The organism is Rugamonas sp. FW305-51 (genome assembly GCF_058786935.1).
This window is the reverse complement of sequence record NZ_JBYSZG010000016.1, coordinates 57,055-112,579: the sequence shown is the minus strand read 5'-3', so window position 1 is coordinate 112,579 and position 55,525 is coordinate 57,055. Positions and strand designations below refer to the sequence as shown.

Below are 55,525 nucleotides of genomic sequence, written 5' to 3'. Positions count from 1 at the left end.
CTGTTGTCGCTGCTGGCCAGGCCGTTGGCCGCGCCGGCGTTGCCGTACATGATGTCGTACGAAGCGTTGATGCCGTATGCCCTGGTCTCGTAGCCGAGCAGGCCCGTGATCTGGCGGCAGGCCTTGGCGTTGCCCGGCACTTCACCGGGGCAGTTGGTGGCGGACGGGCCGCCGGCGGCCGAGCCATCGCGCCCCGTGCTGTAGGTGGCGCCCACCACGACATCGTTGAAGTTGCCCAGGTAGCCGATGGCGTTGTCGCTGCGCGCATTGGGCAGGTAAGGATCGATGCTGTTGATCGAGAACAGGTTAGGTCCCAGCACGTCCGACTTCATTACGGCGATGTAGCTCATGTTGATCTGGCGCCCCAGCGTCACCGTGCCGTAACGCCCCTTCAATCCCACCGACGCCTGGCGCCCGAACAGGCGGTTGCCCTGTCCCATGCTGCCGGTGTCGAGCGCCAGGCCCGACTCCAGCGTGAAGACGGCCTGCAGGCCGTCGCCCAGATCCTCGGCGCCACGGAAGCCAAGGCGCGACGGGAAGGAGCCCGTCAGCGACGGCATCTTCGTCACCGAGTCGCCGGCGGCGTTGGCGTTGGTCATGTGGGCCAGGCCCGTATCCAGCAGGCCGTAGACGGTGACCGAACTTTGCGCCATGGCGCCGCCCGCGGTGGTGACAGCCAACAGCGCGAGTGCGCAACGGATCGTGTTTTTCATGCTTTGCTCCTTTTGGTTATTATGATGTGCGATAAACGCCCAAGAGGTTGTTAATCGCACAGTGATTCGATACTATGGGCGGGCACAACTACGTTCAAACAGTGCGACACACCCCGCCCGCACTGCATGCCACACGGCGCGCGGCCATGCGGATCAAACTCTGTACCAACAACAGCAAGCTCACAGGAGACTCACCATGACGATACAAAAACTGCTGGCCCTCGCAGCGCTGGCGGCAGCTGCCGGCGCCATCTCGCCACCGGCACTGGCGACGCCGGAAGACAGCACCCAGCAGCTGGTAAAAAAAGCCATCGGCCATTTGAAGGCCAGCGGCCTGCAGCAGGCATGCGCCGATTTCGGCGACCCGGCCAAGGGCTACATCGCTGGCGAGTCCTACGTCTTCATCCAGGACATGCACGCCAAAATGGTGTGCAACCCATCCAACCCGCGCATCGTCGGCAAGGATCTGTCGGAACTGAAGGATGCCGACGGCTTTGCCTTCAGCGCCGACATGGTCCGCATCGCCAAGGCATCCGGCAGCGGCTGGGTCGAATACAAATGGGTCAACCCGGCCACCAAACAGCTGCAGAAAAAGAAGTCCTATGTCGAGCGCAGCGACGACTACGTGGTCGGTTCCGGCTTCTACAAGTAAGCCGGACTGCCTGCAACCGCGGTGCGCCCGGCTTTTGCTCAGGCGGCCGCGGTGCGCAGGCCGGTGCCCGCATCGTGCGCATCCTTGATGGCCGATGCGGAGCGGCCGTGCCGGATCAGCGACACGGCGATGGTCGCGATCACGGCCGGAATGGAAATGGCCATGAAGTTCTGCTCCAGCGGCAGCGCCAGTCCGACCAGCGTGCCGATGGCGATGGGCGCAATGATCGCGCCGCTGCGGCCCACGCCGGATGCCCAGCCGATGCCGGTGGAACGCGCGGCCGTCGGATAGAACTGGCCCGCATAGGCGTAGGTGACGATCTGGGTGCCGATGGTCGAGGCGCCGGCCAGGCCGACCAGCACGAACAGCGCGGCCGTAGGCACCTTGAAGCCCAGCAGCGTGATCGACACGGCGGCTAGCGCATACATACCCACCAGGACGTACTTGATGTGGAAGCGGTCGGCCAGCCAGCCGCCGCCGATGGCGCCGATCACGGCGCCGAAATTCAGCACCAGCACAAAGGTCAGCGCGGAACCCAGGCTGTAGCCGGCATTGGCCATCAGCTTGGTCAGCCAGGAACTGAGCGCGTACACCATGAACAGGCACATGAAGAAGGCCACCCAGAACATGACGGTGCTGAAGCCGCGGCCGTCCTGGAACAGCTTGCGGATCGGGGCCCCTTCTAGCTTGTCGTGCGCCGCCACGGTGAACTGGTCACGCTCGGAGGGCAGGTAGAGCGGTTCCATGCGCGTGAGGATCTGCTTGAGTTCCCCGATGCGCTTCTGGCGGATCAGGAACGGCATCGATTCCGGCAGGCTTTTCAGGATGAACGGTATCAGCACCACGGGCGCGCCGGCGGCCAGGAACACGGACGACCAGCCATAGGACTCGATCAGCCCCTTGCCCAGCAGGGCCGCCAGCATGCCGCCCACCGCGTAGCCGCTGAACATCAGCGTGACCATGGTGGCGCGGATTTTGCGCGGCGAGTATTCCGTCATCTGCGCCACCACGTTGGGCATGACGCCGCCTATGCCCAGGCCGGCGAGAAAGCGCATGGCGCTGAATACGTAGGGGTCCTGCGTCAACCCCGCCGCCGCCGTGAAGATGCTGAACAGGGCCAGGCAGATGGCGATGGCGTAACGGCGGCCGATACGGTCGGCGACGGTGCCGAGGAAGATGGCGCCGAACATCATGCCGAACAGGGCGGAACTGACCATGAAGCCCGCATTCTGCGCGGTGACGCCCATCGCCTTCATGATCGATGGCAGTGCGATGCCTGCCACGGCCAGGTCGTAACCGTCGCAGATGATGATGATGGCGCACCACGCCAGCACGCCGGCATGGAAGCGGTTGAAGCGCGCTCCATCCGAGATTTTGTGGACATCGATTTGCTGCATGATAGCTGTCTCCCTTGTGTTTTAGGTGTGTAGGTACTGCGGTGAAAAAGGCGATGGAACACAGTGGCCCGCGCCGCCAGCGCTTGGGTCACACGAATAGGGCTTGCTTCTATGGCTAGCTTCTATGGCTAGCCGCTTTGGCTTACTGCTAAGGCTTACTGCTAAGGCTTACTTTGAACCGGGTGCGGCCGGGAGCACGTCGGCACGCAGCAGGCGGTGCGCGATAACGCCGATCAGGATGCCCCAGAAGGCGGAGCCGAGACCGAGGAAGGTCATGCCGGATGCCGTCGCCAGGAAGGTCAGCACGGCGGCATCGCGTTCCGGCGCGGAAGCGACATGGACCAGGTTGACCGTGACGGGCCCCAGCAGGGCCAGGCCGGCCAGCGTGACGATCAGTTCATGCGGCAAGGCGCCGAACAGCATGACGACCGAGCCGCCGCAAGCGCCGGCCAGCAGATAGAAAAAACCATTGGAAATGCCGGCGATGTAGCGCTTGGCCGGGTCTTCGTGTGCGTCGCGCCCCGTGCACATGGCCGCCGTGATGGCGGCGATGGCGATGGTGATGCCGCCAACCAGGGCCGTCGCCAGCGAGGCCAGGCTGTTGACGACGATGATGGAGCGTACCGGACTATCGTAGCCGCTGGACCGGAGGATAGCCATGCCGGGCAGGTACTGGCCGGTCAGCGTCGTCAGCACCAGGGGCAAGGCCAGGCTGAAGGTGCTGGTCCACGACCACGAAGGAGAAATGAACTGCGGCGTAACCAGTTCAAAACGCACGCTGGAAAAATGGGTCAGCCCCGTCAAGCCCGCGATGGCGGCGCCCGTCACCAGCAGCAGCACGACGCTGTAACGAGGGAACAGGCGCTTGTAGACGAGGAAGGACAGGATCATGCCGCCGGTGAGCAGCGGCAGCGTACTGCTGCCCTTGAACGCGTTCAGCCCGAAGGGCAGCAATATGCCCGCCATCATGCCGCTGGCGATGCCCTTGGGGACGTGCGCCATCAGGCGGTTGAAGCCGCCCGACAGCCCGATGGCCAGCAGCAGCACGGCGGCAGTGATGTAGGCACCAACCGCCTCGTGGATGGACAGGCCGGGAAACAGCGGTATCAGCAGCGCCGTGCCGGGCGCCGACCAGGCCGTGATGACGGGCGCCTTCATCACCCAGCTCAGGAAGATGCCCGAGACGGCGGCGCCGATGGAGATGCCCCACACCCACGAGGCGAACATCTCGTTCGACAAATGCGCGGCCTGGGCGGCCTGGTAGAAGATGGTCAGCGGGCCGGCCAGCGACACCAGCACGGCTAGAAAGCCGGCCGCGACGGCGGAGACGGACCAGTCGGACCAGCGCATGCCGAATGCACCCTCGCTGGTTGGTGATGCTGTATCGTCAGGGCGCAACGGCTCCTGCCGGTGCTGGGCGGTTTGATGCATCTGTGTCTCCTGCTGTCGTTATGGTTGGCCGCCGGTTATGGGTGGCGGTCCGTTGGCGGCGGCGCGTGCCGCTGCCAGTCCTACGTCGTGCGCCTCTCAGCCGGCGAGGAAGCGGGACAAGGCCTGGCTGAACGCCTGCGCCGCTTCGATGTTGGAAATATGCGATGCCTCCAGCGTCACCAGCTCAGCGCCCGGGATCAGCTCCCGCATGGCCTGCGCGTCGGCCACCGTCGTTACCGGATCGGCAGCGCCGGCAATGATCAGCGTGGGCACGGCAATCGAAGACAATTGCGCGCGCAGATCGGCCACGGCCAGCGCCTCGCAGCAGGCCGCATAGCCTTCCGCACTGCCGGCGCGCAGCGTGGCCGCCAGCGCCGCCACCGCCAGCGGTTCGACCGCCGCGAACGCCGGCGTGAACCAGCGCCCCGGCGCACCGTCGGCAATGCCGTCCAGCCCTTCCCTGCGCGCCAGCGCGGCGCGCTCGCGCCAGCCGGCCTCGGTGCCGATGCGCGCCGCCGAATTGGCGATCACCAGCTTGCGCAGCCGCTGCGGCGCGTGGATGCCCAGCCACTGCGCCGTGGCGCCGCCCATCGAAATGCCGCAGAAGTGGGCGCGCTCGATGTCGAGATGGTCGAGCAGCGCCACCGCATCCTGCCCCAGCTGCGCCAGGCTGTAGGGGCCGGCCGGCGCGGTGGACTGGCCGTGGCCGCGCGTGTCGTAACGGATCACGCGGAACTGGCCGCGCAGGCTGTCGGCCTGCGGCTGCCACATGCGCCAGTCCGTGCCGAGCGAGTTGGAGAACATCAGCGCCGGCAGGCGGGCATCGCCCTCGGTTTCAAAATGGATCTCGGTGTCTTTGATGCGAACGACTGGCATGAACTGGCTCCCGGTACGGATATTGGATTAACCCTGGTCGCCGCCACCGACCGGCAGCACGGTGCCGGTGATGTAGGACGCTTCGCTCGAGGCGAGGAACAGGATGGCGCGCACTTGCTCGTCGATGGAGCCGTAACGGTGCATCAGGCTGCTGGCCACGGTCTGGTCGATGATGCCCTGATACCAGACCTGCTCCTGCGCGCTGAGCGGCTTCTCGTTGCGCGGGATGCGGCGCGGCGGCGCTTCCGTACCGCCGGTGGCCACCGCGTTGACGCGGATGCCGTCCTGCGCATGCTCCATCGCCAGGCTGGCCGTCATGGCGTTGACGCCCCCCTTGGAGGCCGCGTACGGAATGCGGTAGATGCTGCGGGTGGCGATCGACGATACGTTGACGATCACGCCCTGCTGGCGCGCCACCATGTCCGGCAGCACGGCGCGGCAGCACCACAACGTGGGGAACAGCGAGCGCCGGATTTCGGCCTCGATCTGCTCGGGCGTATATTCCTGGTAGGGCTGGGCCCAGATGGTGCCGCCCACGTTATTGATCAGCACATCGACCCGGCCGTAGGCGGACAATGCGGCCGCCACCAGCTGTTCGGCGCCGGCCCAGGTTTCCAGGTCCACCCTGGCCACCAGCGCCAGCGCGCCCAGGGCCTGCACTTCGGCTGCCACTTCTTCCACCAGCTGCGAGCGGTCGGCCAGCACCAGTTGCGCGCCCTCCTCCGCCAGCGCCAGAGCCACACCGCGGCCTATACCCTGGGCCGCGCCCGTGACGATGACAACCTGTCCTTCAAAACGCCGTGCACTCATGCTGCCACCTCGCTGCTGGCCGAGAACTTCTCGAAATAGAAATTGGCTGGGCTCACACCGCATTCGGCCAGCCAGCGCCGCACCGCATCCACCATGGGCACCGGGCCGCACAGGTAGAGATCGACGTCGCCGTCGTTGAGCCACGCCTGATCGACATGCTGGGTCACATAGCCCTTGCGCGGATGCGGGCTGTCGACGGAAGCGACCACCGTGCGGTAGCTGAACTGCGGATGGCTGGCCGCGATGCGCTCCAGGTGGTCGAGCGCAACCAGGTCCACGTCGTTGGTCACGCCGAACACCATGCGCACCGGCTGGCGGAAGCCGCTGGCCGCCAGCACCTGCAGCATCGACAGGAAGGGCGCGATGCCCGTGCCGCCAGCCAGCAGCAGCAAGGGGCGCTGCACTTCGCGCAGGTAGAAGCTGCCGTACGGTCCGGAGAACGAGATCGGCTGTCCGACCTGCGCATCGTGCGCCAGGAAGGTGCTCATGCGGCCCTGCGGCACGTTGCGCACCACGAAGTCGTAGCGGCGCGCACCTGGCGCGGAGCTGAACGAATAGGAGCGCGTGAGCGCCGTACCGGGCACTTCGACATTGACGTACTGGCCGGACAGGAAGCCCACATCGGCGCCCTCTTCCAGTTCGATCGAAAAGCCCAGCGTCGTATCGGACAGCCGCTTGACCTGCGCCAGGCTGCCGGCGTAACGGGACACGCCCGTCTTGCAGGCCGCCGACGTGGCGGGGATGCGCACCACGCAGTCCGAGGTGGGTTTCATCTGGCAGGCCAGCACGTGGCGCCGGGCTGCGTCTTCCGGCGTCAGCGCGTCCTCGATGTAGCTCGACTCGGGCATGTCGTAGCTGCCCGACTCGCACAGCCCGCGGCAAGTGCCGCAGGCGCCGTCGCGGCAATCGAGCGGAATATTGACCTTCTGGCGATATGCGGCGTCGGCCAGCTTTTCGTTGTCGTTGCACGAAATGAAGCGGGTCACCCCGTCTTCAAACTGCAGTGCGATGCGGTAGCTCATCGTCTGTCTCCTGGTTCTGTTGCGGTAAAGCGGATGCGGCGTGCGGTGCGTATCTACAGGTGGTAGATATCGATCACCTGGTGGATGTAGTCGTTCTTCAGCACCACGTACTTATTGGTGATCAACGGCTGCTCGCCCGAGAAGTCGATCTCGTAGCGCATCATGCCGAAGTGGCTGAAGTCGGTCTGGTAGCGGTGGCTCAGCGTGTGCCAGTTGAAGCGCACAGTCACCCGCGCCCCGTCCTGCCGCTCGATCTCCACGTTGGAGATGTTGTGGCTGGTGCGCGTGTCCGGGATGGTGGCGCTCGAACGCTCGGTCTTGATGCGGAACACACGGTCTTCCAGGCCCTGGCGGGTCGGATAGAAGATCAGCGAAATCTCGCGCTGCGGATCGCCGATCAGCTGGCCGTCGTCGTCCCACGACGGCATCCAGTACTGGACCTGCGGGTGGTAGCATTCCAGCCAGTCATCCCACTGCTGGTCGTCCAGCAGGCGCGATTCGCGGTACAGGAAGGCGCAGATATCGGTCATGGCGACGGTCTTCATGCCTGCTCCCCCTCGCTGCGCACGGCGCGCTGCATCACTTCCAGCCAGTAGCGGTGCTGGATGGTGTACAGGCCTTCGTCCTCCGTCTTCACGCCGCTCATCACCGGCTTCAGGCCGATTTCTCGGGCGGCCGCATCGGCGCCGTCTATCCAGTGCTCGCTGCCGCGGCACATGTCGTTCCATTCCAGCGCGCTGCCCATATAGCCCTGCTGGCAGGCCCGGAATTCTTCCAGGTCGTCCGGCGTGGCCATGCCGCTGACGTTGAAGAAGTCCTCATACTGGCGGATGCGGCGGGCACGGGCCTCGTCCGGCTCGCCCTTGGGCGCGATGCAGTAGATCGTCACTTCCGTCTTGTCGACCGAGATCGGGCGCAGCAGGCGGATCTGGGACCCGAACTGGTCCATCAGGTACACGTTGGGATACAGGCACAGGTTGCGCGAGCGGCCTATCATCCAGTCGGCCGTGGCGCCGCCGAAGCGCTGCGCGTATTCCTCGCGGCGCGGGAAGTTGGGCCTGTCCTGCGGATTGGCCCACTGGGTCCACAGCAGCAGGTGGCCATGCTCGAAGGCGTAGAAGCCGCCGCCCTGCTTGCCCCACTTGCCCGCATCCATGGCGCGGATATTGTCCGGGCGCGTTTCGGCTTCGTCCTTGCGGCGGTTGGTGGTGGCCGCGTAGTTCCAGTGCACGGCCGACACGTGGTAGCCGTCGGCGCCGTTCTCGGCCTGCAGCTTCCAGTTGCCGTCGAAGGTGTAGGTTGACGAACCGCGCAGCACTTCCAGCCCGTCCGGCGACTGGTTGACGATCATGTCGATGATCTTGCCTGCCTCGCCCAGGAATTCGGCCAGCGGCGCCACGTCCGGATTGAGGCTGCCGAACAGGAAGCCCTTGTAGCTGTCAAAACGCGCCACCTTTTTCAGGTCGTGCGAGCCTTCCTTGTTAAAGCAGTCCGGGTAGCCGGCGTCTTCCGGATCCTTCACCTTCAGCAGCTTGCCGCTGTTGTTGAAGGTCCAGCCGTGGAACGGGCAGGTGTAGGTCGCCTTGTTGCCGCGTTTGTGGCGGCACAGCTGCGCGCCGCGGTGGGTGCAGGCGTTGATGAAGGCATTGAGTTCGCCCTGGCGGTTGCGCGCGATGAACACCGGCTGGCGCCCGATGTGGGTGCTGTAGTAGTCGTTGTTCTGCGGGATCTGGCTTTCATGGGCCAGGTAGATCCAGTTGCCTTCGAAGATGTGCTTCATCTCCAGTTCGAACAGGGCCGGGTCGGTAAAGGCGCGGCGGTGCAGGCGATAGTCGCCGCGCTCCTTGTCCTCGACCAGGAAGCCGTCCAGGCTTTCCAGCCTGGGTGCGGCGGCGGGATGAATGGGGATCATGATTTATCTCTCCCTCAGGCTGCGGCGCGCACGCGCTCCACCACGGCGGCGGGGGCCACTGGCGTTTCGGCGTACAGCTGGAAGTCGAAGTCGATCTCGGCGTACGGCGCCTGCAGGCCCTTGGCGGCGATGGCGGCCGGCTCGGTCACGTGGCGCACCGGCGGCACCAGGCCTTCGCGGCTGGCGAAGGCGAAATCGTCCCACAGGTATTTGTCGCCGTCGATGTTGATCTGGGTGGTCAGCTTGCGCTGGCCGTCGGCGCTGACGAAGAAGTGGATGTGGGCCGGACGGTGGCCATGGCGGCCCAGCTGGTCCAGCAGGCGCTGGGTGGTGCCTTGCGGCGGGCAGGAATAGCCGACCGGCAGGATGCTGCGCAGCTGGTAGCGGCCTTCGCCATCGGCGATGATGGTGCGGCGCAGGTTGAAGTGCGATTGCGTCTTGTCGAAGAAGGAGTAGTTGCCCAGCAGGTTGCAGTGCCACACTTCGACCTTGGCGCCCGGCAGCGGCTGGCCGTCCTGGTTGCGCACCGTGCCTTGCATGAACAGCACTTCGGCGCCTTCGCTCTCGGTGCCATCGTCCAGGCGGGCGTAGCCCTTGCTTTCGGGGGCGCCGGCCACGTACAGCGGGCCTTCGATGGTGCGCGGGGTACCGCCCGTCAGGCCGGCCTTCGCTTCCGCTTCGTCGGCGCGGATGTCGAGGAAGCGCTCCAGGCCCAGGCCCGGCGCCAGCAGTCCCAGTTCATTGCGGGCGCCCGCTTCGCTCATGTATTCCAGGCCCTTCCAGAATTCGCTGGGCTGGATGTCGAGATCCTCGATCGCCTTGCACAGGTCGCCCACCAGGCGCAGCACAACCTGCTGCACGCGCGGGTTCACGGGGCCGGTGGCGGTATCGCTGATCCAGCCCTTAACCAGGGTATCGATGTCGTTATGGGTCATGCTAGTCTCCTTCAGTTGGGTGGGGTGTTGGGTTCAGGCGTCGCCGTCGCGCACCGACGAGGGGTGGCGGCACAGCGGCATGATCTGGATCTGCATATACGGGAACAGCGGCAGGGACGTGAGCAGCGCGTGCAGCTCGTCCACGCCGGCCACGTCGAAGATGCTGACGTTGGCGTACTGGCCGGCGATACGCCACAGGTGGCGCCACTGGCCGCTGCGCTGCAGGCTCTGGGCCAGTTCGCGCTCGGTCTTCTTCAATTCATCGGCCTGGGCGGGCGGCATGGCCGGCGGCAGGTTCACATCCATGCGTACGTGGAATAACATCGTCGTCTCCTCTTTTCCGTTTTTCGATGCGCGATCAGCGGCGGCGCAGGTCGCGCAACTTGTCCATGTCCGGTTCCACGCCCAGGCCTGGACCGGTGGGCACCTGCAGCATGAAGTCCTGGTAGACCAGCGGCGTGCGCAGCACTTCCTGCGTCAGCAGCAAGGGGCCGAACAACTCGGTGCCGAAGGCCAGCTCGCCGAAGGTGGCAAACAGCTGGGCCGAGGCGGCCGTGCCGATGCCGCCTTCGAGCATCGTGCCGCCATACAGGCCGATGCCGGCCAGCTGCGCCACCGCCGCCACTTGCGCGGCCGGCACCAGGCCGCCGGACTGGGTGATCTTGACGGCGAAGACGTCGGTGCCGTCGTTGCGGGCAAAGGCCAGCGCGTCGAGCGGGCCATGCAGGGCCTCGTCGGCCATCAGGGCCACCGAGAAGCGCTGCGCCAGGCGCGCCATGGCGGCCGTGTGTTCGGCCCGCACGGGCTGCTCGATCAAATCGATGCCGCCCGCCTCCAGCGCCGCGATACCGCGCACCGCGTCCAGTTCGGACCATGCCTGGTTCACGTCCACCCGCACGCTGACCGCGTCGCCCAGCGCCTTCTTGATGGCCAGCACGTGGGCCACGTCGTCGGCCACGGGCCGGCTGCCGATCTTGAGCTTGAAGATGTTGTGGCGGCGCAGTTCCAGCATCTGTTCCGCTTCCGCGATGTCCTTGGCCGTGTCGCCGCTGGCCAGGGTCCAGGCCACGGGCAGCGCGTCACGCACCCGGCCGCCCAGCAGTTCGCTCAGCGGCACGCCCAGGCGGCGGGCCTGCGCATCGAGCAGCGCCGTCTCGATGGCGCACTTGGCGAAGCGGTTGCCCTGGATGACCTTGCGGATCTTGGCCATCGCTTTCGCCACCTGGCTCGCCTCCATGCCGACCAGCAGCGGCGCGATGTGGGTGTCGATATTGACCTTGATGCTGTCCGGGCTCTCTTCGCCGTAATTGAGGCCGCCGATGGTGGTCGCCTCGCCCCAGCCTTCGATCCCGTCGGCACAGCGCACCCGCACCAGCACCAGGGTCTGGGTATGCATGGTCGCCACGGACAGGCGGTGCGGACGGATCGTCGGGACCTCTGCCAGGATGACTTCTATGTTCGTGATCATATTTAATTTGTATAATGGGTCGCAATGGATACACGATATGCCACGCAAACCGGACCGTCCAACACTGAGTTAGTATTGTTTCCATACTCAAAAGGTATAATGTGGAATTACGTCACCTGCGCTATTTCGTCGCCGTCGCGGACGAGAAGAACTTCACGCGTGCCGCCAAGCGGCTGTTCATCGCCCAGCCTCCGCTGAGCCGGCAGATCCAGTTGCTGGAGGAGGAACTGGGGGTGGACCTGATCGAAAAGGGATCGCGCCCGCTGCGCCTGACGGAAGCGGGCCACTTCTTCCATGCGCACGCGCAGGAACTGCTGGCCAAGGCGGCCGAGCTGAAAACCATGACCCAGCGGGTGGGCAAGATCGAGCGCACGTTGTCGATCGGCTTTGTCGCCTCCACGCTGTATGGCCTGCTGCCGCAGATCGTGCGCCGCTTCCGCGAGCGTAATGCCAACGTCGAGGTGACGTTCCACGAACTGACCACCATGCAGCAGATCCAGGCCCTGAAGGATGGCGTGATCGACGTCGGCTTCGGCCGCGTCAAGAGCGAAGACCCCAACATCCGCCGCATCGTGCTGCGCGAGGAAAGGCTGATCGTGGCTCTGCCTTCGAACCATCCACTGGCCAGTTCCACCGATCCCGTCAAGCTGCTGGACCTGCAGATGGAGTGCGTAATCGTCTACCCCAAGACGCCGCGCCCCAGCTTTGCCGACCAGGTGCTGGCCGTGCTGACGGAGCGTTCCATCGCGCCGTACAAGATCATGGAGGTGCGCGAACTGCAGATCGCCATCGGCCTGGTGGCGGCCGGCCAGGGCGTGGCCGTGGTGCCGGAAAGCGTGAAGGGCATGCGGCGCGACGACGTGGTCTACCGCGACATCTCGGACCGCCACGCCATCTCGCCCGTGATGTTCAGCGTGCGCAAGCTGGACCGCTCGGAAGAGCTGCTTAGCATGCTGGCCGTGATCTACGAGATTTACGACGAGGTGGGGATCAGCTACGTGCGCGAGACGCTGTGAGCGCTGCTGCCGCGCCGCTGCCGCGCCGCTTGAAACGCAGGCCGGCCATCCTGCCCTGCGCCAGGCCGGCCGGATGCGCAAGACTTAAGGCACCAGCAGGCTGCGGATTTCCGGCTTGTCCAGGTTCTCCAGCGTGACCGCCACGGCTTCCGTAAAGATGGCCGTATCCTTGACAGCCGCGCCCTGCGCCGCCGCGATGGCGGCCTTCATGCCCAGGTAGCCCATCTGGCGGGGGTTCTGGATGATGAGGCTATTGATTTCGCCCTTCTTCAAACCATCCAGCAGGTATTCCGTCGTATCGAAGCCGACGAACTTCTTCTTGCCGGCCAGGCCGGCCTGCCGCAGCGCGCGCAGCATGCCGTCGCTGGACGATTCGTTCACGGCGAAGATGCCGTCGACGTCGGGCAGCTGTTCCAGCATCGCCAGCGCCTTGTGGTAAGCCTTGCCGCGCGTGCCTCCCCCATACTCGTCGGCGACGACGCGAATGCGCGGCGCGTATTTCTTGAGGTATTCGAGGAAGCCTTCGGCACGATCGTCGGTGGAGGCGCTGCCCGCCACCGTGCGCAACACCGCCACCGTGGCGGGCCCCGCGAGCTGCCCGGCCAGCCGTTCTGCCGCCAGCCGGCCGGCGGCATGGTTGTCCGTGCTAATGAAGTTGACCGGGGTCTTGTCGGCCAGCGCGGAATCGACCACGACGATCTTGATGCCCAGCGCCGCCGCCTTCTTCACCGGCTCCACCAGGCGCACGCGGTCGGTCGGGACGATGATGATGGCGTCCACACCCGGCTTGGTGTACACGCCGAGAATCTGGATCTGGGAATCGGTATCGTCGTTATTGGCAGGTCCGCGCCAGGTCAGATTGACATTGCCCGCCTCGCGCACGGCCAGGTCGACACCCTGGCGCATGAAGGTCCAGAAGTCCTGGTCGCGGGCCTTGGGGATGAAGACGATGTTAAGGTCGCGCGCCCAAGAGCAGACGGAAGTCGACGCCAACGAGACGCATATGCATAGAAGCAACAGAAGTTTCTTCATCGTCTAGCCCGAATAATTGATCGCTTCGCCGGGGGGGGGGGCCCGCGGCGGCCCCGGGCCCAAGGCGGATACTTTACTCCATATCGTTACGCGCCAGTTCGTTCAAAGCAACCCAACGATGCCGCCAACGCGGCCCCGCGAGCGCAATGATCAGCTCAATTGAGCTGGTTCTGGCTTGGCAAGACTATCGAATCGAATTCAAGCTAGCGCGCGCCGGGAGCGGGCGGGAACTCGCTCTCTCGATGCCTTTTTCCCTGTTGCTTGTTTCGCAGGTGCTTTGGCAGATTCCACTTTAGACTCCGCACCCTTCTGTGCCCTTGCCACGGCCACCGCGAGAGCCTTTGTCGGGGCGAGCTCACCTTTCAGAATTCGCTTTGCCGGAGTTGCCGCTAACTTTGCCGCCGATTTTGGTGCGGCCTTTCGTGCCAGAGGCCTTGCGGCCCCGGCCTCCACAGGCTCCGGCTCGACAATCGGCTCAACTACCAGGCGCAATTTCAATGCCCCGAGAACTCGAGCTATGGTTTCCATGCGCGGTTGGCTATTCAGTCGTAGTGCCTTGTATAACGCTTCGCGGGTGATGCCGGCGCTTTTCGCAATCTCGGTCATGCCACGTGCGCGCGCAACGTCACCAATTGCGGATGCCAGCAGCGCCGCATCATTTGCCGCTAATGCTTCGTTGATATAGGCGGCAGCGGCCTCGTCGCTACCGATGTATTGCGCCGGGTCAAATACCTCCAGACCCAGCCCATCAAGATCGGCCTTCGTAATGTTATGGTCAGACATTTGAAACTCCTTGACTACTCCGCTATCGCTCCACGGATGTGTGCCGGGTCGCCTGTTTAAACGACTTCCGACGAACCTCACTTCCGTCGCTTGGAAGCGGTTTTTGCATTTGGCGCCGCAGAAGCTTTAGCCGCCTGCTGGGTGGAAAATCGCTTCCTGATTTCACCGAACATCAATTTGGCTTCATCAATATCGGCTTGTTGACGATTTTTCGTTCCGCCAGCGAGTATGACGATCACGATGCCGCCCAATTCGCCAAAGTAGATGCGATATCCTGGTCCTATGTGAATCTTGAGCTCACTGACGCCTTCACCAACCGGTTCGATATCACCTTGCCCTTTTTTCAATCGCTCAATCCGCTGCGCAACGATTGCCGCCGTGGTTTGGTCCTTGCCGATGAGGCTCGCCATCCATTTCGTAAATTTTCCAGTGTTCGATATGGTCTTCATGTCTGCCACTGTAATCATTCGATTACACCAATTGTATGCATTCGATTGTGGCACATCAATGAAAATCTGCTCCTTTCGGAACGGGCAGGGCCCGCGCAGCCCGTTGCGCGTCAATATTCGTGACTATGTGTCACTATTCGCCATCACTTGGCTCGTATTGAACGACGCTGCCACATCGACCAGCTGCTGCCTGACCCAGACATGGGCAGGGTCGCGGTGGAAGCGCTCGTGCCAGATCATGGCTGGCGACAAGGGCGCTAGCTGCAGCGGCAGATCCAGCAGCGCCAGCGAAAGCCGCTTCGCGAGCAGGCGCGCCAAACGGCTGGGCAAGGTGAGTATCATGTCGCTGTCCGCCACCAACATCGCACCGGCAAGAAAGTGGGGAACGCGCAGCGCGACGCGGCGCGTGAGCCCCAGTGCCGAGAGCGCGACATCGACGGCACTCTCTCCCACCCCGGAAATGGTCACGGCAACGTGACGCAAGCTCACGTAACGCTCCAGACTGAGTCCATCCGCCACAACGGGATGATCTGACCGCACCACACACACGAAGCTGTCGTTGTAAAGGCCGCGCCGGTGGAAACTGCCGGGCAGCGTGTTGAAAATGCCCAGTGCCAGATCCGCGCCTCCCTGCTCGATAAGCCGCACATTGTCGCCGGCAGGTTGCGCGACATGGAGACTGAGCGCGGGCGCATGGCGCTCGAAGCGGGCCATCAAACCAGCCAGGACCACCAGGCTCAGGTGGTCGTGTGCGGCGATCGCGATGCGACCCGTTGCCGAGGCGGGATCGAAGACGGCGGGCGAGACGATGCCTCGCACATCGTCCAGCAGCTTGGCCACCGGGCCTGCCAGCGCTTCCCCGCGGGGCGTCAGTTCCAGGCCGAGCTTGCCGCGCACCAGCAGCCGGTCACCCAGCATCGTGCGCAGTCGCCCCAGCGCGCGGCTGGCGGCCGGCTGGCTCAAGCCCAGGCGCAGGCCCGCCTGGGTGACGCTGCGCTCACGAACGAGTGCATCGAACAGTTTTAACAGGTTGAGGTCGAGCGCAGATAAATCCACTTGATGCATGTTGGCTATGACTTCTATGTCATTGGGGAATATCGAACCATCATGCACCATTCGGTTTCAACTGAAAAGGAGATTCCCAAATGACCGTTTCCCTCCCCCTGCCTTACGTTGTACTCGGCGTAACCGGCCGTACCGGCGCCGCTGCCGCCGATGCGCTCTTGCGCGCCGGCCAACCGGTGCGCGTCGTCGTGCGCGACCCGGACCATGGCCGACCGTGGGCCGACCGTGGCGCAGAGGTTGCCGTGGCCGACCTGACCGACCTGGCCTCGATGGTCCAGGCGCTCAGTCGGGCCCAGGGCGCCTATGTCGTCAGCCCGCAGCAGTACCATCGTGAAGACCTGTTCGAGGTGGCTGACTTGATCGCCACTATCACGGCGCGCGCGGCGGTTGCGGCGGACGTGCCCAGGCTGGTGGCACTGTCCTCGGTGGGCGCCGACCGTGAAAGCGGAACGGGATGGATCAGGATGAACCGCATGTTCGAACAGCGCTTGGGCGAATCCGGTGTCTCCACCACCTTCCTGCGTGCGGCCTATTTCATGGAGAACTGGCTGCCGATGGTCGGACAGGCCGTGCGCAGCGGCACGCTACCGACGTTCCTCGCGCCACCACAGCGTCCGCTGCCGATGGTGGCGACTGTCGACGTCGGCAGCGCCGCGGCAGCTTTGCTGCAGGAGGCACGGACGGGGACCCGCGTCGTCACGCTCTCGGGGCCCCAGGACTACGCTCCGAATGATGTCGCCGCCATTATCTCAGCCACGCTCGCGAAGCCTGTCGAGGTGGCCGTCCTGCCGGAAGTGGAGTGGCCCAAAGCGCTGGCGAATGCCCGATTCTCAAGCGCTGCCCTGGCTGGCTTTGCCGAAATGACCCGTGGCCTCAATGACGCATATATCGACATTAAGAGCGATCCCAACGCGGTTGAATGGGCTGGAACAACGGCGCTCGAACGGGTCGTCGTCGAGCTGGCCCAGCGTTAACGGTAAAGGCCAGCGGGAGCTAGATGCTGAAACCAGCTTCGCACCACACCAGACGAGCATTCGAGAGAGTGACTAAGGAGCGGAGTCGATGGTCTTGTGGGTATGGATACGGCGTAGAATGGCCTTGGGTCCATCTATCTCGAAAGAAATCTTATATGAATGGTTCGAGAAGACGTCTATCGTATAGACCTTCGGATTTTTGAATCCTGTCAGAGGGTGGAGCCTTCTGGTGGCTGGAATCGGGTCCCTCATCAGATCCCGGATGGCTTCTTTGGCCGCGTTCTGGATGTCTAGGGGCAGCCGCTTAAAATCCTGATCGAAGCGAGAATTGCGCTCGATCGTCATGATCCGCTGGCGGCGCTGCAATTAGACACCCATCGCAGCAAACAGGTCATCCGGGTTACTGAACTCACCGTCAACCACTACGTCAGCCTCGGCGATGTGTTCGCCGATGAGCCAGACTATCGAATTCAGGCTGTTGTGCAGCGTAGCGAGAATTTCGAGCAGTGAGTCGTAGCAATCAACTACGCAGTCGTCAGCGGTCAGCCGGTCATCATCTATCGCATTTTGACGCTTTTCGACATTGAGAGCATAAAATTCACCGACCACATTGCGTGTCTTCTCGAACATAGCAGCTAATTTATCGAGATGCTCAGTTTCTGCTGGCATGCTTCTTTGCATTTGTTCCACGAAACGTTCAGCCATCAAGGCCATCCCATGGAACTTTGCTGTTTGGATTTCCATCTTGGCGACGGTCTTCTCAATCTCACCAAGCAGTTCGAGATCGCGTGGCTCGCCCCCAAACTCTTGATCGACATGGCGTCCAAACGCCATGAGTTTTCGGAATTCTACAGCTGACATTTCGGCCTCCCTTCGGAGTTCCATCAAATCTATCATATTCGCGCTCGGCTAGTGAAAGCAATAGCCGACTGCTAGTGTAGCCGACATTCTTTGAAAGCACGGCATGAGCCAAGCTGATAAACGAATTGCACGAGTACCGGCATGCATAATTCGCCATTGAGACTCCCCAGCATACGTCAACTGGTAAGTATGTTGGCAACTAGAATCAACAAAAACGAAAAAAGCCAGTCCGAAGACTGGCCTTTTTCGTTGAATCTATTGGTCGGGGCGAGAAGATTCGAACTTCCGACCCCTTGCACCCCATGCAAGTACGCTACCAGGCTGCGCTACGCCCCGACGAGGTGAGAATTATAGCAGCCCGTTTAGCCTTTTGTCACACTTGCCTGGCATATTTCGGCAATAAACCTTACATTTTTGTCGGATATTATTGGCCGGGCCCGCTCAAACTAGCTTGACGGCCAGTTCCGGCAAGCCTTCCACCCGCCCTGCCAGCATCTGCCCGCGCACCACGGCACCCACGCCTTCGGGCGTGCCGGTGAAGATCAGGTCGCCCGCTTCCAGCGCAAACAGCGTGGACAGATTGGCGATCGTTTCGCTGACGGACCAGATCAGGTGCGCGATGGTGGCGGCCTGCTTGCGCACGCCGTCCACGTCCAGCGTGATGGCCGCGTGGCCGATGTCACCCGCTTCGTCCGCGCGCACCAGCGTGCCCACCGGCGCCGAAAAATCGAAGGCCTTGCCGATTTCCCAGGGCCGGCCGGCGTCGCGCATCTTGAACTGCAGGTCGCGCCGTGTCATGTCCAGGCCCACGGCGTAACCGAAGATATGGCGTGCCGCGTCCTCCACGGCGATGTTGCGGCCGCCGCTGCCCAGCGCCACCACCAGCTCGCACTCGTAGTGCAGGTTGGCCGTGGCCGGCGGATACGGCAATTCCAGCACCTGCCCCGGCGCGACCGGCACCACGGCCTGCGCGTCGTTCGGCTTGCAGAAGAAGAACGGCGGCTCGCGCTCGGGGTCGAAACCCATCTCGCGCGCATGCGCGGCGTAGTTGCGGCCGACGCAGTAGACGCGCCGCACGGGGAAGCGCTGTTCGGTGCCTGCCACCGGCAGGCCGACGATCTCGTGGGCGGGGAATACGTAGGATGTCATGCAGCCTCCTTGCTGGCGTTGGAATCGGAATGCGGATTGATCAGGACAGCAGCAACGCACCCAGGGCGACGCGGTAGGCGCGCGTGAGCGCATCCTTGTCCAGGCCCGGATGATGGAGCGCCCGCAGCGGCAGCCCCTGGAACAGGGAGATCGTCGCCTCCAGGCGCCCGTCTAGCGTGGCGTCATCCACCGCCAGGCCGTGCCGCTCGCGGCCAGCCTTGACGATGGCGCGGAACTGCTGGCGCATGCACAGGTCGGCATGCACCAGCACGGCCGCCACCTTGGGATTGCGCGACGCCTCGGCGAAGATTTCCAGCTTGAGCGTCCAGAATTCCGGCGCCATATGCTCGTTGACGGAAGTGTCGATCTCGTCGACGATGGCCTGGAGCGGATCGTCCTTCTGCTCCAGGTCGCGCAACAGCAGCGCGACGCGCTCGACCTCTTCTTGTACAAAGGCGGCGATGATGGCGTCCTTGCCGTCGAAGTAGTTGTAGATATGGCCGGCGCTCATGCCCGCCGCCTTCGAGATCTCGGCCATGCTGGCGCCGTGAAAACCGCTGCGGCTGAAACAGGTGGCCGCCGCGTCGAGCACCTGCCTGCGGCGGCTCAGCGCCCGTTCCGGGTCGGCGTGTCGTTTTTCGGTGATGCGCATGGGTACTTCCGTAATGTCTGATCCAACCGATACTGTGGACAAGGCGGCGGCGTTTGTCAATTTCACTGCGCCGTGCTGGCGGCCGCCGCCACCTTGCCCTCTTCCTGCCAGCCGCCGCCCAGCACCTTGTACAGCGTGACGGCGTTGCCGGCCTTGGCCAGGCGCGCCGTGATCAGGCTTTGCTGGGCCGCGTACAGCGCGCGTTGCGACACCAGCGCGTTCAGGTAGGACTCGGCGCCCTTGCGGTAGCGCGCCTCGTGGATGCGGAAGCTCTTGTCCGACGCTTCGGCCAGGGCCTGCTGCGACGCCAGCCGTTCATCCAGCGTGCCGCGCACGGCCAGCGCGTCGGCCACTTCGCGGAAGGCGCTCTGGATCGCCTTGTCGTACTTCGCCACGGCGATGTCGCGGTCCGCCTTGGCGATATCGAGATTGGCGCGGTTGGCGCCGCCGTCGAAGATCGGCAATCGGATCTGCGGCAAGAAGCTCCAGGCGGACGAGCCGCCCTTGAACAGGCCCGCCAGGTCGCCGCTGGCGCTGCCGGCCGTCGCCGTCAGCGAAATGCTGGGGAAGAAGGCCGCGCGCGCCGCGCCGATGTTGGCGTTGGCGGCGCGCAGCGCGCGCTCCGCCTGCAGCACGTCGGGCCGGCGCTGCAGCACGTCGGACGGCAGGCCGGCAGGCAGGCTGGCCGTCTGCGTCACGGCCTCCAGTTCGCCTTGCGGCAGCAAGGCGTCCGGCACGGCGCTGCCCACCAGCAGCGTCAGCGCGTTGCGGTCCTGCGCCACCTGCGCCGTGTAGACGGCCATGTCGTTGCGGGCCGCTTCCACGCTGCTTTGCGCCTCGTACATGTCGACGCCGGACGTGGCGCCGGCGGCAAAGCGACGCTGGCTCAGTTCAAAGCTGATCTGCTGGCTCTTGAGCGTATCGGCAGCCAGCGCCAGGCGCTGCTGGTCGGCGACCAGCGTCAGGTAGCTGTTGGCCACTTCCGCCACCAGGCTGATTTGGGCGGCGCGCCGCGCCTCCTCCGTGCCCAGGTAGCTTTGCAGCCCCGCTTCGGACAGGTTGCGCACCTTGCCGAAAAAGTCCAGTTCATACGACGACACGGCCAGGCCGCCGCTGTACTGGCGGCCGATGGCGGCCTCGCCGTCGGGCCGCATGTTGGCCGGCGTGCGCGAGGCGTTCTGGCTTACCGAGGCCGACACGGACGGTAGCTGCGCCGCGCTGGTCACACCGTACTGGGCGCGAGCCTTCTCGATATTGAGGGCCGCCACCCGCAGGTCGCGGTTGTTGGCCAGCGCCAGCCCGATCACCTGGCGCAGTCGTACGTCAGTGAAGTAGTCGCGCCAGGCGATGTCGGCTGCAGCCTGCGCATCGGGCGACACAGGCGCCGGTTTGTAGGCGTCGCCGGACGGCCAGGCTTGCGCCACCGGCGCCGGCGGCTGCTGGTACACGGGCGCCAGGCTGCAGCCGGACAGCAGGATCGCCGCGGCGATGGAAATCAATGTCTTGTTCATTTGCTTTGCTCCGCAACTGCGGTTGGAGCCGCTGCCCCGTGCCGGGCGGCGAACAGGCCGCGCACCAGCACGAAGAACAGCGGCACGAAGAAGATGCCGAGGAAGGTGGCCGACAGCATCCCGCCCAGCACGCCCACGCCGATGGCGTTCTGGCTGCCCGAGCCGGCACCGCTGGCCACGGCCAGCGGCAACACGCCCAGGCCGAAGGCGATCGACGTCATCAGGATGGGGCGCAGGCGCAAACGCACCGCCTGCAGCGTGGCCTGGTGCAGCGGCACGCCCTGCTCCTGCAGCTCCTTGGCGAATTCCACGATCAGGATCGCGTTCTTGGCCGCCAGGCCTACCACGGTCAGCAGGCCGACCTGGAAGTACACGTCGTTCGACAGATGGAAGGCCCATGTGCCCAGCACGGCGCCGATCACGCCCAGCGGCACCACCAGCAGCACCGAGAACGGCACCGACCAGCTTTCATACAGCGCGGCCAGGCACAGGAACACGATCAGGATCGAAATCGAGTACAGGGCCGGGGTCTGGGCGCCGGAGTCGCGCTCCTCGGTCGACAGGCCGGTCCACTCGATGCCTATGCCGGGCGGCAGCTGGGCCGCCATCTTTTCCATCTCGGCCATGGCCACGCCCGAACTCTGGCCCGGCGCCGGCATGCCCAGCACTTCGACGGACGGCATGCCGTTGTAGCGTTCCAGGCGCGGCGAGGCGTAGATCCAGCGCCCGCTGGCGAAGGCGGAAAACGGCACCATCTCGCCGGCGGCGTTACGCACGAACCACTTGCCCAGGTCTTCCGGCGCCATGCGCGCATCGGCCTGGCCTTGCATGTACACCTTCTTGACGCGGCCACGGTCGACGAAGTCGTTCACGTAGGAGCCGCCCCAGGCCGTGCTGAGTACCTTGTTGACATCGGCGATGGCCAGGCCCAGCGCGGTGGCCTGCTGCTGGTCGATCGTGATCTTGTACTGCGGCGTATCTTCCTGGCCGTTGGGACGCACGCCCACCAGCAGCGGATTCTTGGCCGCCATGCCCAGCAACTGGTTGCGGGCCGCCATCAGGGCATCGTGGCCCACGCCGCCCTGATCCTGCAGCTGCAGGTCGAAGCCGCTGGCGTTACCCAGCTCCAGCACGGCCGGCGGCGCGAAGGCGAACACCATCGCGTCCTTGATGCGGGAGAAGGCGCCCATCGCGCGGCCCACCACAGCCGGCGCGCGCAGGGCGGCGCCCTTGCGCTCTTCCCAGTCCTTCAGGCGCACGAAAGCGATACCCGTGTTCTGGCCGTTGCCGCCGAAGCTGAAGCCGGCCACCGTGAAGATCGACTGCACGGCATCCTTTTCATCGACCATGAAGTGCTGCTCGACCTGCTCGATCACCTTCAGCGTGCGCTGCTGGGTGGCGCCGGTGGGCAGCTGCACCTGGGCGAACAGCACGCCCTGGTCTTCCGCCGGCAGGAAGGAGGTAGGCAGGCGCATGAAGGCCAGCGCCAGCACCACCAGCAGCACGCCATACAGCGCCATCGAACGGCCGCCGCGGCGCAGGATGGCGCCGACCCAGCCCTGATAGCGGCTGCTGCCACGCTCGAAGCTGCGGTTGAACCAGCCGAAGAAGCCGGTATTGATGGCGTGGTGTCCCTTGGCCACAGGCTTGAGGAAAGTCGCGCACAGGGCCGGCGTGAACACCATGGCCACCACCACCGACAGCACCATGGCCGATACGATGGTGACGGCAAACTGGCGGTAGATCACGCCGGTGGAGCCGCCAAAGAAGGCCATGGGCACGAACACGGCCGACAGCACCAGGGCAATGCCCACCAGGGCGCCCGTGATCTGCCCCATGGACTTGCGGGTCGCCTCTTTCGGCGACAGTCCCTCTTCCGTCATTACCCGTTCCACGTTCTCCACCACCACGATGGCATCATCCACCAGCAGGCCGATGGCCAGCACCATGGCGAACATGGTCAGCGTATTGATCGAGTAGCCCAGCGCGGACAGCACGCCGAAAGTCCCCAGCAACACCACCGGCACGGCCATGGTGGGGATTAGCGTGGCGCGCACGTTCTGCAGGAACAGGTACATGACGAGGAACACCAGCACGATGGCCTCGGCCAGCGTCTTGACCACTTCCTCGATCGACAGCGTGACGAAGGGCGTGGTGTCGTAGGCCACCACGGCCTTCATCCCGGCCGGGAATTGCTTGCCCATCACGTCGATCTTGTGCTTGACGGCGGCGGCCGTGTCGAGCGCGTTGGCGCCCGTGGCCAGCTTGATCGCCACGCCGGTGGCGGCATGGCCGTTGTAGCGGGCCACGGTGTTGTAGCTCTCGCTGCCCAGTTCCATGCGGGCCACGTCGCGCAGGCGCACGGTGGCGCCGCTGGCGGCAGTCTTGAGCAGGATGGCGCCGAACTGCTCCGGCGTCTGCAGGCGGCTTTGCGCCGTCACGGTGGCGTTCAGCTGCTGGCCCGGCATGGCGGGCGCGCCGCCCAGCTCACCGGCCGACACTTCCGTGTTCTGCGCCGTGATGGCCGCGCTCACGTCGGCCGGCGTCAGCTGGTAGCTTTGCAGCTTGGCCGGGTCGAGCCAGATGCGCATCGCGTACTGGGAGCCGAACAGCGTCACGTCGCCCACGCCCTGCACCCGGCTCAGCGGATCGATCACGTTGGCGGCCACGTAGTCGCCCAGGTCGGCCTGCTTCATGCTGCCGTCCTCGGAAATAAAGCCCAGCACCATCAGGAAGTTCTTGGTGGACTTGGATACCACCAGGCCCTGCTGGGTGACGGCGGCCGGCAGCAGCGGCGTGGCCAGCTGCAGCTTGTTCTGCACCTGCACCTGCGCGATGTCGGGGCTGGTGCCGTTCTGGAAGGTCAGCGTGATGCTGATGCCGCCCGTGGCGTCGCTCGACGAGGACATGTAGCGCAAACCGTCGATGCCCTTCATCTTCTGCTCGATCACCTGGGTGACCGCGTCTTCCACCGTGCGGGCCGATGCGCCCGGATAGGAACCGGTGATGGAAATGGAAGGCGGCGCGATGCTTGGGTACTGCGAAACGGGCAGCCCGTGTATCGCCAGCACGCCCGCCAGCATGATGACGATCGCCACCACCCAGGCAAAGATGGGGCGGTCGATGAAAAATCGTGCCATTACTTTTCTCCTGGATTAGTGGGCGCTCTTGGCGTTGGCCGGCATGGCGCCGCCGGCGGCAACGGCGGCCGGCGTGGCGGGGGCGGTGGCAGCCACCGTGGCAGGCGCGCCCGGCTTGACCTTCTGCACGCCTTCCACGATCACGCGGTCGCCCGCGGCCAGGCCGGAAGTGACCAGCCACTTGTCGCCGACGGTGCCGCCGGTGACGAGGATGCGCTGCTCGACCTTGTTGTCGCGGTTGAGCACCAGCGCCGTCGCCTCGCCCTTGGGATTGCGCGTCACACCCTGCTGCGGCACGGCGATGGCCTGTTCGTCCACGCCGTTTTCCAGCACGGCGCGCACGAACATGCCGGGCAGCAGATCGTGTTTCGGATTGGGGAACAGCGCGCGCAGGGTGACGTTGCCGGTGCCGGGATCGACGCTGGCGTCGGCGAACTGCAGCTTGCCCGCTTGCGCGTACTTGCTGCCGTCGGCCAGGATCAGGCTCACCCTGGCCTGGCCGCCCGACTGTTTCAGGCTGCCCGATTCGAGCGCGCGCTTCAGGCGCAGCATCTCGGTGCTGGTCTGGGTGACGTCGACATAAATGGGATCGAGCTGCTGCACGGTGGTGAGCGCGGCGGCCTGGCCGGCCGTCACCAGCGCGCCAGGGGTCACCGTGGAGCGGCCGATGCGGCCGCCGATGGGCGCTTCCACCCGCGTGTATTTGAGGTTGATGGCGGCCGCCTCGACGGCGGCGCTGGCCGACTCCACTTCAGCCTTGGCCTGTTCGTTGGCGGCCACGGCGTCATCGAGCTCCTGGCGGCTCACGCCCTCGATCTGCACCAGCTCCTTGTAGCGTGCCGCTTTCGGGCCGCTGGTGAGCAGGTTGGCGCGGGCCTTGGCCAGTGCCGCCTTGGCCGAATTGTAGGCCGCCTGGTAGCTGGCCGCGTCGATCTGGTACAGGGCGGCGCCGGCCGCCACGTCCGCACCCTCGACAAAGCGGCGCTGCTGGACGATGCCGCTCACCTGCGGCCGCACCTCGGCCACCTGGAAGGCGGCGGTGCGGCCCGGCAGTTCGGTCGTGATCGGCAACGCCTGGGGCGTGACGGTAAAGACGCCCACTTCCGCCACCTGCGCATGAGGTGCTACGGCCGTGGATGGGGAGCAAGCAGCCAGCAGGCCGCTCGAGCAAAGCACAAAGATGGCGCCGGCACGGCGGCGCGCACGCTGGGAAAGCAAGGTTTCCATTGTTATTTTTCCAATCCGATAATGAAACTGATTGATAGAATGAACGATCATTCTAATAACGTCAAGAAACAATTTGTAACGGCATATGTCACGGAAATAAACAGGCCCGCGGAACCGGGACGGTTCGGCGGGCCTGCTGGCGCGAATGAAAATGGGGACGGCGGGGGCTTACTTCCAGCCGCCGCGCAGCTCGCGCACCTGCTGGTACAGGTATTCCGGCGTGGCGTCGGGCGGCGCCACGGGCTGGCCCACGGCCAGCGCCAGGCGCGAACGCAGGCCCTTGCGGAAGGTGCGCTCCAGCACGTTCTCGGCGCCCCGGCTCAGCAAGTGGCCCCACAGGCCGCGCAGCGCCATGGGGATCACGGGCACTTGGGAGCGGGCCACGATCTTGGCGATGCCACCCTTGAATTCGTTCATCTCGCCCGTGGTGGTCAGCTTACCTTCCGGGAAAATGCATACAAGGTCGCCCTCGTGCAGCGCCTGGGCGATGTCCACATAGGCCTTCTCCATCAGCCACGGGTCTTCCTTGGCCGGCGCGATGGGGATGGCGCGCGCCGTGCGGAAGATCCAGCCCAGCAGCGGCAGCTTGAAGATGCGGTGGTCCATCACGAAACGGATCGGGCGCGGACTGGCCGCGCCGATCACGATGGCGTCCACGTAGCTCACGTGGTTACACACCAGCACCGCCGCCCCCTCCACCGGAATGCGGTCGGCATTGATGCACTTGACGCGGTGCACGGTATGGATCAGCAGCCAGGCCAGGAAGCGCATCAGGAATTCCGGCACCAGCGAGAAGATGTAGACGGCCACCAGCGCGTTCATCAGCGCCGTGGCCAAAAACAGTTCCGGTATCGTCAACCCCTGCCCCAGCAGCACGATGGCCACGCCGGCCGCCGCCACCATGAACAGTGCGTTCAGGATGTTCATGCCGGCGATGGTGCGCGACAGGTGGCCCGGCTCGCAGCGCACCTGGATCAGCGCGAACAGGGGCACGATGAAGAAGCCGCCGAACATGCCTATCATCAGCACGTCGCCCAGGATGCGCAGCGTGCCATGCAGCGCCAGCCAGTCGAATGCCCCCAGCCGCGCCCCGCCCTGCGCCACGATGGCAGCGGCCACCTGGCCGCCGCTGGCGGTAAAGCCCACGCTGGCCAGATACAGGTCGATGCCGAACAAGGTCAGGCCGATGGAGCCGAACGGCACCAGCCCCAGTTCCACCTTGCGCCCCGACAGCCGTTCGCACAGCAGCGAGCCGGCGCCCACGCCCAGCGAGAAGATGGTCAGCAGCAGCACGAACACGTTGTGGTCGCCGTGCAGGTAATCCTTGGCATACACGGGGAACTGGGCCAGCACCAGCGCACCGTAGAACCAGAACCACGAGTTGCCCAGCATGGACAGGAACACCACCCGGTTCTTGCGCGAAAAGCCGATGTTGCGCACCGATTCGGCCAGCGGATTGGGGCTCACGCGCAGCGTGGCGTCGGCCGCCGGCGTGTGCGGGATGCGGTAGCTGGCGATCAGGCCCAGCACGGCCGTGAGGATGGTGCCGCCGGCCGTGAGCAGCAGGCCGGCCGGCTTTTGCATCACCAGCACGGCGCCCAGCACTTCGCCGAGCAGGATGCCGACGAAGGTGCCCATCTCCGTCACGCCGTTACCGCCGATCAGTTCTTCCGTCTTCAGGTGCTGCGGCAGGTAGGCGTATTTGACGGGGCCAAACAGCGTGGAGTGGATGCCCATGCCCACCACGGCCGCGATCAGCAGCCACAGGATGTGCTGCATCCAGCCGATGCCGGCCACGCACATGATGCCCAGCTCCAGCCATTTGACGAAGCGGGTCAGGCCCGATTTTTCGAACTTGTCGGCCATCTGCCCGGCCGTGGCCGACAGCAGCACGTAGGGCAGGATGAACAGGCCCGGTATCAGGTTGGTCAGCAGCGAAGGCTTGAGCGTGGTCCAGCTCAGCGCATCGTAGGTGAGGATGACCATCAGCGCCGTCTTGAACAGGTTGTCGTTGAACGCGCCCAGGAACTGGGTCCAGAAGAACGGGGCGAAGCGGCGCTGCGACAGCAGGGAAAACTGGTTGGCTTGGCTCATATCGGACGGTGTGGATGGCAATGGATAGAGAACATACAGCAGTCGCCAGGGCGCCGCAACGGCGGTGAGGATCGAATAGCGCCGCCACCGGCGGCAGGGATCAGGACGGGGCCATGATTAATGATTCATATCAGGAAATAAAGTTGCATTAGGCAAAAATAACTATTGCAGTCTTTGTAACTGAACAGTAAAATTATTATTGCCGTACAGCAAGAGGCCGACGCGACCAGCGCACGCCCCCGATACTGGACGGCCTACTAATTAAGGACATAAGCATGAAACACCGCATCATCATCGCCGCGATCGCCGCTCTGGCAGCACCACTGGCCGCCCAGGCTGACAACGCCTACTTCGGCGCCAACGTAGGCCGCGCTGAACAGAAGCTCTCCGTCGACGACACTTCGACCAAAGAAAACACCACCGGCTTCAAACTGTATGGCGGCTACGACTTCACCCGCAACGTCGGTATCGAAGGCGGCTACGTCGCTTTCCGCAAAGTGGAAAAAACGGCCTACGGCTACGGCGTATCGTCCAAGCCGGAATCGATCTATGTTGCCGCCACCGGCACCCTGCCGCTGGGCGAACAGTTCGCCCTGTTCGGCAAAGCTGGCGTGGCGTTCAACCACACCAAGATCGACGCTTGGGGTCCAGGCCTGTCCGACAGCACCACCAACAACCAGACCACCCCGATGATCGGCGTCGGCGCTTCGTTCGCGCTGGACAAGAAAATCAGCTTCGTCGCCGAATATGAAAACTTCGGCAAGGTCGCCAAAGAAGGCGGCGACAGCATCAAGGCCGACCTGCTGTCGTTCGGCGTGCGCGTCAAGTTCTGATCGCCCTCAGGTTCGCCTGATCGCAAAGCCGGCTACGCGCCGGCTTTTTTTCGTCCCGGCGCCGCGCCTCAGGGCTTGCGCGCCACCAGGTTGATCAGCGTTTCCTCGCGCACGGCGGGCGGCTTGATGCGCAGCACCGTCTCGAGCATGCCCAGGTCCTCGCGGCTCCACCACAGGAAGGGATAGGACACGGCGCTGTCGGGCACCGCAAAGCCGGCCGCGCGCACCATGGCCAGGTATTCCGGCGCCGTCTTCTGCACCTCCATCGGATGGCGGAACAGCAGGCGGATGATCCAGGAATGGATGTAGCGCCGCGTCGATTCGGCAAACAGCAGCACCCCGCCCGGCTTGAGCACGCGGAAGAATTCCGCGATCGCCCGTTCCTGGTCGATCAGGTGGTGGAAGGTCTGGTGGCAGAACAGCAGGTCCACCGAGTTGTCCTCCAGCTTGATGTTGGAGCTGGAGCAGCACACATAGTCGGCCTCGATGTTCAGCGCCCGCGCCTCCTGCGCCGCCGCCACCAGCATCTCGGGATCGATATCCATGGCGATCAGCCGCTGCGGCGCAAAGCGCTGCCGCAGCTTGTACAGCGAACGGCCGTAGCCGCAGCCCACGTCGGCCACCACCGGGTAACTGCGGGCCGGCTCCGGCATCAGCCGCTGCAGATCGGCCAGCGCCCGCTCCAGCACGTGCACGGTCCAGGTATTGCTGCGCAAGAACCACTTGCCGAATGCCGTCTCCGGAACATGGGGATCGGTGACGGCGGTTATTGCATCAAGATTTGCGCTCATAGGCTGTGTTTAAAACTATGTATGAAATTACATGAAATGACAGGTCAGACCACCATTATAATTCCTGACAGGCAATTAGTTGCAGAATTCGCAAACTGGATTTTTTCATTCCCGTCCACCGCCTGCCGCCCCTTGTGATACGGCGCGCCAGTCAATTTGGCCCAAAAACGTTACAATGCCGCACTCTTCCAGTTTTGCCGTCTTTCATCGTGTCCATACGTTCCGCCTCCCGCCTGGCCGCGCACCTGCTGCGCACCACCCTGCTCTCGCTGCCACTGTGGATGGCGCCGGCCGGCCATGCGCTGGCCGACGGCGGCATGGTGGCGCCGGCGGCGGCCGTGCATGCCGGCCCGGCGCCGATGCGCTTCCTGCTCACCTTCGACGACGGCCCGGCCGCCGCCGCCAGCGACAACCCCACCGTGCGCATCCTCGAGGCGCTGGCCCACAACCCCTACCAGGACGGCATCAAGGCCGTGTTCTTCACCCAGACCCGGGCCTGGCATGGCGGCGGCACCGAGGTGGGGCGCGGGCTGATCCGCCGTGAATACGACGACGGCCATCTGGTGGCCCTGCACAGCGCCACCCTGTTCCACGCCAACCACCGCTTCATGAGCCAGGCCAGCCTGGAGGAATCGCTGCAGCGGGGCGTGGACGACCTGACCGGCGTGACCGGCAGCGCGCCATCGCTGGTGCGCCCGCCGTTCTGGGCCTACGACGCCGACACGCTGGCCGCCTACCACCGGCATGGCATGCAGATGCTGCTGACCGACCTCAATGCCAACGACGGCAAGATCTACGGCATCAACTTCAGCTGGCACAAACGCGCCAACATGCTGACCCACCTGCGCGCCACGCGCGAGCGCTGGGCCGCCGGCACCATGCCCGCCGTCGACGGCGCCACGCCGGTCGTGGTCACCTTTCACGACGTCAACACCTACACGGCGGGCCATATCGAGGAATACATGGAAATCCTGCTGGATGTGGCGCGCGAACTCGATATCCCGCTGGCGGCCAAACCGTTCTATGACGAACGGGCCGCGCTGGAACGGGCCGCGCTGGCCAGTACGGTACGCAATGCCGACAGCAAGCCGCCCCTGCCGGGGCTGTGGAACTGGCTGTGGCAGTGATACGCCTCAGCCGAGGATGACCGGTTCGAGCCGCGGCACCACGGCCAGCGGCAGCGCGCTGCACAACACGATCGACAGGACAGGATGGGGCAAGGCGACGCAGCTCGGTGCGGCCGCCGCGATCGGGTGCGCCAGCTTGAAGCGCGCCTCGTGCTCGCTCCACATGCGGTAGAACAGCGGCACCCGCGCCGGCAGCGGCGTGGCCTGCAGCCGCTCGCAGGCGGCATCGTCGAACGCCTGGCGCGCCAGGGCGGCCAGATCGCGGCCGGCGTCCATGACTTCGATATCGAGTCCCAGCGCCGTTTCCGCGCTGGCCGCGCAGGCGATCCAGTCGCCGCTGTGCGAAATGCTGAAGAACGGCACCCGCAGGCCGCCGGCCGGCGGCACCATGCGCGGCGCGCGGCCCGGCACATCATCGAGCACGATCTCGTGCGGCGCCATGGCCAGCATGCGGCCCAGCGCCATGCGCGCCAGCAGGCGCCCGAGCAGGAACTGGCGCAGCCGCTGCTGGCGCACGAAGCGCTTGAGGCGGGCCTGCTCGTCCGGCCCCAGCCAGCTGCGGCTGGTGGCCAGCGCGTCCTCGCCGACGGCGGCGCCATCCAGCAGTAACACCAGGGCGTGGGCCTGGTTCATGATGATCTTACTTGGCCAGTTTGACGAAGTCGCCCTTGAGCGCCACGCCCGACATGATGGCGCCGTCATGGCACTCGAACTCCGTCTGGCTCGACACTTCCTTGTCCTGGTAGTTGCTGACGATGTTGATCACGGCATCGGCGCCCACCTGCTGCGCGTGCTTTTGCAGCTGCAGCATGGCCGACAGGAACACCCAGTTGCAGGACTTCTCGGCCGACTTGCCAAAGCCGTTGGTGCGCTGGCTGGTCTTGTCGCTGCCGATCTTGGTCTGCACGCGCGGCGTCTGCTGGTCGCCGAAGTAGAACTTGACGCTGTCGCCCAGACGGGCCTGGGCATCGTTGGCGGCCATGGCGCCGGCGATCGGCATCATCAGCACGGTATCGGAGGCCTGCGCCGGCAGGGCCGCCATCAGTGCGCAGCCGGACAGGATTGCGGAAATCATCAGTTTATTCATTTTTCTTCTTCCTTTTTAAAAAACACCAGACTTCAAAAAAACCGGTAACGCGTGCTGCCCCCGCCCATCAGCGGTAGCGCTTGAAAATCAACGAGGTATTGATGCCGCCAAAGGCGAAATTGTTGGACATGACGTACTCGCACTGCAAGGCGCGGCCGGTGCCGGCGATATAGTCCAGCGGCGCGCATTGCGGATCGACCTGCTCCAGGTTGATGGTGGGCGCGAACCAGCCCTCGCGCATCATCTCGATGCTGATCCAGGCTTCCAGCGCGCCGCAGGCGCCCAGCGTGTGGCCCATGTAGCTCTTCAGGGAGCTGATGGGCGTGGCGCCGCCGAACACCTCCATGGTGGCCTGCGACTCGGCGATGTCGCCCTGCTGGGTGCCGGTGCCGTGGGCGTTGATGTAGCCGATATCGGACGGCTGCAGGCCGGCGTCTTCCAGCGCCAGCAGCATGGCCTTTTTCATGGTGGCAGCGTTGGGCTGGGTCACGTGGCAGCCGTCGCTGTTGGTGCCAAAACCCACCAGCTCGGCGTGGATGGCCGCGCCGCGCTCGCGCGCGTGCTCGTACTCTTCCAGGATCAGGCAGCCGGCGCCCTCGCCGATCACCAGGCCGTCGCGGCCGGCGTCGAACGGGCGCGGCGTGGTGTGGCCGGCATCGTTGCGGGTGCTGGTGGCGAACAGGGTATCGAACACGGCCGCCTCGGTGGCGCACAGTTCCTCGGCGCCGCCGGCCACCATGGCGCGCTGCTTGCCGGCGCGGATGGCTTCATACGCATAGCCTATGCCTTGGCTGCCCGAGGTGCAGGCGCTGGAGGTGGTGATGACGCGCCCCGTCAGGCCGAAGAACACGCCGATGTTGACCGGCGCCGTGTGCGCCATCATCTTGATGTAGGTGGTGGCGTTGATGCCCTTGGTGGTGCGCTCCTCCATCATGCGCCCGAAGTCGCCGATGGCGCTCGGGGTGCCGGCCGAGGAACCGAACGAGACGCCCATGTCGCCGCTCTGCAGCAGCGGATGCTCGAGCAGGCCGGCGTCCTGCAGCGCCAGTTCGCTGGCGCGCGTTGCCATCAGCGCCACCCGGCCCATGCTGCGGATGGCCTTGCGCCCGTAGCGCTGGTTCAGCTCGAACGGCGCGGCCGGCGCGCCCAGGCGGGTGTTCAGGCCCTCGTAGTCGGACCACTCCTCCATGCGCACCACGGCGTTGCGGAACTGGCCCAGCCGCTCGCGGATGGTGGCCCAGTCGTTGCCGATCGGGCTGATGCCGGCCATGCCGGTGACGACCACGCGCCGGCTCATGCCAGGCCCCCGTTGACGGAAATGACCTGGCGCGTGATGTAGCCGGCCTCCTCGCCGATCAGGAAGCTGACCGCGGCGGCCACCTCCTCGGGCTTGCCCACGCGGCGCGCCGGTATCATCTTGAGCGCCTCGTCCATCGGCACCTCGCTCGTCATGTCAGTCTCGATCAGGCCCGGCGCCACGCAGTTGACCGTGATGGCGCGCTTGGCCAGTTCCAGCGCCAGCGCCTTGGTGGCGCCGATGATGCCGGCCTTGGCCGCGCTGTAGTTGACCTGGCCGCGGTTGCCGATCAGGCCCGATACGGACGCCAGCGTGACGATGCGGCCCGGCTTGCGGCGCTGCACCAGCGGCATCACCAGCGGATTGAGCACGTTGTAGAAGCCATCGAGGTTGGTCTGCAGGACGATGTCCCAGTCCTCGCCGGACATGGCGGGAAAGGCATTGTCGCGCGCCACGCCGGCATTGCACACCACGCCGTAGTAGCAGCCGTGGGCGGCGATGTCGGCCTCCAGCGCGGCGGCGGTGGCGGCGCGGTCGCCGATGTCGAACTGCAGCACGCGCGCGGCGCGGCCCAGGTCCGCGATCTGGCGCGCCACCTCGTCCGCCTCGGCGCGCTGGCTGCGGCAATGGAGCACCACGTCGTAGCCGTCGCGCGCCAGGCGCAAGGCGATGGCCTTGCCGATGCCGCGCGACGATCCCGTCACCAATACGCTCAGGGCCTGGCCTGGCGCGCTCTTATTCTGATTCATGCTCATACTGCACTTCCATCTTTGAGGAATTGATTGACATTGTCGGGCTGGAACACGGTCACCGTGGCCGTGGCGACGGTGACATCCCGCCCCTCGCCGGCCAGGTCGATACGGCACTCGAAGGCGCCCAGGCCATTCTCGCCCAGCAGCACGCGCTGCACATGCACGTGCAGCACGCTGTCCGGCGCGAAGCCCGGTACGCGCGCCTCGTACTTGCGCGAGCCAAGCAGGAAACCCACCTTGACCGCCTCGCCGCGCTGCAGGGCGGTCAAGCCGGCGTGGGCCGCGATGGCCTGCGCCATGTATTCGATGCCGACCCAGGCGCCCACGCCGTCGGCCCCGCACAACACGCTGCCGGCATGAATGCGCACTTCCGCGCACAGGTTCTCGGCGTCGGCGCTGAGCACCCGGTCCAGCAGTATCATCTGGCCGGAATGAGGCACCAGCGCGGCGATATCGGGCATCTGATCGGCCGGCGTCATGCATCCCTCCCCAGCAGCAGCGCCGCGTTGGAGCCGCCAAAGGCGAACGAATTACTCAGCGCCAGCCGCAGCGGCCGGCCCAGCGCGGCGCCGCGCGGCGCCAGGTTCAGCACGGGCAGCGCGGGATCGGCCACGCCGTCCCACAGGTGGGGCGGCAGCTTGCCGTCCCGGTTATCGTCCTGCATGGCCAGCCAGCACAGCGCCGCCTCGATGGCCGCCGCCGCACCCAGCGTATGGCCGGTAAACGGCTTGGTCGAGCTGACGGGAACATCGCTGCCGAACAGCTCGGCGATCACGCGCGACTCCATCGCATCATTTTGCACCGTGGCCGTGCCGTGCAGGTTGATGTAATCGACCTGCGACGGCGCCACGCCGGCCCGCGCCAGCGCCTGCGTCATGGCCAGCCGCGCGCCGCCGCCGGCCGGGTCGGGCGCCGAAATGTGGTGCCCGTCGGACGACTCGCCCCAGCCGCGCAGGGCCACCGGCGCCGTGCCCGGCGTGGCCTGTGCGCTCATCAGGAACAGCGCGGCCCCTTCGCCGATGTTGATGCCGTTGCGGTTCACGCTCATCGGATTGCAGGGCGCCGCGCTCACCGATTCGAGCGCCGAGAAGCCGGCCACGGTGAAGGCGCACAGCGTGTCGACGCCGCCCGTCAGCACCGCATCGCACAGGCCCATCTTGATCAGGCGGGCGGCGCTGGCCATGGCCTTGGCGCTGGAGGAACAGGCGCTCGAGTGCACGTAGGCCGGGCCGTCCAGGCCCAGCTCGGCCGCCAGCATGGCCGCCGGCGACGCCATCTCCTGCTGGCCGTAGTGGAAGCCATCGGGCAGCGCGCCCTGCTGCGCAAGGTGCCGTAGCGCGCTTTCCGTCTCCGCGATGCCCGAGGTGCTGGTGCCGATCACCAGTCCCACGCGGTCGGCGCCGTAGCGGGCGATGGCCGCGTCGACGGCCGGGCGGATCTGGGCCAGCGCCGCCAGCGCCAGCGCGTTGTTGCGGCTGCGCTGTTGCGGCGGCAGGTGCGCCACCGGCGGCAGATCGCCCGCCACCCGTCCCAGCGGCAGCGGCCGTCCGGCCGACCAGGCGTCCGTCACGGCCAGGCCGCTGTCGCCGGCGAACAGGCGCGCCTTGATGGCGGCGTGGCTGTCGCCCAGCGCACAGACCACGCCGCAGGCATTCAGATAATAATTGGTCGGATCCACCTTCAACCTCAATCGTTGGCCGGCGCGAACTGGATCGTCAGCCGGTAGTGATAACGCAGGTTTTCCAGGACCACAGTGCCGCTCCAGCGCGGTTGTCCACTATAGTCGATCAACATGACGGCCTGTTCGTCCAGGTACAGCGTGCGCCGCCCGTCCCGCTCCGCGATGCGCCAGCCGGCCGGCAAGGCCTGGGCGATGGCATCGGCCGGCCACAGCGTCAGCTGCATGTCTTCCAGCACGTCGTCGGCCCGCACCTGCGACGGCAGCATCACGTGGCGCCAGGAAGTGAGTTCCTTGCCATCATAATGCAGCGACAGCACGCGCTGGCCGAACGCCAGGCCCACCGCATCGAGCGCCTCGGGCTCGACCTGCAGGGCCACGTCCAGCTCGTCGATGCGCCCGTCCCGTTCCACCTTCAGATGCTGCTGCACGCTGATGGCGGCGCCCAGCGCCGCAGGCGCCAGTTTCAGGCCCAGGCGCGCGCGCGGCGGCGGCGCGCTGGCGCAGCCGGCCAGCGCCAGCAGCGCCAGCGCGGCCAGGCCGCCTTGCAAGCTGCGATGCATCCCGCGTCGCTGCCCGCCGCATGGCGCGCCTTGCAGCCGGTTTCGCAATCCGTCTGTCAGGCCGGCGTGCACAATGCCTCCAGCGCGGCCAGGCGGCGCGGCGTCTCCCGGACGAAGGGATTGCTCTGGTCCCAGGCATAGCCGGCCAGGATCGCCGAGATCATGCGCTTGATTTCCGGCTGCTGGCCCTCATGGAAGATGATGCGCTGGAAGCCGCCCGCGTACCACGACTCGACGAAGGCGCGGAAGGTATCCACGCCCTTGCGCAGCGGCGCGCCAAACTCGGCCTGCCAGTCCACCGTCTCGCCGGCGAACTGGCGCTGCAGCGCCGCCGCCGCCAGGCTGGCCGACTTGAAGGCGATCGTCACGCCCGACGAGAACACGGGGTCGAGGAACTCGCCCGCATTGCCCAGCAGCGCGTAGCCCGGCCCCCACAGCTGGTCCACGTTGGCCGAATAGCCGACGATCTGGCGCGCCGAGGTATCCCATTTGGCGTTGGCCAGCAGCGATTGCAGCGACGGTTCCTCGGCCACGATGGCCTGCAGGCGCTCGGTGGGCGTGCCCTGGTAGCGCTCCAGGAAGCTGGTCTCGGCCACCACGCCCAGCGAGCAGCGCCCGCCGGCGAACGGGATGGTCCAGAACCACACGTCGCAATGGCGCGGATGCACGGTGACGCGGATCTTGTTGCGGTCGAAGCCCGCCCCGGCCGCGATGCCATCCTCGATGTGGGTGAAGATGGCGCCGCGCACGGGGAAGTTGGACGGCCGCTCCAGCTTGAGCAGGCGCGGCAGGATGCGTCCGAAGCCGCTGGCGTCGAGGATGAAGCGGGCATCGACCTGGTACACGGCGCCGTCCGGGTCCTTGACGGTCACGCGCGAACCGCCGCCGGGCTGGCCCAGCGCCACGTCCAGCACTTCATGGCGGTAGCGCACCTGGGCGCCGAAGCGCTCCGCCTCGCGCGCCAGGATGTGGTCAAAATCGGCGCGCTGCACCTGGTAGGTGGTGCCCCAGCCGCTGGCGTGCTTGTCGCGGAAATCGAAATCCGTGTAGCGCCCGTCGCGCATGAAGGCGGCGCCGTTCTTAAACTGGAAGCCCGCCTCCACCACGGCCTGCAGCATGCCGGCCTGCTCCAGGTAGGCCATACTTTGCGGCAGCAGGCTCTCGCCGATCGAGAAGCGCGGGAACTGCTCGCGCTCGAGCACCAGCACCTGGCGCCCCTGCTGGCGCAGCAGCGCAGCGGCCACCGAACCGGCCGGGCCGGCGCCGACGATCAGAATTTCGACCTGTTCCACCGTGGACTTCTGTTGTTCAACCATGATTTCTTTCAGAGCCAGAACCAAATAAAGGAGCGATCAGCCACACCAGCGCAGTCCCCAGCAGCATGGTCAGGCCGAACGCCTGCAACGCCGGGGTCTTGCTCAGGCCGAGCAGACCGAATGACAAAATCGTGTTGGCGGCCGACAGGCCCACCGCCAGCCACGGCGTGCGCCGTTCCGCGGCCTCCTGCATGAAGATACCGTAATCGACGCCCACGCCCAGCAGCAGCATCAGCGCCAGCACGTGGAACAGTTGCAGGTGCTGGCCCGCGTAGCCCAGCAGCGCCAGCGTGGCCACGCTGGCCAGCGCGGACGGCGCCAGCACGCGCCAGGTCCGGCCCCGGTAGCGCGGCAGCAGCAGCACGAACACCACCGCGTAGGCTAGCAGCACCACCCAGCCCATGTACTGGCGGTAGCGCCCCAGCACGGACGAAATCTCGGCCACCTTGTCCACCCACTGCACCCCCGCCAGCCCGGCGCCGGCCTGCTGCAGCTGCGGCAATGCCCGGCTGTCCAGTCCACGCAGCGCGACGATGCTGGCGTAGCCGGCGGCGCCGTCCACGTGGCCCAGCCACAGGTGGCGCCACGGCTCGCTGGCCGGGGTGCGCAGGAAGGCGTCCACCGTCAACGGCGCGCCGGCCGCGCGCAGGCGCGCGCGGGTGGCGGCCACCCATTGCGCATCCTGCCCGGTCTGCGCGGCCAGCGCCGTCAGCGGACCGCCATCCTGCAGCAGATGGTCGTCGATCAGGGCCCGGCGCTCGGCCTGGGCCGCGGCCGACGGCACCCAGTTCGACATGGCCTGGTAGCCGCTGATGCGGTGCTGCCCGACCAGGGGATCGAGGCGCTGCTTGAGCGCTTCCTCACGCTGCAGCACCATGTCGGCCGTATCGCCGCGCACCAGGAAGAACTGCACCGGGGTCGGTGCGTCGAGCAGGCGGCCCAGCTTGATCTGGTCGTCCAGCAGGTGCTTGGGCGGGTTTTGCAGCAGGCGGATGTCGTCGTTGGCGCCCAGCCGGCTGATGCCGGCGCCGGCGGCCAGTACGAACAGCAGGCCGGCCAGCAGCGTGGCGCCGTTCCAGCGCAGCACGGGCCAGCGCGCCAGCGCGTCGCCGTAACGGCGCAGCAGCGCGCCCTGCCGCAGCGTGCCGCCGCCGATTAGCAGCGGGAACCAGAGTACCACCGTAAACCAGGCGAACACCAGGCCCAGGGCCGAGAACACGGCCATCTGGCGCAGGCCGGGGAACGGCGTGAGCGCCAGGCCCGTGTAGCCGGCCATCGTGGTCACCAGGGTCAGCACCAGGCCAGGCATGAGCCGCTTGAGCAGGGCCGGCGAGGCGGTCGCCGCGTCGGCGCTCAGGCGCCCGCTGAGGAAGTAGATGCCGTAGTCGAGGGCCACGCCGATCAGGCTGGCGCCGAACACCAGCGTCATCAGGTGCAAACGCTCGAACAGCAGCGTGCACACGGACAGCGCGCCCAGGCAGCCGACGGCAATCGACAGCGAAATGAGGATGATGGGCCGGACCGAACCAAAGGCCAGCCACATCAGCAGGACCATGCCCAGCAGCGAACCGAGGCCGATGGTGGACACTTCGCCGCTGGCCTGGGCGCTGGCGTTGGCCGCGTGCAGTATCACGCCGGCCTCGATCAGCTGCACCCCGGGCACGGCTTGGCGGGCGGCGTCGCCTGCCTGCTTGAGCAGCGGCAGCACGGTTTCCTGCGCCGTCATCGACAGCGCCCGCACTTTCAGGGTCAGCGGCAGCAGCACGTACTGGGCCTGGGCGTCGGCCACGTACAGGCGCCCGTCGCGCGGGCGTACGGGCGTCTCCTGCGTGCGCTCCTGCACCCAGCCCGAAAACAGGCCGAACGGATCGTCCTGCCAGGCGCCCAGCTTGGGCCCGCCGAAGGGGCTGTACAAGCCGGCCAGGGCGGCCTGCAGCCAGAACTGGGGCGGCTCGCCGCGCAACTGCTGCTGCTGGCGGGCCGTCATCAAGGTCAGGCGGTGCTGCTGGAACAGGGCCAGCCAGTCGGCCTGGGTCTGCTCGTCGACGGCGGTGGGCGCGAACAGGTCCGGGCGGCGCCCGAGCACGGCGTGATAGGCGTCGGCCGCCCGCTGCGCGTCGCGCCAGTCGGGCGCGCCGACCAGCACCACCACGCGCTGCTGGGCCGTATCGACCATGTGGCTGAACGACTGCTGCAGCACGGGGTCGCGCTCCTGCACCGGCAACAGCGCCAGGATGTCCGTATCGGGCGCGCTGCGCTGCACCAGCCAGACATAGGCGTTATGGCCCAGCAGCAGGCAAACCACCAGTGCCCACAGCAGCGCCAGGCCTTTGTGCTGCTTCAGAACAGGCTGCTTCAAAACAGGCTGCTTCAAGACTGGCTGCTTCAAAACAGGGCCGCCTCTTCGGCCGTCATGGCGCCCTCGCCGGTCTGGATGGCGGAAAAGACGATGGTGGTGCGGTCGCCGCCCGCTTCGTTCATGACGATATTGCGCACGTAGGCGCCCCCTTCCAGCCGGATCGCGCCGATGGCCTTGGCCAGCGCCGGCTCGCGCGCCTTGAGCGCCACCTGCCAGCTGCCGGCGTCCGCCGTGCCGTCCACTTCGAACAGTTTTTCCAGCTGCCCCAGGTCGCCCGACAGCAGCGAAAACAGCACGCTGTTAATCATGCGCACGGTGGGCTCGGTCCTGGCGTCAAGCCGCATGGCGACGCGGTCGCCCTGGAAGTTGACGATCTCGTCGCGCGTCAGGCGCAAGGTGCTGGGGAAAGGCTGCAGCGTGCGCCACAACACGCCCTTGCCGCCCACCACGCAAAAGCGGCCGTTGGCGGCCAGCGGTTTTTTCATGCCGGCCAGCTGCTTGCTCTGGTCGAAGCGGCCGCACATCAGTTTGGGCTTGGCCAGCATGGCCTCGATCTTTGCCACCGGCGCGCCGGCCTGCGCCGGGCCGGCCAGGGTGGCCAGGGCGGCAAGAACAGGCAGCAGCAGCGCCAACGTCATCTTCTTCATACGGGTTGGACTCCCAATTTTTCAAACAGCACGGGCGGCGACACGAAGCACATTTCCTTGCTGGCGATATCGACCGCCACCTGGGTGGTGCTGGCGCGGTTCAGGCGCTTGCCCGTGTCGGCGTCGGTGATCAGGTATTCGATCTTCAGGCGGTTTTCCCATTCGACGATCTCGGCCCGCAGCCGCAGCTTCTGGCCGAAGGTGGCCGAACCCACATAGCGCAGGTGCATGTCGATCACCGGCCAGGCATAGCCGGACTCTTTCATCTGCACGTAGTTGTAGCCTATCTGGTCGAGCAGCGCGCAGCGCGCCACCTCCAGGTACTTGACGTAGCGCCCGTGCCAGACGATCTCCATCGGATCGAGATCGAAGAACTGGACCTGCATCTCGACTTCGGCAACCCAGCGGCCCGGCCTGGACGGCTTAGACATACAGCTCCCATGCCTTGGCGCGGATACGTTCGAGCAGCAGGCGCAGGTCCGGCTCCAGGCGGCGGTCTTCCTGCACCGGACGCACGTCGTCGCCCAGCTGCACCATCATCTGCGCCAGCGCCGCGTGGGGCGGCACCTCGGGGCAGGCGCGCTGGCGCAGCCAGACGCCCTGGCGCACCGTGATCAGCAGCGCGGCGACCACCTGTTCCGTCAGTTCCAGCACGCGCAGGCAGTCGCGCGCGGCGATGGTGCCCATGCTGACCTTGTCCTGATTGTGGCATTCGGTCGAACGCGAGAACACGGAGGCCGGCATGGTCAGCTTGAGCGCCTCGGCGGTCCAGGCCGACACGCTGATCTGCAGCGCCTTCAGGCCGTGGTTGATGGCGGCGCGGGGGCCGGTGGCGCCCGACAGGTTGGACGGCAGGCCATGGTTGTAGCGGCTGTCGACCATCAGCGCCATCTGGCGGTCCAGCAGGTCGGCCAGGTTGGCCACCGCGTTCTTCATGCCGTCCATGGCGAAGGCGATATGGCCGCCGTAGAAATGGCCGCCGTGCAGCACGCGTTCCTCGTCCGGGTCGATCAGCGGATTGTCGTTGGCGCTGTTGAGTTCATTTTCGATCAGGCTGCGGAAGAACGGCATGGCGTCGCCCAGCACGCCGATCACGTGCGGCGCGCAGCGGATCGAATAGCGGTCCTGCAGGCGCTTGCCGTTGCGTTCCCACTGGTCGGTGGGCAGGTCGCTGCGCAGCCAGGCGGCCACCTGCTGCATGCCCGGGTGCGGCTTGACCGAGAACAGCACCTGGTCGAAATGGTGGGCGTTGCCGTCGAGCGTGTAGGAAGCCATGGCCGTGATGCGGGTGCACAGGCGGGTCAGGTATTCGGCCCGGTCGTAGGCCATGCAGGCCAGCGCCGTCATGACGGCCGTGCCGTTCATGATGGCCAGCCCTTCCTTGGGACGCAGCCGCAGCGGCGTGATGCCGGCCTCGCGCAGCGCCTGCGCGGCCGGCACCTGGGCGCCGTCGCGCCACACTTCGCGCTCGCCGCACAGCACGGCCGCCAGGTAGGACAAGGGCGTCAGGTCGCCGCTGGCGCCGACCGAGCCTTCGGACGGGATCAGCGGCAGCAGGCCGGCGTCGAGCAGGCGCGTGATCTGCAACAGCAGCTCGACGCTGACGCCGGAATAGCCCTTGCTCAGCGACGCCAGGCGGGCGGCCAGGATGGCGCGGGTCTGGGCCGGGTCGAAGTAGGCGCCCAGGCCGCAGCCGTGATAGGTGTACAGGTGGTGGGGCAGCTCGGGCACCAGCTCCGCCGGCACGGTGACGGTGCAGGAGTCGCCATAGCCGGTGGTGACGCCGTAGACGGTGCCCTCCTCGCGCAGCAGGCGGTCGAGGAAGTCGGCGCCGCGGGCGATGGTGGCGCGGAATGCGGGGTCGTCCGACAGCGCGGCAACGGCGCGCCCTTGCGCGATATCGACGATGTCTTCAATCGTCAGGCGCTGTTGGTCAAAGCGCACGGCGCGCCGGGTGGGGTTCAGGTCAGCGGGATGCATCGGGGGTGTCCAGTTGGGGTAAATGCCAGAAATCGTAGAAATTGAACCACTGCAGCGGGGCCCGCAGGCAGTGGTGCTCGAGCCGCCGCGCGTAATCGCCCGCCAGCTGCGCCAGCGCCGCCTCGCGCCCCTGGCGCGGCACGCGCACCATGTCGCGGAACGGCTCGATGTGCACCTCGGAGCGCTGGCCGCGGCGCACGGAAAACAGCAGGTAGACCGGGCATTGCAGCACGCTGGCCAGCACATAGGGGCCGACCGGGAACGCCGCCGGGGCGCCCATGAAATCCGCCACCGCCACCCGCGGGTTGTGGGAAACGGGCACGCGGTCGCCGGCGATGACGACGAACTCGCCCTGCGCCACCTTCTCCGACAGCACCATCGCCGTGGCCGGCGACATGTCCGTCACCTGCATCAGATTGAGCTGGCTGGCCGGATTGAGCTGGCCCAGCATCTGGTTGAAGGCGCGCGCGTGGCGCGTATGCACCAGCACCGTGAGCTTGATGTCGTGCCGCTGGCGCGACAGCACGCGGCACAGTTCCAGGTTGCCCAGGTGGGCGCAGATCAGCAGCCCGCCCCGGCCCTGCGCCAGCGCCGCGTCGATCGCCTCGGCGCCGAAGAAGGTGACGCTGTCGAGCGGGAACAGGCCGCCCCACAGCAGCATCTTGTCGAGGATGGCCTCGCCGAACGAGGCGAAATGGCGCAGCACGCCGGCCGGCGCGGCGCCGCCGTGGCGCCGCACGCGGGCCAGGTAGTCGCCCGAGGCGCGCCGCGGCAGCGGCTTGGTCAGCACATACCAGCCCAGCACCGGATAGAGCACGGCGCGGAACGGCCAGCGGCCGAACACGCGGCAGATCCAGAACAGCAGGCGCATGCCCGCCACGAAGCTGATCTCGTTGATCGAGGCCCAATGCCGGCCGCGCGCGCTCATGACGTCCGCCGCCGGCCAGGCAGCTTGCGGGCCAGCAGCGCGGGGATGCGGGGCAGCATGCCGAAGAACAGTTTGGTATGCATCCACGAGATCAGCACGTTGTCGTGCCACACGCGGAAATGCGAGACGCCGTCGGCCGGATACGACACGCGGGTCGGCAGGTTGCGCACTTCCAGCCCGCTCCAGTACAGGCGCACCAGGATGTCGGTGTCGAAGTTCATGCGCGCGCCGATGCGCCGGCGCGCGGCCAGCGCATTGACGGGCGCCACCGGATAGACCCGGAAGCCGCACATGGAATCGCGGATATCGAACGACAGCGTGTTGATCCAGACCCAGACGTGGGTCGCGTAGCGGCCGTACAGCCGCGCCTTGGGCACAGATTCGTCGTACACCGGGCAGCCGGCAATGATGGCGGCCGGATGGGCGCCGGCCTGCGCCAGGAAGCGCGGCACGTCGTCCGTGTTGTGCTGGCCGTCGGCGTCGATCTGCAGCGCGTGGCTGCAGCCCTGGGCCGCGGCCTGGCGGAAGCCGCTCAGCACCGCCACGCCCTTGCCCTGGTTGACGGCCAGCCGCACCAGCGTCACCTGCGCCGGGTGGGCCAGCGCCAGCGCGTCGAGCACCTGCGCGCATGGCGGCGCGCTGCCGTCGTCGACCAGGATGCACGGCACGCCGTGGCGCAACAGGCCGTCGAGCACGGCGCCGATGGCGTGTTCGTGGTTGTAGACGGGGATCACGATACAGGGTTTAAACACCGGCCGCTCCCTCGTCGAACTGGATGCGGCCCGAGGCATGCTGTCCCGCGTCGGACAGGTAGCGGAACTGCAGGCTGCCCTTGTGCGCGTCGTGCAGCAGCTCCAGCCGGACCGGCTGTCGCGGGCGAATCACGTGCTGGAACTTGAGCGCGTTGATGCCGCGAAAACGCGCCGGCAGCGCGAAATGCCGGCGACCGTAATGGATCGCCCACTCCACCTGCACCACGCCGGGCAGGATGGGCGCATCGGCGAAATGGCCGTCGAAGTAGAACAGGTCGGCCGGCGCCGTCAGTTCCAGCAGCACCCGCTGCGGCTCGGCCTCCAGCTCCCGCACGTGCGGCAGCCGGGGTGCGGCCACGGACGCGCCTTGCGTCGCCGGGGCGGCGTCGTCGTCGAGCAGCGCCAGCAAGGCCGCCAGCGTGGTCTTGCCTTGCGCATTGACGGGCATGTGATCCAGATAGCGCCAGCGGCGCGGCAGCGCCACCGCCTCCACCACCGCGCCCAGCGCGGCGCGCAGGCGTCCGTTCAGCGCCGGCTTGCCGCCGGCGGCCAGCAGTGCCCAACCATCCGGCGCCGGCACCACGAAGGCGGCCAGCTTCTGGCGTTCGCCGGGCACCGGCTCGCACAGCGCCACGCGCGCTTCCAGCGCCAGGCCGGTGGCCACCAGGGCCGCCTCCATGGCGTCGAGCGAAATGCGCTTTTCCTCGATCTTGACGATGCGGTCGCTGCGCCCCAGCAGCAGGAAACGCCCGCCGTCATGGCGGCCGGCGCGGTCGGCCAGGGGCAACCAGTTGTCGTCGGCCAGGTGGGGCGAGCGCACTTCGAGCCGCTGGTCGCCGGCCAGGCGCCACTGCACCGTGGGGAAGGCCAGCCAGGATTCGTCGCTGTCCGGGCCGCGCTGGCGCCAGGCCACGCCGCCCGTCTCCGAGCTGCCATACACCTCCACCGGAATGCGCCCCAGCAGCCGGCCGGTGGCCTGCGCCGTCTCCGGCGCCAGCGGACCGCCGGACGAAAACACGGCGCGCAGGTGCTGCGCGGCGGCGCGCCAGTCCAGGTGTTCCGGCAAGCGTTTCAGATGGGCCGGACTGGCCACCAGCACGCAGGGACCGGCCGCCAGCGCCGCCGCCAGCTGCTCCGGATAGCTGATGCTGTGCGCATGGATGGCGCGGCCGCTGGCCAGCGGCCACAATACCTTGAACAGCAGGCCGTAGATATGCTGGTGCGACACCGTCGCCAGCACGGCGCCGTCGCCGGCGGCGGCGCCGAACAGGGTTTGCAGGGCCGCCACTTCGCTGGCCAGCTGCGACAGCTGCTTGGGGATGGCCTGGGCCGCGCCGGTGCTGCCGGAGGTGAATACCACCAGCGCGGGAAAATCGGGCGCCGGCGCCTGCCAGGGCTGGCCGGCCAAAGTGCCGCTGCCTGCAATGCGGTCAGTGGCCACGCCATGGTCCGCCGAACGGTCAACCGTCACGTTGCCTTCCGCCGCGCGCCCAGCCGCCATGTTGTGCTCCGCCGGGCCGGAATCCGCGGCGCGGCCGGCCGGCGGCGACAACGGCGCCAGCGCGGCCGGGAACTCGCCCAGGAAACCGTCCACCGCGCCGCGCAACGTGGTGCAACTGGCCTCCAGCGTATCGGCGCTGAGCCAGACGGTCTTGCCGGCCTGCCAGGCGCCCAGCAGGGCGGCGCCGAATTCGATGCTGTCGCCCAGGTACAGCGCGTAGCGGCTGCCGGCCTGGCCGTCCAGCAGCGCGCGCCAGGCCTGCAGCCGCGCCAGGAAGTGGGCCGCGTCGACGGGCTGGCCGTCGCGCCAGCCGATCAGCGTCTGCGGCGCGCATGCGGCCAGGCGGGCCGCCAGCTGTCCGAACCGTTCAACCATGATGCAGCCGCTTGAAACGCAGACGCACCAGATACTCGGCGCCGAACAAGGCGCCCATCAGTGCATACGAGATCACGCCCGTGTAGAGCGACCACACGGCTTCCGACGCCCACAGCGCGGTGCCCAGGGCGATCGCGCCGTTGAGCACGAAAAAGCCGCACCAGACCTGGGTCACACGCCGCATGTAGCGCTGCGCCGCCGGCGGGAAATCCTCGCCGCGCAGGCGCGCCATGCGCTCGACGGCCGACATCGGCGTCAGCAGGCTGTAGCCGAAGCCGCCCAGCAGCGCGCCGTTCACCAGCACCGGATAGAGCTTGAGCGGCAGCAGCATGTTGCTCCACACGGCGCAGCCCACCAGCAGCAGCGCGCCGGCCACCGACCAGCGCGCGGCCGCGCTCAGGCGCACCGCGCGCAGGCGCGTGGCCGCCGCCAGCAGCAGCAGGCCGGCCAGCCAGCGCGGCTCCACCTGGCCGTGGCCGAACCAGATGGCGAGCGGGTACAGCAGCGTGACCGCCACCGTCATGGTCGTCAGCAGCATCTGGTTTATACGGCAGGTTCCGTCATGCCGGCCAGCGCATCGACCACGTCGCTGATGGTGCGGATGGTCTTGAACACTTCCGGCTGCAGGCGCTTGCCCGTCAGCTGCTTGAGCTTGACGGCCAGGTCGACCGCGTCGATGCTGTCGATATCGAGGTCGGCGTACAGGTTGGAGGCCGGCGTCAGCTCGGCCTGGTCCAGCTCGAACATCTCGGCCAGCAGCTCCACCACCCACTGGTACAGCTGCTCTTTGCTCATTTCATTCAGATCTATCATATTACCGTTCCCTTATTTTTTTCTCAGGCTGGCGATCATGGCCGCCAGCGCGTTGACGGAAGCGAAATGGCGGCGCGTATCCTCCGAATCGGCCGACAGCGAAATGCCATAGCGCTTCTGCAGCGCCACACCCAGCTCCAGCGCATCGATCGAATCCAGGCCCAGGCCCTCGACGAACAGCGGCGCCGCCGCGTCGATATCATCGGCTGCGATGTCTTCCAGCTGCAGCACTTCGATGATCATTTCCTTCACTTCTAATTCAAGCATGGCCTTGGCACTTCCCCGTAAAATAATCCTGCAAAAAATCCGTCAAGCGGCGCGCCGCCATCACGTCGCTGGCGCCGTCCTCCAAAAATCCATCCACCGCCAGGTCGTCCTGGACCGCGATGGAAAACTGTACCCGGCGCGGCGGCACCCGCCACCAGCTTTCGCCCTTGCCCAGCGTGGGCGGTTCGCAGCGGATCAGCACCGGCGTAATGGCGCGCGCGCCGCGCACGGCGATATTGGCGGCGCCCCGTTTCAGGCTGATGCTGCCGTCGCCCGGCGTGCGCGTCCCTTCCGGGAACACGATCAGGTTGTTACCGCGGCGCAGGGAGGCGATGCAATCGCCCACCAGATCCGCCCCGCTCTCGTTGTTGATGTAGCCGGCCGCGCGCACCGGACCGCGCGTAAACGGGTTGTTCCACAACGCGCCCTTGACGATGCAGTCGGCCTGCTTGACGAACGCCATCAGGAACACGGTGTCGATCAGGGTCGGGTGGTTGGCCAGGATCAGCAGCCCGCCCCGTTCCAGCTTTTCCAGGCCGCTCACTTCGTAGCGCAGCACGCCCACCGTCCGCATCAGGTCCACATAGAGGCGGAAGGTGAAGCGTATCAGCTCGCGCGCGCAAGCCACGCGGCGCGCCCGCCCGCGCACGGCCACGTTCAGCAGCGGGAACACGAAGCCGCGCAGCAGCAGGCCGCCCACGCCGAACGCGGCGAAGCAGAAACCGGTGGCCAGTACGCGCCAGCAGCGCGACAGCAGCTCACGCATCGCGGCTCCAGCGCCAGCATTGCCGCCCGGCCTGGCGCTCCATGCTGGCCGCGCCGTCCAGCTGGAAACGCAGCACGGCCAGGCCGCCCGGCACCGGGTCCGGCGCCGCGCCGGGCGCGGCCGGGCTCCAGCTGAGCGACATCGCCGCGTCGCCGGCCGGCACCATCAGCCAGGCCCACGCGTAGGGCTGCTCCGCGCAATCTTCGAAGCGGGCAAACAGGTCCGGCAGCGGGCAGTCGCACGCCAGCAGCAGCACCATGGGCGCGCCGTCGGCCAGCAGGCCGCAGGCATCGATCACTGCGTGTTCAATGGTGGCCGCGCCGGCGGCGAGCGCGATGTGGTTGGCGCGGTCGGCGCGGGCGATGGTCAGCAAGCCGGCGCTGGCGTTGTGCACCGCCATGCCGAATGCCGTGGGGGAAAGCGCATCGCCCTGGGCCAGGTCGGTCAGCAGTTCGACGGCGCGCGCCACTTCGCCGTGACGCGAGCAGAACACGGTGGGCACGTCGCTGCGGCCATCGAGGCACTGGTAAGCCACTTCCAGCGCCATCTTGCCCAGCAAGCCGGCCCGCCGCCGCAGCATGGCCGGCATCTGCTTGACGCCAGGTTCGCCGCCGGGCGCGATGGCAGACGGCGCCTGCGCCCACTGCTGCCAATCCTGCGGCGTGGTGAGCCCGGGCGCCCAGGCGGCATGACCGGCAATTGAAAATGTGACGCCATTGCTGCGCATCTGAATAACCCCCGAGCTCAAAAAGAAAGAAACGTTCGAACTCGTGCCCACAATGCCGCAGAATTGCCAGCCAACGTTCTTTTCAAATTATAAACGAATAGACTTGATTTGACGAAATTTGTATGCCTGAGGAAACTAATTTCCGTTTAGAACTTTTCCAATTCTCTCCAATGTCCTCGGAAATTGTTGCCAAATAACGCAAAAAGCGCGGCATCCGCGCTTTTTTTGCTTATTCGACTAAAAAGTTTCGTATTTGGAAATATTGTGAATACTCAAGTTCTTCCTCACACGGCCCGTATTGTACCTGCAGTGGCGCGCCCGGCCCCCGTTTTTAACGGCGCCAGCGCTGCAGGCAGCGGAACACGGGACCGATGGTCAGCACCAGCACCACCATGCGCGCCACGTGGAAGGCGGTGACGACGGGCACGCCCAGGCGCAGCGTCTTGGCCGTCAAGGCCATTTCCGCGATGCCGCCCGGCGAGGTGGCCAGGATGGCCGTGCCGGGATGGATGCCGGCGCCATGGGCCAGCAGCAGGCCGAAGCCGGCCGCCAGCGCCATCGCCGCCAGGCTGCAGGCGGCCACGCTGGCCAGGAAGCGGGGCGCCGCATGGAGAAAGGCCGGCGAAAAGCGGCAACCCAGCGAGGCGCCGATGAACAGCTGGCCGCCCCGTATCATCCACTCGGGCAGGCGGCTCAGGTGCACGCCGCCGGCCGTCAGCGCCAGCGCCGCCAGCAGCGGGCCGATGACCCAGGCGTTGGGCATGCCGGCGCGCTTGCACAGCAGCGCCGCCGCGCTGGTCAGCGCCACCAGCACCAGCAGCCCGCCCGCCTGCACCTCGGCCGTGCCGGGCAGGTACAAGTCGTCGCCCAGCGCCAGCCCGTGGCTGCCCCACCAGCGCACGGCGAATGGAATCACGGCCACCACCAGCATCACGCGCAGGCTGTGCGCGGCCGCCACCCGCTCCACGCTGGCGCCGTGGCGCTCGCCCTGCACCGCCATTTCAGACGCGCCGCCGGGCGCCATGGCGAAGAAGGCGGTGGTGGGATCGGTGCGGGACAGTTTATGCAGCAGGTAGCCGCCGGCCCAGCCCAGCGCCAGCGCGAAGGCCACGGCCAGCGCGATCAGGGGCGCGTAGCGCGCCAGCGCCAGCAGCACGGGCGCCGTGAAATACAGGCCCAGCGCCGTGCCGATGGCCCACTGCCCCGCCTCGCGCGCACGCACGGGCGCGCGCAGGTCGCGCCCGGCCAGGCGTAGCGCGGCCGTGGCGAACAGGGGGCCTATCATCCACGGCAGCGGCGTGTTGAGCCACAGGCAGGCCGCCGCGCCGGCCAGCGACACCAGCAGCGCCGCCAGCCAGGCTTGCACATCTGCCTTGCCGCTGGCGGACAACCTCATACCGCAGGACGCCGTGCCGGCCTCAGAATACCCACAGCTTGTCGGACGGCAGTTGCAGCCAGTAGCGGCCCGCATCGAGCTTGTAGCGCGAATGGGCGCGCAGGCTGATCTCGGGACCGGACTCGCTCTTGAACAGGCACTCGAAGCGGTCGCCCAGGTACATGCAGGTCAGCAGCGGCAGCTCGATGGCGTTCTCCACCGGGGTGGAGCTGACGCGCACCTCTTCCACCCGGATGATGGTGCTGCCTTCGGCGGCGCTCGAGGCGCCGCGGGCCGTGGCCTGCAGCGTCGTGCCATTCACGTCCAGCTGCACGCGGCTGCCGTTGCGCTGCACGATGCGGCCCGGCAGGCGGTTGTTACTGCCCATGAATTCGGCCGTAAACAGCGTGTCGGGCGTCTCGTACATGCTTTGCGGGCTGCCCTGCTGTTCGATCTTGCCGTTGTTGAGCAGCAGGATGCGGTCGGAGATGGCCATGGCCTCGGCCTGGTCGTGGGTCACCATCAGCGCCGACAGGCCCAGGCGCACGATCAGCTCGCGCAGGAAGGCGCGCGCCTCCTCGCGCAGCTTGGCGTCCAGGTTGGACAGCGGTTCGTCCAGCAGGATCACGGGCGGGTTGTACACCAGCGCGCGGGCGATGGCCACGCGCTGCTGCTGGCCGCCGGACAGCTGGTGCGGGAAGCGCGCGCCCAGGTGCCCCAGGCCCAGTTGCTTGAGCACTTCGTTGACCCGCTCGGCGATGTCGGCCGCGCCCATCTTGCGCAACTTGAGGCCGTAGGCCACGTTGTCGAACACGGTCTTGTGGGGCCACAGCGCGTAGGACTGGAACACCAGGCCCAGGTTGCGCTGCTCGGCCGGCATCTCGAAGGCGCGCGCGCCGTCGAACACGCGGCGCTCGCCGATGTCGATGGTGCCCAGCTTGGGGCTTTCCAGTCCGGCCACGGCGCGCAGCAGCGTGGTCTTGCCGCTGCCCGAAGGCCCCAGCAGCGCCACCACTTCGCCTTTTTGCAGATGCATGGACACGCCCTTGAGGATGGGATTGGCGTGGGCGCCGCTGCCGTAGTCCAGGTGCAGTTCGTTGACGCTCAGTTCATTCATGATCAGGTCTCGTTTCATGGCTATTATCTTTAGTTGTGCAGCTTGACGCCGAAGCGCAGCGCGATGCCCAGGCCGATCGCGACCAGGGAAATGTTGACGAAGGACAGGGCCGCCACCAGGTCGGTCGAACCGCCGGCCCACAGCGACACCAGCATGGCGCCGATTACCTCGGTGCCCGGCGAGAGCAGGTACACGCCGGTCGAGTATTCACGTTCGAAGATCAGGAACACCATCAGCCAGGCGCCCAGCATGCCGTATTTGATCAGCGGCAGCGTGACGTCGCGCGTCACCTGGCCGCGGCGGGCGCCCACGGCGCGCGCCGCCTCTTCCAGTTCCGGCCCCACCTGCAGCAGCGCCGTCGAAATCAGGCGCATGCCGTAGGCCAGCCACACCACCGAGTAGGCCAGCCACAGGGCGAAGATGGTCGAGCGCAGCGAACGCAGCACGGGGATCGCATGTTCGCTCAGCCACAGGGCCACGCCGTTGTCCATGCCCTTCAACATGCCGTCCAGCCAGCTGGGCACGAACAGGAACACCCACAGGAACGACAGGCCCGCCAGCAGGCCGGGAATGGCGCGCGGCACCAGCACGCTGTAGTCGAGCAGGCGGGTGATGCCGTCCGGCTTGCGGTGCATGGCCAGCGCGATGGCGCTGTAGCAGACCACGGCCAGGGCGCCGCCCACCACGCCGATCAGGATGGTGTTGAGGATGCCGCGCATCAGCGAAGGCTGCTCCAGGATTTCACGGAAGTGGTCCAGCGTCAGCACGTCGGCCAGGTGCACGCCCTCGCCCCAGTACTGCACGAACGAGCGCAGCACGATGCCCGAGATCGGCATGACGATGGTAAACAGCAGCCAGCCGGCGATCAGCGCGAAGGCCAGCCATTTCCAGCGGCCCAGCGGCATGGACTTGGTGCGCGCGCCCTTGCCCTTGATCGACACGTACTTGTTGGCCGACTTGAGCAGCCAGCGCTGCAGCATCACCAGCGGCATGGTCACCATCACCAGGCACACGGCGACGGCGGCCATCAGGTGGTAGGACGGCGTACCGAGCTTGTTGGTCAGCTTGTACAGGTAGGTGGCCAGCACCAGGTGGCCTTCCGGATCGCCCAGCACCAGCACCAGGCCGAACACCTCGAAGCCGAGGAAGAACACCAGCACGGCGGCATAGGCCAGCGCCGGCATGATCATGGGCAGCGACACGTTGAGCATCACCTGCAGCGGCGAGGCGCCGGCCACGCGGGCCGCCTCCTCCACGTCCGAACCGAGGCTTTTCAGGGCCGACGAGGCGTACAGGTAGACGTGCGGCACGTGGGTCAGGCCGGCGATCACGACGATGCTGGTGAACGAATAGATGTTCCAGGGGATGAAGCCCAGCAGGTCCTTGGCCCAGGTCGAGTAGAAGCCCACGGGGCCCATCGAGACCACGTAGCCGAAGCCCATCACCATCGGCGAGACGAAGATCGGCACCAGCAGCATGGGCGCGATCCAGCCGCGGCCCGGCAGGTCGGTGCGTATCATGAGGAAGGCCAGCATGCCGCCCAGCGGCACGGCGATCACGGCCAGCCCGGTGGCCAGCAGCAGGCCGTTGCGGAAGGCGACGACGAAGTCGGGATCGTCGAAGATGAAGCGGTAGGCGTCCAGGCCCAGTTCCTTGGCCGGCATGAAGAATGGCGCCGACAGGAAGCTTTGGTAGAAGATCAGGAACAGCGGCACGAAGATGGCGAGCGCGGTCAGCGTCACCACCACGCCGCGCGGCCAGTTCAGGCTGCGCCGGCCGGAGCCGGGGATGGTCAGGGTTTGCATGTGTGAATACCTTCAAGCGCGGCGCGCGGGGGCGCCGTCACAATGTCCGATGGAGGGGTGTTGCGGCCGCCGGCATGCCGGCGCCGGGCCGCTTAGAGGCTGGTTCAAAATGACCGTGGCAAGGGCGGCGAAGACAGTGCACTTGCACGGCGAGGCGCCACAACGAAGCCACGGGCTTTTTGAAACGGCCTGTTACTTCTTGCCGGCCGATTCTTTCCACTGCTTGAGGAAGGCCATGCGCTTGGCAGGCCCCAGGAATTGCAGCACGATGGGATGGACCGGCACCGGCTTGACGTTATCCTTGCCGATCTGCTTGATCAGGTCGGCCGAAGTGGTCTCGCCCGTGACGTCGGCACGGATCGCGTACAGTCGCGAGTCGTTGGCGATGATGGTCTGGCCACGGTGCGACAGCATGTAGTCCAGCCACAGCTTGGCCGCGTTGACGTTCTTGGCGCCCTTGTTGATGAACAGCACGCGCGACAGGATCAGCGTGTAATCCTTGGGCAGCATGACGCCGATCGAGGGGTCGGCCTTGGCGCGCACCAGGGCGTAGGAACCGAGCACGTTGTAGCCGATCAGGTTCTCGCCCGACGAGATACGTTCCATCATGGTGCCGGTGGAGGACTGCACCCGCACCTTGGCCGCGCCGAAGGCGTTTTCCAGTTCCGGGAACTTGGTGCCCAGCTCGCGCGCATCCTGGGTCATGAACATGAAGCCCACGCCCGACTTTTCGATGTCGTAGGTGGTGACCTTGTCCTTGAACTTGGGCTGCTGGATCAGCTTGGCGAACTCGGCGTGATTCTGCGGCACTTCCTTGGGGTCCACCAGGCGCTTGTTGTAGACGATGGCGGCCGGCTCGAACGTGGTGCCGTAGGCCTGGTCATCCCACATGGCCCAGCCGGGGATCTTGGACGCTTCCACCGACTTGTACTTGAGCGCGTAGCCGTCCGAGGCCAGGCGCATCTGCAGGTCCATGGCCGAGGACCACATCACGTCGGCCGTGTTGCCGCCGGCCGCCACTTCGGAGATGAAACGGTTGTACACCTCGGTCGAATTCATGTCGTTGTATTCGATCGTGATGCCGGGGAACTGGGCGTTGAAGTCCTTGATCAGCGGCTGGGTGGCCTTGCTGTCGGTGGCGCCATAGATCACCAGTTTGCCTTCCTTCTTGGCGCCGTCGATGATCTTCTGGTAGTCGGCCGGATAGCCGGTCGGCACCTGGGCCAGGGCGGCCGTAGCGAATGCGGTGGCCAGGGTGGCGGCCAGGGTGGTTTTCAACATCATGTTTGTCTCCGTCGGTTTATATACTGCTCGTTTGTATGCTGCTTTGCTTGCTGCTGCCTTGCCACTTGCCGCTAGCGCACCAGACCCAGCTCGCTGGCGCGCTTGCCATAATCATCGACCGCCTTCCTGACGTAGGCCGTCAGCGCCGGCCCCGTCAGGCTGAACGGATACAGGCCGTAGCCGGCGCGGGTCTGCGCGAACTGCGGGCTGGCCAGCACCCGGTCGAAAGCGGCCACCCACTTGCGGTAGTCGGCCTCCGACACCTGCGGCCCCATCCACACGCCGCGGATCACGGGCCACACCACGTCGTAGCCCTGCTCGCGCGCCGTGGGCACCTTGGCCAGCACACCCGGCAGGCGCTGCTCGGACAGCACGGCCAGCACCCGGGTGCTGCCGCCGCTCGAGTACAGCGTCGCCTCCGACGCGTCGCCCGACACCACCTGCACGAAGCCCGCATGCAGCGCCGTGAAGGCTTCGCCGCCGCCCTCCAGTGCCACGAAACGCAGCACCTTGGGATCGACGCCGGCCGCCTTGACCACCAGCGCGATCTTGAGCCAGTCCTGGCTGCCGATAGTGCCGCTGACGCCGACCAGCACCTGGTCCGGATGGTGCTTGAGTGCCGTCACCAGCTCGCCCAGCGTGTGGTAGGGCGAATCGGCGCGCACCGCGATCATGCCGTAGTCCGCACCCAGCGCCGCCACCCAGCGCACGTCGTCCGCCCTGGCCTTGCCGAACTTGCCCTGCGCCAGGTTGAGCAGCGAACCGCCCGAAAAGGCCACCAGCGTGTCCGGCTCGGCACGCCGCTGCGACACCAGCGCATGCCAGGCCACGGCGCCTATCCCGCCCGGCAGGTAGCTGATCCGCATCGCCGCCGCGCCATGCTCTGGCAGGCCTTGCAGGCCCTTTTGCGCCAGCTTGCAGGTCAGGTCCATCGCGCCGCCCGGTTTGGAGGGCACGATGCATTCCGCGCCTGCCGCCTGGAGCGCCGTGCCGGCCATCAGGACGGCCAGCCATGCCAGCAAAATTGTTTTCATCGATGTAGGTATGGTAGAGCGTGGAAGCTTTCAAAGCGCTTTCAGCACCCGGACTCTTTTCAAAAAAAAAGAGCCCGGGTGCAGCCCGGGCGGAGCGGATCAGAAGCGGTGCTGCATGCCGGTCATGAAGCCGCGCTGGGTGTCGGCAAAGCCGGCATCGTCGCGCGACAGGCCGGTCAGCTGGCCGTTCTTGGCCTTGGCGTAGGCGGCGGCCACATACAGGTCGGTGCGCTTGGAGAGCGCGTAGCGGTAGCGCGCCACGTACAGGGTCGGATCGGCGTCCTTGCCGGCAGCTACGTTCTTGACGTTGACGTGGTAGATGGCGCCCGTCAGCGTAGTGACCGGGTTGGCCTTGTAGACCACGCCGCCCCAGTAGGTGGTGGCCTCGATGTCCGGTGTCAGCGCCTTGCCGGCCACCAGCTTGTAGTCGCGCAGCACGCCGATCACCTTGACCGGGCCGTTCTCGTAGCTGCCGCCCACATGCCAGACGGTGCTCTTGTCGCGGTTACCGGTGGCGGCCACGGTGTTGCCGTTGACGCGCTCCCAGGTCGCCATCAAGCCCAGCGGGCCGGCACCGTAGCTGACCGCCGTGGAGAACTTGGCGCTGTCGCTGGCGCCCGTGCTCTGCTCACCGGCACCGTAGGAGGCGCTGAACTTCACGTCGCCGGCCTTGACGGAGTACTTGATCAGGTTATCGAAGGAAGTGGTGAAACCGTACTTGCTCGGACCCGTGGCCGGACCGGAAGTGGCCCACGAATACAGCGGCGCAAAGCCCATCGGATCGAAACTGATCACCGTGTCGTACACGCTGGTAAACGATTTACCCAGCACCACGCGGCCAAAACCGCCTTCCAGGCCCACATAGGCCTGGCGCTTGAACAGCGCGCCGTCGGAGGCGCCGGTGTCCATCAGGATGCCGCCTTCCAGGTTGAACACGGCTTTCAGGCCGCCGCCCAGGTCTTCCGTGCCGCGCAGGCCCCAGCGCGACGTGTTCATGCCGCCCGAGGTCACGCGCGTCAGCGAACCGCCGCCGGCCTTGGCGTCGCTGGCGTAATCGACACCCATGTCCAGCAAGCCGTATACCTGCACGTTCGATTGCGCGTGGGCGCCGCCGGCAGCTGCCAGCAGGGCCAGGACGGCGAGGGACAGTGAGGATTTTTTCATGTAAGTCTCCAGTAGATG

Annotated in this window: 54 protein-coding genes and 1 tRNA gene (1 of these 55 cut by a window edge); 5 read left to right on the top strand and 50 right to left on the bottom strand. The window is 66.4% G+C overall.

Annotation, left to right across the window (positions count from 1 at the left end; genetic code table 11):
* Positions 1 to 713, bottom strand: partial view of a porin gene (locus tag AC3WOS_RS13595; RefSeq protein ID WP_492716523.1) — the 5' portion only. 379 nt of this gene lie to the left of the window's left edge; only the first 713 of its 1,092 coding nucleotides appear in the window; it begins with the start codon at positions 711 to 713; its stop codon lies off the left edge, out of view.
* A gap of 61 nt (positions 714 to 774) precedes the next feature.
* Here AC3WOS_RS13595 and AC3WOS_RS13590 point away from each other — a divergent pair, with 61 nt between their 5' ends.
* A complete protein-coding gene (locus AC3WOS_RS13590; RefSeq protein ID WP_492716522.1) occupies positions 775 to 1,365 on the top strand; it encodes a cache domain-containing protein in 591 nt (196 codons plus the stop codon).
* Positions 1,366 to 1,403: 38 nt separating this feature from the next.
* On the opposite strand, the gene AC3WOS_RS13585 is transcribed toward AC3WOS_RS13590, so the two are convergent.
* The 10 genes from AC3WOS_RS13585 to AC3WOS_RS13540 form a co-directional block, all read right to left on the bottom strand.
* Positions 1,404 to 2,762 (bottom strand): MFS transporter, encoded by a 1,359-nt coding sequence (locus AC3WOS_RS13585; RefSeq protein WP_492716521.1) that lies wholly within the window; start codon positions 2,760 to 2,762, stop codon positions 1,404 to 1,406.
* A gap of 168 nt (positions 2,763 to 2,930) precedes the next feature.
* A complete protein-coding gene (locus tag AC3WOS_RS13580) occupies positions 2,931 to 4,193 on the bottom strand; it encodes a benzoate/H(+) symporter BenE family transporter (protein WP_492716520.1) in 1,263 nt (420 codons plus the stop codon).
* A gap of 96 nt (positions 4,194 to 4,289) precedes the next feature.
* Positions 4,290 to 5,069: a 3-oxoadipate enol-lactonase gene (pcaD, locus tag AC3WOS_RS13575; RefSeq protein ID WP_492716519.1), complete on the bottom strand. Its 780-nt coding sequence runs from the start codon at positions 5,067 to 5,069 to the stop codon at positions 4,290 to 4,292.
* A 27-nt stretch (positions 5,070 to 5,096) separates the two neighbouring features.
* The gene (benD, locus tag AC3WOS_RS13570) at positions 5,097 to 5,879 is read right to left on the bottom strand and encodes a benzoate diol dehydrogenase BenD (RefSeq protein ID WP_492716518.1); all 783 of its coding nucleotides are present in this window, start codon (positions 5,877 to 5,879) and stop codon (positions 5,097 to 5,099) included.
* A complete protein-coding gene (gene benC / locus AC3WOS_RS13565; RefSeq protein ID WP_492716517.1) occupies positions 5,876 to 6,901 on the bottom strand; it encodes a benzoate 1,2-dioxygenase electron transfer component BenC in 1,026 nt (341 codons plus the stop codon). Before benC ends, benD begins: the two co-directional genes overlap by 4 nt.
* Positions 6,902 to 6,954: 53 nt before the next feature.
* Entirely contained in the window at positions 6,955 to 7,446 is a 492-nt protein-coding gene (gene benB, locus AC3WOS_RS13560) for a benzoate 1,2-dioxygenase small subunit (RefSeq protein WP_492716516.1), read from the bottom strand.
* Positions 7,443 to 8,813: a benzoate 1,2-dioxygenase large subunit gene (gene benA, locus AC3WOS_RS13555; RefSeq protein ID WP_492716515.1), complete on the bottom strand. Its 1,371-nt coding sequence runs from the start codon at positions 8,811 to 8,813 to the stop codon at positions 7,443 to 7,445. The genes benB and benA overlap by 4 nt, the downstream gene beginning before the upstream one ends.
* 14 nt (positions 8,814 to 8,827) lie before the next feature.
* A complete protein-coding gene (gene catA / locus AC3WOS_RS13550) occupies positions 8,828 to 9,748 on the bottom strand; it encodes a catechol 1,2-dioxygenase (RefSeq protein ID WP_492716514.1) in 921 nt (306 codons plus the stop codon).
* Between the two features lie 33 nt (positions 9,749 to 9,781).
* On the bottom strand, positions 9,782 to 10,072 hold the full coding sequence (gene catC, locus AC3WOS_RS13545) for a muconolactone Delta-isomerase (RefSeq protein ID WP_492716513.1): 291 nt from the start codon (positions 10,070 to 10,072) through the stop codon (positions 9,782 to 9,784).
* A 34-nt stretch (positions 10,073 to 10,106) separates the two neighbouring features.
* Positions 10,107 to 11,216, bottom strand: coding sequence for a muconate/chloromuconate family cycloisomerase (locus AC3WOS_RS13540; RefSeq protein WP_492716512.1), 1,110 nt, complete (start codon positions 11,214 to 11,216; stop codon positions 10,107 to 10,109).
* Between the two features lie 101 nt (positions 11,217 to 11,317).
* Here AC3WOS_RS13540 and AC3WOS_RS13535 point away from each other — a divergent pair, with 101 nt between their 5' ends.
* The gene (locus AC3WOS_RS13535) at positions 11,318 to 12,232 is read left to right on the top strand and encodes a LysR family transcriptional regulator (protein ID WP_492716511.1); all 915 of its coding nucleotides are present in this window, start codon (positions 11,318 to 11,320) and stop codon (positions 12,230 to 12,232) included.
* An 84-nt stretch (positions 12,233 to 12,316) separates the two neighbouring features.
* On the opposite strand, the gene AC3WOS_RS13530 is transcribed toward AC3WOS_RS13535, so the two are convergent.
* The 4 genes from AC3WOS_RS13530 to AC3WOS_RS13515 all read right to left on the bottom strand — a co-directional run bounded on the left by AC3WOS_RS13530 (position 12,317) and on the right by AC3WOS_RS13515 (position 15,612).
* Positions 12,317 to 13,225 carry an ABC transporter substrate-binding protein gene (locus AC3WOS_RS13530; protein WP_492716510.1) on the bottom strand — a complete coding sequence of 303 codons (909 nt, stop codon included), beginning with the start codon at positions 13,223 to 13,225 and terminating at the stop codon, positions 12,317 to 12,319.
* 237 nt (positions 13,226 to 13,462) lie between these two features.
* Positions 13,463 to 14,047, bottom strand: coding sequence for an addiction module antidote protein (locus AC3WOS_RS13525; protein ID WP_492716509.1), 585 nt, complete (start codon positions 14,045 to 14,047; stop codon positions 13,463 to 13,465).
* Positions 14,048 to 14,124: 77 nt separating this feature from the next.
* Entirely contained in the window at positions 14,125 to 14,496 is a 372-nt protein-coding gene (locus AC3WOS_RS13520; protein ID WP_492716507.1) for a type II toxin-antitoxin system RelE/ParE family toxin, read from the bottom strand.
* 123 nt (positions 14,497 to 14,619) lie between these two features.
* A complete protein-coding gene (locus tag AC3WOS_RS13515; RefSeq protein ID WP_492716505.1) occupies positions 14,620 to 15,612 on the bottom strand; it encodes a LysR family transcriptional regulator in 993 nt (330 codons plus the stop codon).
* Between the two features lie 29 nt (positions 15,613 to 15,641).
* On the opposite strand from AC3WOS_RS13515, the gene AC3WOS_RS13510 reads away from it, so the two are divergent.
* A complete protein-coding gene (locus AC3WOS_RS13510; RefSeq protein ID WP_492716503.1) occupies positions 15,642 to 16,535 on the top strand; it encodes an NmrA family NAD(P)-binding protein in 894 nt (297 codons plus the stop codon).
* Between the two features lie 366 nt (positions 16,536 to 16,901).
* Here the strand turns inward: AC3WOS_RS13510 and AC3WOS_RS13505 are convergent, their stop codons facing one another.
* From AC3WOS_RS13505 to AC3WOS_RS13470, 8 genes are all read right to left on the bottom strand, one after another.
* A complete protein-coding gene (locus AC3WOS_RS13505) occupies positions 16,902 to 17,396 on the bottom strand; it encodes a hypothetical protein (protein ID WP_492716501.1) in 495 nt (164 codons plus the stop codon).
* A gap of 259 nt (positions 17,397 to 17,655) precedes the next feature.
* Positions 17,656 to 17,732, bottom strand: a tRNA-Pro gene (locus AC3WOS_RS13500).
* A gap of 105 nt (positions 17,733 to 17,837) precedes the next feature.
* Positions 17,838 to 18,545 carry a fumarylacetoacetate hydrolase family protein gene (locus AC3WOS_RS13495; protein WP_492716499.1) on the bottom strand — a complete coding sequence of 236 codons (708 nt, stop codon included), beginning with the start codon at positions 18,543 to 18,545 and terminating at the stop codon, positions 17,838 to 17,840.
* Positions 18,546 to 18,585: 40 nt separating this feature from the next.
* On the bottom strand, positions 18,586 to 19,197 hold the full coding sequence (locus AC3WOS_RS13490; RefSeq protein ID WP_492716497.1) for a TetR/AcrR family transcriptional regulator: 612 nt from the start codon (positions 19,195 to 19,197) through the stop codon (positions 18,586 to 18,588).
* A 62-nt stretch (positions 19,198 to 19,259) separates the two neighbouring features.
* Entirely contained in the window at positions 19,260 to 20,708 is a 1,449-nt protein-coding gene (locus tag AC3WOS_RS13485; protein WP_492716495.1) for an efflux transporter outer membrane subunit, read from the bottom strand.
* The gene (locus AC3WOS_RS13480; RefSeq protein WP_492716494.1) at positions 20,705 to 23,848 is read right to left on the bottom strand and encodes an efflux RND transporter permease subunit; all 3,144 of its coding nucleotides are present in this window, start codon (positions 23,846 to 23,848) and stop codon (positions 20,705 to 20,707) included. The genes AC3WOS_RS13485 and AC3WOS_RS13480 overlap by 4 nt, the downstream gene beginning before the upstream one ends.
* 15 nt (positions 23,849 to 23,863) lie before the next feature.
* Positions 23,864 to 25,075 (bottom strand): efflux RND transporter periplasmic adaptor subunit, encoded by a 1,212-nt coding sequence (locus AC3WOS_RS13475; protein WP_492716492.1) that lies wholly within the window; start codon positions 25,073 to 25,075, stop codon positions 23,864 to 23,866.
* Between the two features lie 168 nt (positions 25,076 to 25,243).
* Positions 25,244 to 27,169 carry an MFS transporter gene (locus tag AC3WOS_RS13470; protein WP_492716490.1) on the bottom strand — a complete coding sequence of 642 codons (1,926 nt, stop codon included), beginning with the start codon at positions 27,167 to 27,169 and terminating at the stop codon, positions 25,244 to 25,246.
* A 275-nt stretch (positions 27,170 to 27,444) separates the two neighbouring features.
* Between AC3WOS_RS13470 and AC3WOS_RS13465 the strand changes: the two genes are divergently transcribed.
* The gene (locus AC3WOS_RS13465) at positions 27,445 to 28,002 is read left to right on the top strand and encodes an outer membrane protein (protein WP_492716488.1); all 558 of its coding nucleotides are present in this window, start codon (positions 27,445 to 27,447) and stop codon (positions 28,000 to 28,002) included.
* 68 nt (positions 28,003 to 28,070) lie between these two features.
* On the opposite strand, the gene AC3WOS_RS13460 is transcribed toward AC3WOS_RS13465, so the two are convergent.
* Entirely contained in the window at positions 28,071 to 28,793 is a 723-nt protein-coding gene (locus AC3WOS_RS13460) for a class I SAM-dependent methyltransferase (RefSeq protein ID WP_492716486.1), read from the bottom strand.
* 209 nt (positions 28,794 to 29,002) lie between these two features.
* Between AC3WOS_RS13460 and AC3WOS_RS13455 the strand changes: the two genes are divergently transcribed.
* Positions 29,003 to 29,920 (top strand): polysaccharide deacetylase family protein, encoded by a 918-nt coding sequence (locus AC3WOS_RS13455; RefSeq protein ID WP_492716484.1) that lies wholly within the window; start codon positions 29,003 to 29,005, stop codon positions 29,918 to 29,920.
* Positions 29,921 to 29,926: 6 nt separating this feature from the next.
* On the opposite strand, the gene AC3WOS_RS13450 is transcribed toward AC3WOS_RS13455, so the two are convergent.
* From AC3WOS_RS13450 to AC3WOS_RS13325, 26 genes are all read right to left on the bottom strand, one after another.
* Positions 29,927 to 30,553, bottom strand: a complete 627-nt coding sequence (locus tag AC3WOS_RS13450; RefSeq protein ID WP_492716482.1) for a 4'-phosphopantetheinyl transferase family protein — start codon at positions 30,551 to 30,553, stop codon at positions 29,927 to 29,929.
* A 7-nt stretch (positions 30,554 to 30,560) separates the two neighbouring features.
* The gene (locus AC3WOS_RS13445; protein ID WP_492716480.1) at positions 30,561 to 31,007 is read right to left on the bottom strand and encodes an excinuclease ATPase subunit; all 447 of its coding nucleotides are present in this window, start codon (positions 31,005 to 31,007) and stop codon (positions 30,561 to 30,563) included.
* A gap of 67 nt (positions 31,008 to 31,074) precedes the next feature.
* Positions 31,075 to 32,304 carry a beta-ketoacyl-ACP synthase gene (locus tag AC3WOS_RS13440; RefSeq protein ID WP_492716478.1) on the bottom strand — a complete coding sequence of 410 codons (1,230 nt, stop codon included), beginning with the start codon at positions 32,302 to 32,304 and terminating at the stop codon, positions 31,075 to 31,077.
* Positions 32,301 to 33,053 carry a 3-oxoacyl-ACP reductase FabG gene (fabG, locus tag AC3WOS_RS13435; RefSeq protein ID WP_492716476.1) on the bottom strand — a complete coding sequence of 251 codons (753 nt, stop codon included), beginning with the start codon at positions 33,051 to 33,053 and terminating at the stop codon, positions 32,301 to 32,303. The genes AC3WOS_RS13440 and fabG overlap by 4 nt, the downstream gene beginning before the upstream one ends.
* Positions 33,054 to 33,055: 2 nt before the next feature.
* The gene (locus AC3WOS_RS13430) at positions 33,056 to 33,535 is read right to left on the bottom strand and encodes a hotdog family protein (protein WP_492716474.1); all 480 of its coding nucleotides are present in this window, start codon (positions 33,533 to 33,535) and stop codon (positions 33,056 to 33,058) included.
* On the bottom strand, positions 33,532 to 34,734 hold the full coding sequence (locus tag AC3WOS_RS13425) for a beta-ketoacyl-ACP synthase (protein WP_492716472.1): 1,203 nt from the start codon (positions 34,732 to 34,734) through the stop codon (positions 33,532 to 33,534). Before AC3WOS_RS13425 ends, AC3WOS_RS13430 begins: the two co-directional genes overlap by 4 nt.
* An 8-nt stretch (positions 34,735 to 34,742) precedes the next feature.
* On the bottom strand, positions 34,743 to 35,297 hold the full coding sequence (locus tag AC3WOS_RS13420; RefSeq protein ID WP_492716470.1) for a DUF3261 domain-containing protein: 555 nt from the start codon (positions 35,295 to 35,297) through the stop codon (positions 34,743 to 34,745).
* Positions 35,298 to 35,353: 56 nt separating this feature from the next.
* Positions 35,354 to 36,613: an NAD(P)/FAD-dependent oxidoreductase gene (locus AC3WOS_RS13415; RefSeq protein WP_492716468.1), complete on the bottom strand. Its 1,260-nt coding sequence runs from the start codon at positions 36,611 to 36,613 to the stop codon at positions 35,354 to 35,356.
* Positions 36,606 to 38,972, bottom strand: a complete 2,367-nt coding sequence (locus AC3WOS_RS13410; protein WP_492716466.1) for an MMPL family transporter — start codon at positions 38,970 to 38,972, stop codon at positions 36,606 to 36,608. Before AC3WOS_RS13410 ends, AC3WOS_RS13415 begins: the two co-directional genes overlap by 8 nt.
* 26 nt (positions 38,973 to 38,998) lie before the next feature.
* Positions 38,999 to 39,619, bottom strand: coding sequence for an outer membrane lipoprotein carrier protein LolA (locus tag AC3WOS_RS13405; RefSeq protein ID WP_492716464.1), 621 nt, complete (start codon positions 39,617 to 39,619; stop codon positions 38,999 to 39,001).
* Positions 39,616 to 40,050 carry an acyl-CoA thioesterase gene (locus AC3WOS_RS13400; RefSeq protein ID WP_492716462.1) on the bottom strand — a complete coding sequence of 145 codons (435 nt, stop codon included), beginning with the start codon at positions 40,048 to 40,050 and terminating at the stop codon, positions 39,616 to 39,618. Before AC3WOS_RS13400 ends, AC3WOS_RS13405 begins: the two co-directional genes overlap by 4 nt.
* Positions 40,043 to 41,599: an HAL/PAL/TAL family ammonia-lyase gene (locus AC3WOS_RS13395; RefSeq protein ID WP_492716460.1), complete on the bottom strand. Its 1,557-nt coding sequence runs from the start codon at positions 41,597 to 41,599 to the stop codon at positions 40,043 to 40,045. Before AC3WOS_RS13395 ends, AC3WOS_RS13400 begins: the two co-directional genes overlap by 8 nt.
* Positions 41,586 to 42,527, bottom strand: coding sequence for a lysophospholipid acyltransferase family protein (locus tag AC3WOS_RS13390; protein ID WP_492716458.1), 942 nt, complete (start codon positions 42,525 to 42,527; stop codon positions 41,586 to 41,588). Before AC3WOS_RS13390 ends, AC3WOS_RS13395 begins: the two co-directional genes overlap by 14 nt.
* On the bottom strand, positions 42,524 to 43,318 hold the full coding sequence (locus AC3WOS_RS13385) for a glycosyltransferase family 2 protein (protein WP_492716456.1): 795 nt from the start codon (positions 43,316 to 43,318) through the stop codon (positions 42,524 to 42,526). Before AC3WOS_RS13385 ends, AC3WOS_RS13390 begins: the two co-directional genes overlap by 4 nt.
* On the bottom strand, positions 43,272 to 45,155 hold the full coding sequence (locus tag AC3WOS_RS13380; protein WP_492716454.1) for an ApeI family dehydratase: 1,884 nt from the start codon (positions 45,153 to 45,155) through the stop codon (positions 43,272 to 43,274). The genes AC3WOS_RS13385 and AC3WOS_RS13380 overlap by 47 nt, the downstream gene beginning before the upstream one ends.
* On the bottom strand, positions 45,148 to 45,693 hold the full coding sequence (locus tag AC3WOS_RS13375; protein WP_492716453.1) for a COG4648 family protein: 546 nt from the start codon (positions 45,691 to 45,693) through the stop codon (positions 45,148 to 45,150). Before AC3WOS_RS13375 ends, AC3WOS_RS13380 begins: the two co-directional genes overlap by 8 nt.
* Positions 45,694 to 45,698: 5 nt before the next feature.
* The gene (locus tag AC3WOS_RS13370; protein ID WP_492716452.1) at positions 45,699 to 45,968 is read right to left on the bottom strand and encodes an acyl carrier protein; all 270 of its coding nucleotides are present in this window, start codon (positions 45,966 to 45,968) and stop codon (positions 45,699 to 45,701) included.
* A gap of 12 nt (positions 45,969 to 45,980) precedes the next feature.
* Positions 45,981 to 46,235 (bottom strand): phosphopantetheine-binding protein, encoded by a 255-nt coding sequence (locus AC3WOS_RS13365; RefSeq protein ID WP_492716451.1) that lies wholly within the window; start codon positions 46,233 to 46,235, stop codon positions 45,981 to 45,983.
* Complete coding sequence (locus AC3WOS_RS13360) at positions 46,228 to 47,001, bottom strand: lysophospholipid acyltransferase family protein (protein ID WP_492716450.1); 774 nt, start codon at positions 46,999 to 47,001, stop codon at positions 46,228 to 46,230. Before AC3WOS_RS13360 ends, AC3WOS_RS13365 begins: the two co-directional genes overlap by 8 nt.
* Positions 46,994 to 47,728 (bottom strand): beta-ketoacyl synthase chain length factor, encoded by a 735-nt coding sequence (locus tag AC3WOS_RS13355; RefSeq protein ID WP_492716449.1) that lies wholly within the window; start codon positions 47,726 to 47,728, stop codon positions 46,994 to 46,996. Before AC3WOS_RS13355 ends, AC3WOS_RS13360 begins: the two co-directional genes overlap by 8 nt.
* Before the next feature lie 331 nt (positions 47,729 to 48,059).
* On the bottom strand, positions 48,060 to 49,124 hold the full coding sequence (locus AC3WOS_RS13350) for an AbrB family transcriptional regulator (protein ID WP_492716447.1): 1,065 nt from the start codon (positions 49,122 to 49,124) through the stop codon (positions 48,060 to 48,062).
* Between the two features lie 22 nt (positions 49,125 to 49,146).
* Entirely contained in the window at positions 49,147 to 50,220 is a 1,074-nt protein-coding gene (locus AC3WOS_RS13345; protein WP_492716532.1) for an ABC transporter ATP-binding protein, read from the bottom strand.
* A gap of 29 nt (positions 50,221 to 50,249) precedes the next feature.
* Entirely contained in the window at positions 50,250 to 52,025 is a 1,776-nt protein-coding gene (locus tag AC3WOS_RS13340) for an ABC transporter permease (protein ID WP_492716446.1), read from the bottom strand.
* Between the two features lie 192 nt (positions 52,026 to 52,217).
* Positions 52,218 to 53,309, bottom strand: a complete 1,092-nt coding sequence (locus tag AC3WOS_RS13335; protein WP_492716445.1) for an ABC transporter substrate-binding protein — start codon at positions 53,307 to 53,309, stop codon at positions 52,218 to 52,220.
* Positions 53,310 to 53,380: 71 nt separating this feature from the next.
* Positions 53,381 to 54,343 (bottom strand): Bug family tripartite tricarboxylate transporter substrate binding protein, encoded by a 963-nt coding sequence (locus tag AC3WOS_RS13330; RefSeq protein ID WP_492716444.1) that lies wholly within the window; start codon positions 54,341 to 54,343, stop codon positions 53,381 to 53,383.
* 99 nt (positions 54,344 to 54,442) lie between these two features.
* Positions 54,443 to 55,507 (bottom strand): porin, encoded by a 1,065-nt coding sequence (locus AC3WOS_RS13325; RefSeq protein ID WP_492716443.1) that lies wholly within the window; start codon positions 55,505 to 55,507, stop codon positions 54,443 to 54,445.
* Positions 55,508 to 55,525: the final 18 nt, after the last annotated feature.

Excerpts from the sequence above, each read along its gene's own strand:
- fabG (WP_492716476.1), bottom strand. The coding sequence starts at position 33,053 with ATGAATCAGAATAAGAGCGCGCCAGGCCAGGCCCTGAGCGTATTGGTG.
- benD (WP_492716518.1), bottom strand. The coding sequence starts at position 5,879 with ATGAGTGCACGGCGTTTTGAAGGACAGGTTGTCATCGTCACGGGCGCG.
- AC3WOS_RS13580 (WP_492716520.1), bottom strand. The coding sequence starts at position 4,193 with ATGCATCAAACCGCCCAGCACCGGCAGGAGCCGTTGCGCCCTGACGAT.
- AC3WOS_RS13440 (WP_492716478.1), bottom strand. The coding sequence starts at position 32,304 with ATGAGCCGGCGCGTGGTCGTCACCGGCATGGCCGGCATCAGCCCGATC.
- AC3WOS_RS13330 (WP_492716444.1), bottom strand. The coding sequence starts at position 54,343 with ATGAAAACAATTTTGCTGGCATGGCTGGCCGTCCTGATGGCCGGCACG.
- catC (WP_492716513.1), bottom strand. The coding sequence starts at position 10,072 with ATGTTATTCCACGTACGCATGGATGTGAACCTGCCGCCGGCCATGCCG.
- AC3WOS_RS13525 (WP_492716509.1), bottom strand. The coding sequence starts at position 14,047 with ATGTCTGACCATAACATTACGAAGGCCGATCTTGATGGGCTGGGTCTG.
- AC3WOS_RS13505 (WP_492716501.1), bottom strand. The coding sequence starts at position 17,396 with ATGTCAGCTGTAGAATTCCGAAAACTCATGGCGTTTGGACGCCATGTC.
- benC (WP_492716517.1), bottom strand. The coding sequence starts at position 6,901 with ATGAGCTACCGCATCGCACTGCAGTTTGAAGACGGGGTGACCCGCTTC.
- AC3WOS_RS13485 (WP_492716495.1), bottom strand. The coding sequence starts at position 20,708 with ATGAACAAGACATTGATTTCCATCGCCGCGGCGATCCTGCTGTCCGGC.
- AC3WOS_RS13390 (WP_492716458.1), bottom strand. The coding sequence starts at position 42,527 with ATGAGCGCGCGCGGCCGGCATTGGGCCTCGATCAACGAGATCAGCTTC.
- AC3WOS_RS13325 (WP_492716443.1), bottom strand. The coding sequence starts at position 55,507 with ATGAAAAAATCCTCACTGTCCCTCGCCGTCCTGGCCCTGCTGGCAGCT.
- AC3WOS_RS13395 (WP_492716460.1), bottom strand. The coding sequence starts at position 41,599 with ATGCATCCCGCTGACCTGAACCCCACCCGGCGCGCCGTGCGCTTTGAC.
- AC3WOS_RS13375 (WP_492716453.1), bottom strand. The coding sequence starts at position 45,693 with ATGCTGCTGACGACCATGACGGTGGCGGTCACGCTGCTGTACCCGCTC.
- AC3WOS_RS13460 (WP_492716486.1), bottom strand. The coding sequence starts at position 28,793 with ATGAGCGCAAATCTTGATGCAATAACCGCCGTCACCGATCCCCATGTT.
- AC3WOS_RS13350 (WP_492716447.1), bottom strand. The coding sequence starts at position 49,124 with ATGAGGTTGTCCGCCAGCGGCAAGGCAGATGTGCAAGCCTGGCTGGCG.
- AC3WOS_RS13495 (WP_492716499.1), bottom strand. The coding sequence starts at position 18,545 with ATGACATCCTACGTATTCCCCGCCCACGAGATCGTCGGCCTGCCGGTG.
- AC3WOS_RS13415 (WP_492716468.1), bottom strand. The coding sequence starts at position 36,613 with ATGGTTGAACAACAGAAGTCCACGGTGGAACAGGTCGAAATTCTGATC.
- AC3WOS_RS13345 (WP_492716532.1), bottom strand. The coding sequence starts at position 50,220 with ATGAATGAACTGAGCGTCAACGAACTGCACCTGGACTACGGCAGCGGC.
- benB (WP_492716516.1), bottom strand. The coding sequence starts at position 7,446 with ATGAAGACCGTCGCCATGACCGATATCTGCGCCTTCCTGTACCGCGAA.
- AC3WOS_RS13360 (WP_492716450.1), bottom strand. The coding sequence starts at position 47,001 with ATGCGTGAGCTGCTGTCGCGCTGCTGGCGCGTACTGGCCACCGGTTTC.
- AC3WOS_RS13380 (WP_492716454.1), bottom strand. The coding sequence starts at position 45,155 with ATGGTTGAACGGTTCGGACAGCTGGCGGCCCGCCTGGCCGCATGCGCG.
- AC3WOS_RS13540 (WP_492716512.1), bottom strand. The coding sequence starts at position 11,216 with ATGATCACGAACATAGAAGTCATCCTGGCAGAGGTCCCGACGATCCGT.
- AC3WOS_RS13445 (WP_492716480.1), bottom strand. The coding sequence starts at position 31,007 with ATGAATAAACTGATGATTTCCGCAATCCTGTCCGGCTGCGCACTGATG.
- AC3WOS_RS13355 (WP_492716449.1), bottom strand. The coding sequence starts at position 47,728 with ATGCGCAGCAATGGCGTCACATTTTCAATTGCCGGTCATGCCGCCTGG.
- AC3WOS_RS13430 (WP_492716474.1), bottom strand. The coding sequence starts at position 33,535 with ATGACGCCGGCCGATCAGATGCCCGATATCGCCGCGCTGGTGCCTCAT.
- pcaD (WP_492716519.1), bottom strand. The coding sequence starts at position 5,069 with ATGCCAGTCGTTCGCATCAAAGACACCGAGATCCATTTTGAAACCGAG.
- AC3WOS_RS13490 (WP_492716497.1), bottom strand. The coding sequence starts at position 19,197 with ATGCGCATCACCGAAAAACGACACGCCGACCCGGAACGGGCGCTGAGC.
- AC3WOS_RS13370 (WP_492716452.1), bottom strand. The coding sequence starts at position 45,968 with ATGATAGATCTGAATGAAATGAGCAAAGAGCAGCTGTACCAGTGGGTG.
- AC3WOS_RS13405 (WP_492716464.1), bottom strand. The coding sequence starts at position 39,619 with ATGAAGAAGATGACGTTGGCGCTGCTGCTGCCTGTTCTTGCCGCCCTG.
- AC3WOS_RS13520 (WP_492716507.1), bottom strand. The coding sequence starts at position 14,496 with ATGAAGACCATATCGAACACTGGAAAATTTACGAAATGGATGGCGAGC.
- AC3WOS_RS13510 (WP_492716503.1), top strand. The coding sequence starts at position 15,642 with ATGACCGTTTCCCTCCCCCTGCCTTACGTTGTACTCGGCGTAACCGGC.
- AC3WOS_RS13340 (WP_492716446.1), bottom strand. The coding sequence starts at position 52,025 with ATGCAAACCCTGACCATCCCCGGCTCCGGCCGGCGCAGCCTGAACTGG.
- AC3WOS_RS13365 (WP_492716451.1), bottom strand. The coding sequence starts at position 46,235 with ATGCTTGAATTAGAAGTGAAGGAAATGATCATCGAAGTGCTGCAGCTG.
- AC3WOS_RS13450 (WP_492716482.1), bottom strand. The coding sequence starts at position 30,553 with ATGAACCAGGCCCACGCCCTGGTGTTACTGCTGGATGGCGCCGCCGTC.
- benA (WP_492716515.1), bottom strand. The coding sequence starts at position 8,813 with ATGATCCCCATTCATCCCGCCGCCGCACCCAGGCTGGAAAGCCTGGAC.
- AC3WOS_RS13470 (WP_492716490.1), bottom strand. The coding sequence starts at position 27,169 with ATGAGCCAAGCCAACCAGTTTTCCCTGCTGTCGCAGCGCCGCTTCGCC.
- AC3WOS_RS13335 (WP_492716445.1), bottom strand. The coding sequence starts at position 53,309 with ATGATGTTGAAAACCACCCTGGCCGCCACCCTGGCCACCGCATTCGCT.
- AC3WOS_RS13515 (WP_492716505.1), bottom strand. The coding sequence starts at position 15,612 with ATGGTGCATGATGGTTCGATATTCCCCAATGACATAGAAGTCATAGCC.
- AC3WOS_RS13480 (WP_492716494.1), bottom strand. The coding sequence starts at position 23,848 with ATGGCACGATTTTTCATCGACCGCCCCATCTTTGCCTGGGTGGTGGCG.
- AC3WOS_RS13475 (WP_492716492.1), bottom strand. The coding sequence starts at position 25,075 with ATGGAAACCTTGCTTTCCCAGCGTGCGCGCCGCCGTGCCGGCGCCATC.
- AC3WOS_RS13465 (WP_492716488.1), top strand. The coding sequence starts at position 27,445 with ATGAAACACCGCATCATCATCGCCGCGATCGCCGCTCTGGCAGCACCA.
- AC3WOS_RS13400 (WP_492716462.1), bottom strand. The coding sequence starts at position 40,050 with ATGTCTAAGCCGTCCAGGCCGGGCCGCTGGGTTGCCGAAGTCGAGATG.
- AC3WOS_RS13385 (WP_492716456.1), bottom strand. The coding sequence starts at position 43,318 with ATGCCTCGGGCCGCATCCAGTTCGACGAGGGAGCGGCCGGTGTTTAAA.
- AC3WOS_RS13585 (WP_492716521.1), bottom strand. The coding sequence starts at position 2,762 with ATGCAGCAAATCGATGTCCACAAAATCTCGGATGGAGCGCGCTTCAAC.
- catA (WP_492716514.1), bottom strand. The coding sequence starts at position 9,748 with ATGACCCATAACGACATCGATACCCTGGTTAAGGGCTGGATCAGCGAT.
- AC3WOS_RS13420 (WP_492716470.1), bottom strand. The coding sequence starts at position 35,297 with ATGCATCGCAGCTTGCAAGGCGGCCTGGCCGCGCTGGCGCTGCTGGCG.